The organism is Intrasporangium calvum DSM 43043, from assembly GCF_000184685.1.
GTDB classification, from domain to species: domain Bacteria; phylum Actinomycetota; class Actinomycetes; order Actinomycetales; family Dermatophilaceae; genus Intrasporangium; species Intrasporangium calvum.
In genome coordinates, this window is the sequence record NC_014830.1 from 2628953 (window position 1) to 2685823 (window position 56871).

Consider the following 56871-nt stretch of genomic DNA (forward strand, 5'->3'; position numbering starts at 1 on the left):
GCGCGATGATGACGAGGAACGCGACGAAGGTGCTGGTCGCGGTGACCTCGAGGCCGAAGGTCAGGTTGAGCAGAGCCATCCAGGTGATGGCCGCTCCGTAGTCGATCGCCGCGGTCACGGCGATCTCTCCGAGGAAGTTGAACCAGCCGACGTACCAGGCCCAGATGCGCTTGTTCCGGCGGGCGAGCCGCCCGGCCCAGTAGTAGAGACCACCGGCCGTCGGGTAGACCGAGCAGATCTCGGCCATCGCAAGGGCCACGCAGAGGACGAAGATGCCGACGACGGGCCAGCCGATCGAGATGGCGATCGGGCCACCAGCGTCCATGGCCAGGTAGTAGGTCGTGATGCACCCGGCAAGGATGGAGATGATCGAGAACGAGACGGCAAAGTTCGAGAAGCCGCTCATGCCCCGGTGCAGCTCCTGCTTGTAGCCGAGTTCCGCGAGCAGGGCTTCGTCGTCGTGGAGGTCAGCAGCCGCCCGGTTGGCCAGCTCCTGATCGGATGAAGGAGGAACGCTCATGCACTACCTCACAAACATCAGGCAGCGGACCTTCGCCCACCGCGTCGAATGATGTGACGCATCCAATACCTGCGGAAGTCCACCCGTCAATGGTTCCTGATCAAACCATTTGTTGAAGGAGTCGCTCGAGGGTCACCGCGACCCCGTCGTCGTCGTTCGACGGGCAGACCCGGTCGGCCACCGCTCGCACCTCGGCGTGGGCGTTGGCGACCGCCCAGCCGACTCCGGCCCAGCGGATCATCGGCACGTCGTTCGGCATGTCGCCGAAGGCCCACACGCGCTCTGCCCCGATCCCCAGCCGGGCCGACCACCGCTCGAGCGCGACTGCCTTGGTCACCCCAGCCGCGTTGATCTCGGCCAGGCCGCCGGCGCCGGAGAAGGCGACGTGCGCCCGGTCGCCGACCACCGCAGTCGCCCGCTCGAGGAACTCGTCGTCCCCGAGCGTCGCCGACTTGGCCAGCAGCTTGCCCACCGCCTCGTCGTCGAGATCATCGATCGCGGCCTCGACCGCGTCCCCGGGGACGACATGGGACGGATCGTGGGGGAACTCCGACTCGAACCACAGGCCGCTGCCCCGCTCCGCTGCGAAGGCGACGTCCGGCACCGCTCGGCGCAGGTCAGCGACGATGTCGCGGACGAGACCATGCTCGAAACCGGAGCTGGTCCGCACTCTCCTCGCCGCGACGTCGTAGACGAACGCTCCGTTGGCGCAGATGGCGGTGCCGTGCCCACCCACAGCAGACGCAAGCTCGTCGAGCCAGCGCGGCGGGCGGGCGGTGACGAAGACGACCTCGATGCCGGCCTCCTCGACCGCGCCGAGAACTGCCGCGGTCCGGTGGGAGAGCGTCCCGTCGGACCGGAGCAGCGTGCCGTCGAGGTCGGTCGCGATCAGACGAGGCGCGTCATCCACCCGTGGGAGTCCTCGGCCCGGCCGTACTGGATGTCGAGGAGCCTGCTGCGGATCGCGCTGGCCACCGTGTCCTCGTGGCCGTCGCGGCGGTGGTCGACCGAGCCGCCGTCCCACCGCAGCTCACCGACAGGCGTCACGACGGCGGCGGTGCCGCAGGCGAAGATCTCGACGATGTCTCCGGAGGCAGCGCCTTCCTTCCACTCGTCGATCCGGATCCGCCGCTCCTCGGGCTCGAGGTCGAGCTCCTTGGCGAGCTCGAGGATCGAGGCCCGCGTGACGCCCTCGAGGATCGTTCCGGTCAGCTCGGGTGTGACGATCTTGCGGTCCCTGGTGACGAAGAAGAGGTTCATCCCACCCAGCTCCTCGATGTAGGTGTGCGTCGACGAGTCGAGGAACACCGCCTGGTCACAGCCGTGCTCGGCGCCCTCGAGCTGCCCGGCGAGGGAGGATGCGTAGTTCCCGCCGCACTTGGCGGCGCCCGTGCCGCCGGCGCCGGCGCGCGCGTACGACGTGGAGATCCACAGGGTCACCGGCTTGAGGCCGCCGGTGAAGTACGCGCCCGCCGGTGAGGCGATGACCGAGTAGGTGACCCGCTGCGCCGGGCGGACCCCGAGGAAGGCCTCCGACGCGAACATGAACGGGCGCAGGTAGAGGCTCTTCTCTCCCTCGGCTGCAGGGACCCACTCCTGGTCGACCGCGACGAGCTGTCGCAGCGACTCGATGAAGTCGGCCTCGGGCAGCTCCGGCAGCGCCAGCCGCCGAGCCGAACGGGCGAACCGGGCGGCGTTGGCCTCCGGGCGGAACGTCCAGACGGAGCCGTCCGCGTGCCGATAGGCCTTCATGCCCTCGAAGATCTCCTGGGCATAGTGCAGCACCGCAGCGGCGGGGTCGAGCTGGAACGGGCCGTAGGGCTGGACCCGCGCGTCGGTCCACCCGTCGGCGGCGCTCCAGTCGATGACGACCATGTGGTCGGTGAAGGTCTTGCCGAACCCGGGATTCTCGTGCACCTGGGCGATCCGCTCGGACGAGGTGGCGTCCTCACGACGGGTGACCTCGAAGGACAACTGGGTCATGGCAAACCTCCGTAGCGGCACATCAGCAGTGATCCACTGCAGGCTATCGCCCACCGGATGGGACGGCGAAAAGGGCCCGATCGAGAGAGCAGTTCGGCCCGTGGCGCTCGGGTTCCCGGGGCACGACCTGTCGCGAAGGGCTCTTTCGATCGGCGCGGAGTGCTCTTGCGGTGATCAGAGGCGAGCGGCGATCGCGTCGCCGACCTGGGTGGTGGAGCGAACCGCGCTCCCCCGCTCCGCGAGGTCGGCTGCGACGGCGGCTTCGACCCGGGCCGCCTCGGCTGCGAGCCCCAGATGGGTGAGGAGCATCCCCACCGAGAGGACCGCGGCCGTGGGGTCGGCCTTGCCCTGGCCGGCGATGTCCGGGGCCGACCCGTGCACGGGCTCGAACATGCTCGGCGTCGTCCGCGCCGGGTTGATGTTGCCCGATGCGGCGAGGCCGATCCCGCCCGCGATGGCGGCGGCGATGTCGGTGATGATGTCGCCGAAGAGGTTGTCCGTGACGATGACGTCGAAGCGACCCGGGTCGGTCGCCATGAAGATCGTGGCCGCGTCGACGTGCTGGTAAGCCGTCTCGACGTCGGGGAAGTCCACGGCCACCTCGTCCACGGTCCGGCGCCACAGGTGACCCGCGTGCGTGAGGACGTTGTGCTTGTGCACGAGGGTGAGGTGGCGGCGGGGGCGGGCCTGCGCGCGGGCGAACGCGTCCCGAACGACCCGCTCGACCCCGAAGCGGGTGTTGACGCTGACCTCGGTGGCGATCTCGTGGGGCGTGCCGACGCGAAGGGACCCGCCGTTGCCGGTGTAGGGGCCCTCGGTGCCCTCGCGGACCACGACGAAGTCGATGCCGTCCGGTGCCACGCGGGCGACGTCCAGGGGGCTGGCCACACCGGGGAAGAGCCTCGCCGGGCGGAGGTTGACGTAGTGGTCGAGCGCGAAGCGGATGGGCAGGAGCACGCCCCGCTCGAGGACGCCGCTCGGGACCGAGGGGTCGCCGATCGCTCCGAGGAGGATCGCGTCGTGGCCGCGCAGCTCCTCGAGGACCGAGTCGGGCAGGGTCTCCCCGGTGGCGTGCCAGCGGCGAGCGCCGAGGTCATAGTCGGTGGTGGAGAACGTCGTGCTCCCGGCGGTGGCCGCCGCCAGGACCTTGAGCCCTTCGCCGACGACCTCGGGGCCGATCCCGTCGCCGCCGATCACGGCGATCGAGTAGTCCTTCTTGGCGCCCTCTGTGCGCTGCGCTGCTCCCATGGGATCAGACTAGAACCCGTCTTGTGATGTGGGACGCACGTCTCAGGAAATGACATGCCTGAGGCCCTCGCCCCACGAACGGGAGAGGGCCTCAGTGGCAGTCGAAACGGGCTCAGTCGTCAGTGTGGCCCTGGTCGCGCAGGTCCATGGACTCCTGCAGCGCCTGGCGGGCGGCCTGGGCGTCTTCGCTCATGGCAATCATTCCTTCTTCGCAAGTCGAACGTGGGTGAGTTTCAGGGCTCGAGCCCGGGTGGGCGAACCGTCAGCCGGAGGGAACGCGGGATCGCCGCGGCGAGGTAGCTGACTACTGGAACTCGCCGCGGCCGGCAATGAGTACGACCTGCCGCGTCATGTCAAATACGGTACGCGCGCCTACCCGGAGGTACAGGGGGTTTCCAGAAAATGAGACGCCGTGCCCGGGATGTGAGGAAAAGATCTTCACGATGTGACCGACCTCACCGAATCAGGTTCGTCCAGAAGGCCGTATGCCGCTGGGCTGGGACGGCGCCCAGCGCGCGGTCCCAGCCCAGCGGCATACGGAAAGTGGCAGTCAGTCCTGCAGGTTTACGACGGTGAACGTCTTCGCGTCGACCGCGGCAGCGATCTCCGCAGCCAGCTGCGATGACACCGCGCTGTCCACGTTGAGCACCCCGATGGCCTGGTCGGCCGCACGGGACACCTGCATGCCGCCGATGTTGACGCCGGAGTCGCCGAGGATCCGGCCGACGGCGCCGATGATGCCGGGGCGGTCGGAGTACTCGAAGATCAGCATGTGGTCCGAGAGGGGGACCTCGAGGTCGTAGCCGTTGATGCCGACGAGCTTCTCGACCATCTTCGGTCCAGTCAGCGTGCCGGAGACGCTGACGATCGAGCCGTCGCTCAACGTGCCACGCAGCGTCGTGACGTTGCGGAAGTCGCCCGCGGCCGCGTCGGTGACCAGTCGGACCTGGCAGTCCCGCTGCTCGGCCAGCACCGGGGCGTTGACGTAGGTCACCGGGTCCTCGACGACGTCGGTGAACAGGCCCTTGAGCGCGACCAGCTTCCAGACGCTGACGTCGTGCTCGGTGATCTCACCCCGGACCTCGACGTCGAGCTGTGCCGGAACCGCCCCCGCGACGGCAGTGAAGATCCGGCCGAGCTTCTCGACGAGCGGAATGCCCGGGCGGACCTCCTCGGCGATGTAGCCGCTCGACACGTTGACTGCGTCGGGAACGAGCTCGCCGGAAAGGGCCAGCCGGACCGACTTGGCCACCGAGATGCCGGCCTTCTCCTGCGCCTCCTCGGTGGACGCACCGAGGTGCGGGGTCACGACCACCGACTCGTGCTCGAAGAGGGGGGACTCGGTGGTGGGCTCGGTGGCGAACACGTCGATGCCGGCACCGGCCACTCGGCCCTCGGCCACCGCCCGGGCCAGGGCTGCCTCGTCGACGATGCCGCCGCGGGCCGCATTGATGACGCGCACCGACGGCTTCACCTTGGAGAGTGCGTCCTCGCCGATGAGCCCGATCGTCTCGGGGGTCTTCGGCAGGTGCACCGTGATGAAGTCGGACTGGGCGAGCAGCTCGTCGAGGCTGACGAGCTGCGCACCGACGAGACCGGCCTTGGCCGGGGACGCGTAGGGGTCGTAGGCGATGACCTTCATCCCGAACCCCTTGAGGCGCTCTGCGACGAGCGCGCCGATCCGACCGAGGCCCACCACACCGACCGTCTTGTCCAACAGCTCGACACCCGAGTACTTGCTCCGCTTCCAGGCGCCCCCCTTGAGCGCCTGGTTGGCCGGCGCGATGTTGCGCGCCGTGGCCAGCAGGAGAGCGATGGCGAGCTCCGCGGCGGAGGTGATGTTGGAGGTCGGTGCGTTGACGACCATGACGCCCGCCTGCGTCGCTGCCTGGACGTCGACGTTGTCGAGACCGACACCCGCGCGTGCGATGACCTTGAGGCGCCGGCCTGCCGCGATCGCCTCACCGTCCATCTTCGTGGCCGAGCGGATCAGGACCGCGTCGACGTCGGCGAGAGCAGGGAGGAGCTCGTCACGGTTGGCTCCGTCGCAGGTACGGACCTCGAAGTCGGGGCCGAGGGCCTCGATCGTTGCGGGTGACAGCTCTTCGGCGATGAGCACAACGGGCTTGGTCACAAGGGATCCTTTCGGGGCGGGTGCGCGGCCCGAGGACGTACGCGGGCCGGTCAGCGGCACCGCGATGTGCCGGGGGCAGTCTAGGCGCAGGCAACGCTCGAGGTCATCAGTTGTAACCAGCATGTGAACGCAATCGGCTCACGGGTGACCCGTATCACGTGCTGGACCACCCGTCCGGATGCCGGACGGATGAGGGTGCGAGGCGAACTGAGGCGCCCCGCGTTGGACGACGGACACCCCGGCTGCCCCTACGTCACTGACCCCCCTCGCGAGTCAGTGGGTACCACTGACCCCCCTCGCGAGTCAGTGGGTACCACTGACTCTCTGTGCGGGTCAGTGACGTAGGCGGTCAGGTAGGTCCTGCGGGCGCCGTGAGCGGACGCCGCCAGGCTGGATGCGCTGGGGACGCGGTTCTCCCGGGAACGCACGGAACTCGCGGAAGAGGGCACCACCGATCGGAACCGGGCCCGAGGGTTGGTGGCCCGGCCCCGGGGACAGGGTCAGTCGAGCAAGGCCGCGCCGAGGTCCTCGCCCGCCTGAGCGCCCGGCAGGACGGCGTAGACGCCGCTGCTCAGCGGTGTCGTCCAGATGTTCAACAGGTCGGCCTCGGCCAGTCGCTGCTGGATCGGGACGAACTGGCGCACGGGGTCGGCCTGGAACGAGACGAAGACCAGTCCGCAGTTGGAGCGCTGCCCCGGGGCCGGCGGATCGTCATAGGAGTAGGGGGCGCGCAGGATCCGCTCATGGGGCTCCGTCGCCATCGCCCGGCGCACGTGCGAGACCGGGTCGATGACCGGGAAGCCGAGATCGTCCGTCGCGGCGAGATCCGGTAGGTCCGCCTCGACCCGTCCGGTGAGGGGCGCCCCCGAGCCGAGTCGCCTGCCGACGGCGTGCTCGCGCCCGGCACGGTCGATCTGGTCCCAGGTGTCGAGGTTCATCGCGATGCGCCGGATGACGAGGGAGGTGCCGCCGGCCAGCCCCTTCGGGGCTGGGGTCCCCGCAGCCTCGGCACCGTCGCCCCCGGTCGCCGGATCGGCGCCGAGCCAGACCAGGCGGTCGTCGCTGCCGTCCGTCGCCGGCTGGACCGTTCCGTCGACCTGGCCGAAGAGGTTGCGAAACGGCATCCCCGGTCGCGCGTCCGTGAGTGGCTCACGGAAGCCCCGCTGGACCCACCGCTGGACGGCGAGCGGTTCGGCCCCCACGACGAGCCGGCGCGCGGCGTGGGCGACCGAGACCGGCGAGTCGGCGCGGATCTGCAGCAGCACGTCGGTCTGGGGCCAGTCCCGGTTGAGCCGGTCGACCGCAAAGGCGGGCAACGGCGCCAGCCAGGACGGGCGCACCGCGTCCAGCCCTGCCGCAGCGTAGAAGCCGGGCCCGACCGCGACCGTGACGCTGAGACGCGACGGCACCGCGGCGAGCTCCGGCTCGAGGTCCGTCAGCGGTCCCCGGGCCGCCATGAGCCGCTCGATGTCGTCGGTCCACACCCGCATGAGCCGGCGACACGTCAGCCTGGTCGCCCCCTCAGGAAGGTCGAGCCCGACGAAGGCCGCGAACGGCTGCGGCGCATCGACCACGCCGGACTGGCGGCTCCCGCGGAACGGCAGGACGGCAGGCCGTACCGCTGTGGGGGCCGCCGCCCGCGACCCCACGCCGGCCCGGTTCGCCTCCACCGCGAGATGGGTCGCGGCAACGGCTGCGGCACCGGCACCCCCGGCGAGCAGCCCGGTGCGCAGCACGGCCCGCCGGTCGAGGCCCTCCATCAGTCGCCCTCTGGGACGTACGTCTCCTCGGCGCCCGCGAACGTCCTGACCGGCACGGTCCACGCGAGCTCGTCACCACGGCTCGTGACCATGACCAGCACGACGTCGTCGCCGTTGACGAGGGGCCCGGTGAGCCCGAGGAGCATCAGGTGGTCACCCCCGGGCGCGAGGTCGACGGACTCGCCGGCCGGCACGCTCAGGCCGCCCTTCTTCTGCATCATCGTCATCGAGCCGTCGGCCTGTTTGGCCATGGTGTGCACCTGCACCTCGCCGGCCGAGGGACTGGTGCCCCCGGTGATGGTGAGGTCCTGGTCCGAGCGGTTCGTGACGGTCCCGAAGACCGCGGTCATCCCGGAGCCGGCCTTGGCCCAGCCGGACTCGAGCGTCACGGTCCCCGCCGGCGCGTCGTTCGACGGACGGGCCGACGGGACCGCGGCGGGGGTCGCGGCACCGGCCGTCGGATCCGAGGACGACGTGCCCGGGTCGGCGGCCGTGCCGCACGCCGCGAGGCTCAACATGGCGGCAAGCGTGAGTGCAGCTGCGAGACGGCGCGGTGCCGGGTGGGCGCACCGGGAGGTGGTGAGGGTGGAGCAGGGGGTCATGAGGGGTCCTTCGGAGTCGGCGGATCGGGCAGGCATGACCGCGACGCAGCGCCCCGGGCGCACACGTCGACCGTCCTTCGACGCGGATGCGTGAGGACTCAGGTCAGGCCGGCACCGGTGGCCCGCGGCCCGGGACGACCGCCACGTCGAGGTCGCGCAGCCAGCCCCGCAGCAGGAAGGTGACCGCGCCGGAACCCTCGACGGCAGGAGGAGCAAGCCTCGGCAGGACCGGCACCGCGAGGTCGACGACCCGCCACAGCGCGGTCTCGCCCCGAGCGAGCACGAAGGACAGGACGAGGGCTGCCCCGAGGTGCGCCACCGTCATCGTGGACAGGCTCACCTGGCCGCCCGTCGTCGCGACGGATCCACTGCAGTCGAGCAGCAGGTGACCGTGGTGCACCGAAGCCGTCGTGCAACCTGGCCCGCCGGAAGCGCCGGCGACGGCAGTCCCGACATAGGCGAGCACGGCGTGCCCGGCGAGCTGGCCCCCGGCGAGCGTCGGGAACAGGTGCCGCACACCGCGCTGCCGCCCCGACCCGAGCAGGGCGACCGGCCAGGTGAGCACGGCGAGCGCAGCCACGCCGAGCGGGTGGACCATGCCGCCACCCGCGACGTGCCCGGCCAGGGTGAGTGAGGTCGCGACGGCGAGGAAGACGAGCGCACGCAGCGCGCGCATCGCTCCCCGGCCGGGCTCCAGCATGCCCCCGATCCTACGAGGTGGGAGCGTGGACTCCCCCGTCCGCCCGGGAAGCCGGCCCCCCGGCCCAGCCACCCGGTCATCGGCGGGCAGAGCCAGCCCGGACGCGACGAAGGGCATGCCGCGGACCGAGCCCAGCGGCATACCCTCCATGTCGTGCCCGGCCGAAGCGGCCCTCAGCGGGCGGCGGAACCCTCCGTGTAGTCGGAGTCGGTCTGCTTGACCCACGCCATCAGCTTGCGCAGCTCGCGGCCGGTCGCCTCGATCGGGTGCTGGGCACCCTTCTCGCGGAGCGCCTTGAACTCGGGCGCGCCGGCGTCCTGGTCGTCGATGAACCGCTTGGCGAAGGCGCCGTTCTGGATGTCGCCGAGGACGGCCTTCATGTTCTCCTTGACGCTCGGGTCGATGACGCGCGGCCCGGAGACGTAGTCGCCGTACTCAGCGGTGTCGGAGACCGACCAGCGCTGCTTGGCGATCCCGCCCTCGATCATGAGGTCGACGATGAGCTTCAGCTCGTGGAGGCACTCGAAGTACGCGACCTCGGGCTGGTAGCCCGCCTCGACGAGGGTCTCGAAGCCGTACATGACGAGCTGGCTGGCGCCACCGCAGAGGACGGCCTGCTCGCCGAAGAGGTCGGTCTCGGTCTCCTCGGTGAAGGTCGTCCTGATGCCGCCGGCGCGCAGTCCACCGATCGCCTTGGCGTAGGACTTCGCGAGGTCCCACGCGGCGCCGGAGGCATCCTGCTCGACCGCGAGGAGCACGGGCACACCACGGCCGTCGGCGAACTCGCGCCGGACGATGTGGCCCGGGCCCTTGGGCGCGACCATAAGGACGTCGGCGTTCGCCTCGGGCTTGATGTAGCCGAAGCGGATGTTGAAGCCGTGCCCGAACAGCAGCGCGGCTCCGTCCTTGAGGTTGGGCTGGATGTCGTTCGCGTAGACCGAGCGCTGGACCTGGTCCGGCGTCAGGATGACGACGAGGTCGGCCTCCTTCACGGCGTCGCCGACGGTGCGGACCGTGAGGCCCTCGGCCTCCGCCTTGGCGATGCTCTTGCTGCCCTCGGCCAGACCGACGCGCACGTCGACGCCGGAGTCGCGCAGGTTGAGTGCGTGGGCGTGGCCCTGGCTGCCGTAGCCGATGACCGCGACCTTCCTGCCCTGGATGATGGACAGGTCGGCGTCGTCGTCGTAGAACATCTCGGCCATGGGGGCCTCTCCTTGGTTCGTTGTGTTGGGTGTGGTTCAGGGACAAGCATGGGGCCGTATGCCGCTGGGCTCGCTCGGCGTCCACGCCCGGCCGGCGCGGCCGCTGGGTGTCAGGCGCTCCGCAGTGAGCGGTCGGTGATCGACCGCCCGCCACGTCCGACCGCGACCATGCCGGACTGGACGAGCTCCTTGATGCCGAACGGCTCGAGGACCTCGAGCAGGGCCTTGAGCTTGTCGGTCGTGCCGGTGGCCTCGATGACGACCGCATCGGTGGTCACGTCGACGACCTTGGCCTTGAAGAGCTGGATCGTGTCGATGACCTGGCTGCGGGTCGCGGGGTCCGCCCGGACCTTGACGAGAAGGATCTCACGCTGCACCGACGAGGCCGGGTCGAGCTCGACGACCTTGAGGACCTCGATGAGCTTGTTGAGCTGCTTGGTCACCTGCTCGAGGACGCTGCCCTGGACCTCGACGACCACGGTCATCCGCGAGATCTCGGGGATCTCGGTGGGACCGACGGCGAGCGAGTCGATGTTGAAACCGCGACGGGAGAACAGGGCCGCGACGCGGGTCAGGACGCCGGGCTTGTTCTCGACGAGCACGGACAGGGTGTGCTTGCTCATTCCGCCACCTCCATTGCTCGGATCGCGCACCGCTCCGGGCCTCGCTCGTACCTCACTCGTTTCCTCACGGCACTCACTCCTCGCGCTCCCAGACTGGCGCCTCGTGGCGGGCGGCCATGATCTTGTCGTTGCTGACTCCGGCGGGGACCATCGGCCACACCATCGCGTCGCGGTGGACGACGAAGTCGATGACCACCGGTCGGTCGTTGGTCTCCAGCGCCTGCTTGATCACCGCGTCGACCTCCTCGGTCGTCTCCGCGCGCAGGCCGAGGCAGCCGTAGGCGTCGGCGAGCTTGACGAAGTCGGGCACCCGCTGCTGCATCGGCTGGAGGTCGGTGTTGGAGTAGCGCTCGTTGTAGAAGAGCGTCTGCCACTGCCGGACCATGCCGAGCGAGCTGTTGTTGATGATGGCGACCTTGATCGGGATGTTGTTGATGACGCAGGTGGCGAGCTCCTGGTTCGTCATCTGGAAGCACCCGTCGCCGTCGATCGCCCACACGGTGCGCTCAGGCTCGGCCACCTTGGCGCCCATGGCCGCCGGGACGGCGTAACCCATGGTCCCGAGGCCCCCGGAGTTGAGCCAGGCGTTCGGCCGCTCGTACTGGACGAACTGGGCCGCCCACATCTGGTGCTGCCCGACCCCGGCGACGTAGGTGCCCTCCGGGCCGGTCAGCTGCCCGATCCGCTGGATGACGTACTGCGGGGAGAGGGTGCCGTCCTCGGTGTCGGTCCACCCGAGCGGGTAGGTCTGCTTCCAGCCGGCGACCCGCTCGCGCCAGGCCGCATAGTCCCAGGCGTCGGACTGCTCGGGGCCGGCGCTGGCCTGGTCGGCGCGGATCTGCTCGATGAGGTCACCGATGACCTCGCCCACGTCACCGACGATCGGGACGTCGGCGATCCGGTTCTTGGAGATCTCCGCCGGGTCGATGTCGGCGTGGATGACCTTGGCCTCGGGGGCGAACGTCGACAGCTGGCCGGTGACGCGGTCGTCGAAGCGGGCGCCCAGGGCGATGATGAGGTCGGACTTCTGCAGGCTCGTGACGGCGGCGACCGTGCCGTGCATCCCCGGCATACCGAGGTTGAGCGGGTTGCTGTCGGGCACCGTCCCGCGGGCCATGAGCGTCGTCACGACCGGGATCTGGGTCAGCTCGACGAGCTCTCGGAGCCGGTCGCTCGCGTGGGCGCGGACGACACCGCCACCGACATAGAGCACCGGGCGCTTGGCCGCAGCGATGAACCGCGACGCCTCCCGGATCTGCTTGCTGTGCGGGCGGGTCACCGGTCGGTAGCCCGGCAGGTCGATCTGCGGCGGCCAGCTGAACGTCGTCATGGCCTGCAGGGCGTCCTTGCTGATGTCGACGAGGACGGGCCCGGGCCGGCCGGTGCTCGCGACGTGGAAGGCCTCGGCGACGGACTGCGCGATCTTGGCCGGGTCGGTGACGAGGTAGTTGTGCTTCGTGATCGGCATCGTGATGCCGCGGATGTCGGCCTCCTGGAAGGCGTCGCTGCCGATGCTGGCGCTGGAGACCTGGCCGGTGATCGCGACCATCGGCACCGAGTCCATGTGCGCGTCGGCGATGGCCGTGACGAGGTTCGTCGCACCCGGACCCGAGGTGGCCATGCAGACCCCGACCCTGCCGGTCGCGGCGGCGTAGCCCTCGGCCGCGTGGCCGGCCCCCTGCTCGTGGCGGACGAGGATGTGGCGGACCTTGCTCGAGTCGAGCATCGGGTCGTACGCGGGGAGGATCGCACCTCCGGGAATGCCGAAGACCGTGTCCGCACCGACCGCCTCGAGGGCGAGTACGAGAGCCTGCGCACCGGTGACCTCGATGGCCGGCACGACCGGAGCAACCGTGACGTCGGTGCTCGAGTGGTCGGCGGGGGGCTTCGGGCGGGCCCGTTGGGCCACGTCCGCGGGCGAAGGCGCCTGCTTCGTGGTTTCGCTCACGGTTCTCTCCGGTTCGATCGGCTCGGGTGCCTGGGGTTTCGGTTCCTGGGGGCGGACCCCCCGTGGGTGGCCACAAAAAAACCCTTCAGTCCTGTGGCGGACGGAAGGGGAAGCGCGCTGACCGGTGCTGGCTGGTCGGCGCGCTAGGGAAGTACGAGAATTCGGGCCACGCGTCCACCGTCCTACGCGCCCTCTGGGAAGTCAATCGGCCGTGCTCCATGTCTCACCATGTGGTGATGTGATCTCACCAACTGTCATGGCCCGGGGGTCCTGGGAAAGTCGGTTGAGCGGGCCCACGCCGGGCCGGACACTGGGGGCATGTTGAGCGACGACGAAGCGGGGAGCGAGGGCACGGGCCCCGGAGAGGACGCGGGGAGCACCCCGGCCGCCGGCCCCGACCCGACCGACCGCCTCGGTCTGACCGGCTGTGACGTGCGGCCGCTCACGTCCGAGGACGCCCGCGCGGTCTTCGAGCTGATGGCGGCCGGCGAGCTCGAGACGATCGGGGTGGTCGCCGTCGAGGAGGGCGACATCGTCAGCGACTGGCAGCGCCCGAGCTTCGACCTGGCGACCCAGAGCATCGGGGTCTTCGAGACCGGCCGCCTCGTCGGCTACGCGGAGGTGGCGATGGGCCGGTGGGCTGACGCGGCGGTCGCGGCCGACCATCGGGGCCGCGGGATCGGGACCGGGCTCGCGCTCTGGACCCAACGCGTGAGCCGACGGGACGGCACCGGACTGGTCGGCCAGCCGGTGCCCCACGGCTCCCCGGGAGAGCTGTTGCTGCGCTCGCTGGGTTACGAGGAGCTGTGGACCTCGTGGGTGCTGGAGATGCCGGAGGGCGCCACGATCGACTCGCAACCCGTTCCGGACGGCTACACGATCCGGCCCGCTGAGGACGAGGCCGACTTCCACGCAGCCCACGTCGTCGTCGAGGACGCCTTCCTCGAGTGGTCGGTGCGCGAGCGCGGGACGTATGCGGACTTCGCGGCGCAGGTCGTCCTTCGGCCCGGCTTCGAGCCGTGGCAGATCCGGCTGATGACCGAGCGGTCGGGCGAGGTCGTGGGCACGTCGATCCTCCAGCTGGGCGAGGACTGCGGTTATGTGAGCCGGCTGGCGGTCCGTCGAGACGAGCGGAACCGTGGTCTGGCCCGGGCCCTGCTCGTCGACTCGTTCGCCGTCGCCCGGGAGCGCGGCGCGACCCGGTCCGAGCTGTCCACCGACTCACGCACCGGTGCGCTCGGCCTCTACGAGAAGGTCGGCATGCAGGTCACCTCGACGTGGCACCACCTGGCCATCCAGACCTGACCCCGGGCGAAAGAGCCCCACCCAATCGAAAGAGCAGTTTGTCCGCCTGCTCGTGGCCCGCGGGCCGCGCACGAGCGCGGACAAACTGCTCTTTCGATGCGTCAGTCGCAGACGGCGCCGCGGCTCGCGCTGCCCACGAGCTTGCGGTACTTGGCGAGCACGCCGCGGGTGTACTTCGGCTCCGGGTGGGTGACCCCCGCCGCTCGGCGGCGCTCCAGCTCCGCCTCGTCGACAAGCAGGTCGAGCGTGCCGTTCGCCACGTCGAGACGGATTCGGTCGCCGTCTCGCACGAAGGCGATCGGACCGTTGTCCACGGCCTCGGGGGCGACGTGCCCGACGCAGAGCCCGGTCGTCCCCCCGGAGAAGCGCCCGTCGGTGAGCAACAGGACGTCCTTGCCCAGGCCCGCGCCCTTGATCGCCCCCGTGACCGCGAGCATCTCGCGCATCCCCGGACCGCCCTTGGGGCCCTCGTAGCGGATGACGACGACATCGCCCTTGCCGAGCGTGCCCTGCTCCACGGCGTCCATCGCCCCGCGCTCGCCGTCGAAGACCCGCGCGGTTCCCTCGAAGACGTCCTCGTCGAAGCCGGCCGACTTCACCACGGCGCCCTCGGGGGCGAGGGATCCCGTGAGGATCGTCAGGCCGCCCGTCTTGTGGATCGGCCGCGACATCTCTCGGATGACCCGGCCGTCGATGTGCGGCGGCTTGATCTCGTCGAGGTTCTCGGCGACGGTCTTGCCGGTCACGGTGAGGCAGTCGCCGTCGAGCAGGTCGGCCTCGAGGAGCGTCTTCATGACGACGGGGATACCGCCGATGTGGTCGATGTCCTTCATAACGAAGGCGCCGAAGGGTTTGACGTCCGCGAGGTGCGGGACCTTCCGGCCGATCCGCTGGAAGTCGCCCATCGTCAGGTCGACCTCGGCCTCGTGGGCCATGGCGAGGAGGTGGAGGACGGCGTTGGTCGAGCCACCGAAGGCCATCACGACGGCGATGGCGTTCTCGAAGGCCGGCTTCGTCATGATCTGGCGGGCGGTGATGCCACGGCGGAGCAGCCCGACGACCGCTTCGCCGGACTTGCGCGCGTAGGCGTCGCGGCGGCGGTCGGTCGCAGGGGGCGCGGCCGAACCGGGCATCGACATGCCGATCGACTCGGCCACGGCGGCCATCGTGTTGGCGGTGTAGAACCCGCCGCACGCGCCCTCACCGGGACAGATGGCGCGCTCGATCGCATCGACGTCCTCGCGCGACATCAGTCCCGCGTTGCAGGCGCCGACCGCCTCGAACGCGTCGATGATGGTGACCTCCTTCTCGGTGCCGTCCGAGAGCTTGGCGACACCGGGCAGGATCGTGCCGGCGTAGAGAAAGACGGAGGCCAGGTCGAGCCGCGCGGCGGCCATGAGCATCCCGGGCAGGGACTTGTCACACCCGGCGAGCAGCACTGAACCGTCGAGGCGCTCGGCGCTCATGACGGTCTCGACCGAGTCGGCGATGATCTCGCGGGAGACCAGTGAGAAGTGCATCCCCTCATGACCCATCGAGATGCCGTCGGACACCGAGATCGTCCCGAACTCGAGCGGGTAGCCACCCGCCGCGTGCACGCCGTCCTTGGCCGCCTTGGCGAGCCGGTCGAGCGACAGGTTGCACGGCGTGATCTCGTTCCACGAGCTGGCGATCCCGATCTGCGGTTTCGCGAAGTCGTCGTCCCCGAGGCCCACGGCCCTGAGCATTCCCCTTGCGGCGGCCTTCTCGAGTCCGTCCGTGACGTCGCGGCTACGGGGCTTCATGTCAGGGGTCTGGGTCATGCGCCACAGCATAGAACTGCGTCCGCTGAGTGGACCGGCCATCTCAGATGCCGTATGCCGCTGGGTTGGCTCCCCTCCCAACGCCCGCCTCAGCCGCGGCTGACGTGGAAGCGCTCCAGCTCGCAGGCGCCCCACTCGAGGTCGGCCCAGTCGCCCGCGTAGCGCAGCACCGCGACACCGCTCGTCGCGAACCCTCCGGCGAGGGCCTCGTGGGCGGCGCGCGAGCCGTCACCGTCGCTGAGCATGCTGGTCAGCTGGGCGACGGTCGGGTTGTGGCCGATGAGAAGGACGGACGCCGTCTCCCCCGAGTCCTCCCGGATCGTCTCGAGGGTCTCCTCGACTCCGCCGGTGTAGACGCTCCTGCGGTACTCGACGAACTCGGTGTGGGCGCCACCCTGGCGAGCGGCATCCCAGGTCTGACGGGTCCGGACCGCGGTCGAGCAGATGACGAGGTCGGGGACGAGGCCCTGTTCCTTGAGCCACGCCCCGGCAGCGGCGGCGTCACGCCGCCCGCGGGCGATGAGCTCGCGGTCGTGGTCGGGCTTGCCGGCACCGTCCTCGGCCTTCGCGTGACGCATGAGGACGAGGGTCTTCTCTCTCGCTGCGCTGCTCATGCTCCGAGCATGCCCCCCTCCCGGCTTCTTGTCAGCCCTGTGCCCGCGTCCGGTCGAGCGGTGTCCGACACACTGGGAGAGGCGGCTCGTCTCAGCCCCCGGAGACGGCGTTGATGATGTGCACTCGCGCACCGGGAGGCACGGTTGTGGCCAGCCCCTCAGCGCGCGAGACGTCCTCGCCGTTGACGAAGACCTTGACGTGCGGCCGCAGCAGGCCGCGTTCGTCGCGGACCTTGCCGTCGAGGATCCGGTGCTCCCGGAAGGCTGCGTCGAGCAGCTGGCCGACGGTCTGTCCACCGTGATCCGCGGGGACCTCCAGCTCGCCGATCCCACCGACGAGGTCGCGCAGCAGTCCCGGGAGAATGACTCGGGTCGTGGTGGTCATGAAACCCCTCTGTCTGTCGTGCCGGCGGGTCAGCCGACCTGGGCCGCGCGTACGGCCAGGACGTCGGGAAGCTGGGTCGCGATGCGGGTGAAGCTCTCGCCCTCGTCGGCGGAGGCGAAGACGTCCCCGTTGCGGGTGCCGACGTAGATCCCGACGGGGTCGCCGTCGTCGAGGGCCGCCGCATCCCGCAGGACGCAGGTGTAGCTGTGGTTGGGCAGCCCGTTAGCCTGCTGCCGCCACGTGCGGCCGGCGTCGTCGGTGCGCTGCAGCTGGAGCTGGGTGCCCGGCGGGATGCGCTCGCCGTCGTCCTGGACCGGCACGTTCCACACGACTCCCGGTGTGCGTGGGTGGGCGAGGATGGCGAAACCGAAGTCGGTCGGGAGCCCCTCGGCGATGGACTGCCACGACGCGCCGCCGTCCTCCGAGCGGTAGACCCCCTTGTGGTTCTGGGCGTAGAGCTCACCATCGACGCCGCGCGCGACCTTGTGGACGCACTGGCCGAACTCGGGGTACTCGTTGTCGGGCATGAAGTAGGCGCGGATCCCCGGGTTGCTCGGCTCCCACGTCTCCCCCGCGTCGGCGGATCGGTAGACGCCGCCCGCGCTCATCGCGACGAGCATCCGCTCGGGGACCCCGGGCTCGGGGACGATCGTGTGCACGGCACCACCGCCGAAGCCGGGCTCCCACCGCGGTCGGTGGGGGTGGTTCCACAGCCCCCGCACCAGCTCGAAGCTCTCGCCTCGGTCGGTGCTGCGGAACAGCGCGTGCGGCTCGACTCCCGCCCAGACCACGTCGTCGTCGTTGGGGTCGGGCGTCAGCTGCCACACCCGCTCCAGCGCGGTGTCGGTGTCGCTGGGGAAGGCGAGCGCCCGCTCCGCGCTCTCGCTCCAGGTCCGTCCGGCGTCCTCGCTCACCTGGACGGTCGGCCCCCAGTGCCAGGACTTGACGCCCGCGAGCACCGCCTGCCGGCCGGCCCGCGTGTCGAAGGCGACCGAGGCCACCTCGCTCATGAGGAAGTGGGGCCCTTCGAGCGACCACTCCTGCCGGTCGGAGCTGCGGGCGAGCCACAGGCCCTTGCGGGTGCCGATTGCCACGATCGTCTCAGCCATGTTCACAGTGTCCACTAGGCCACCGACAGCCACAAGGTTCCCGCTCGCTCCCGCTCGCTCCCACTAGAGAGGATCCCGGATGCCGCCGGGCTCGCTCCCGCTCGAGAGCGCAGTTCCCGCCACCGACGCTCACCCAAGCGGGCACGAAGTGCACACTCCATGGAGGGTTGGGCGGCACGAAGTGCACTCTCGATCGGGGGGTTGGGGGTACGAACTGCTCTTTCGATCGGGTCAGGGGCGGGGTGCTGCGTTGACGAGGTTGTCGAGCGGCCGGTCGTCGCGCAGCGCCTCGACCTGCCGGCGGAGCAGCGCCAGCGCCCTCGGTGCCATCGCCGCCGTGGCGCCACCGACGTGCGGGGTGATGAGCACCCCCGGAGTGCGCCACAAGGGGTGGTCCTGCGGCAGCGGCTCCGGGTCGGTCACGTCGAGCGCCGCCCGGAGACGGCCCGAGGCGCACTCCGCGACGAGCGCGTCCGTGTCCACCACCCCGCCGCGGGCCACGTTGACGACCAGGCCGCCGTCGGGGAGCCGGGCCAGCAGGTCCGCGCCCACCAGGCCTCTCGTCCCGTCGTTCAACGGGACGATGAGGATGAGGACGTCGGCGTGCGCGGCGAGGCGGGGCAGCTCGTCCATGCCGTGCACCGCGTCGACGAGGTCGTCGCCCGGGCGGGCCCGGGACGCCACCACCGTCACGTCGACCTCGAAGGGCAGCAGGCGCCGGACGATCGCCCGACCGATCTGCCCGTAGCCGACGACGAGAACGCGCCGGTCGGCCAGCGCCCCCCAGATCCGGGGCCCGGCCCACTCGCCCCGGTCCTGGGCACGGACGTGGTGCGGGAGGTCCCGACACGAGGCGAGGACCAGCGCGAGGGCCAGCTCGGCCGTGCTCGCATCGTGGATGCCGGCGCCGTTGCACAGGCTCACCCCCTCGGGGATGGCGCCGAGCACCGACTCGTAGCCGGCCGTCAGCAGCTGGACGACCTCGAGCCGAGGCAGCTCCTCGAGCCGCTCCCGCGCGGGGGGCGCGCCCATGTACGGCGGGACGACGAGCCGGATCTCGACCCCGCGTGGGTGGGGGCCGGAAAGGTCCCACAGGACCGGCTCGACGCCCTCGACGGAAGCGAGCCCAGCGGCATACGACTCCTCGGGAACGGACACCACGACGGGGCGAACGGCACTCATGGGGCTCAACCTACGTCCCGACGGCGACGTTAGGCTCCTCGGGTGAAGCCACCCCACGTCATGTCCGTCAACCTCGGCAAGGGGGTCCCCCGGCCGTATGCCAGCGGGCCGACCACGGCCATCGACAAGGGCCCGGTGCCCGAGGGGACGCTCGTGGAGATCCGCGACCCCGGCTCGAAACGGGGCGGTCTCGGCTCCGGCCTCGTCGGCGACGACATCGGCGACCGACGGCACCACGGCGGCGCGCAGCAGGCGGTCTACGCCTACGCGCGTGAGGACCAGCAGTGGTGGGAGGAGCAGCTGGGGCGCGCCCTGCCGCCCGGCTCCTTCGGCGAGAACCTCACCACGCTGGGGGTGGACACCACCCACGCCCTGATCGGCGAGGTGTGGCGGCTCGGCGAGGTCGTCCTCAGGGTGGAGGTCCCCCGCATCCCGTGCGCCACGTTCGCCGGGCACCTCGGTGTTCGCGGGTGGGTGAGACGGTTCGGCGACGCGGGGCGCACCGGCGCCTACCTCTCCGTCGTCACCCCGGGCGTGATCGAGCCCGGCGTGACGGTCGAGGTCGAGCGTCCGGACCACGACATCGATCTGCTGCTCAGCTTTCGCGCCGCCCTCGGCGACCTCGAGGCGGCCACGCGCGTCCTCGAGGCCCGCGTGCTGCACCCCGACGAGCAGGTCTGGCTGGCTGACAAGGTGGCCCGCCGCAGACGGTGACGGATCAGGTCGGTGGGACAGAATGAGGTATGCCGTCCCGCTCGCGCCTGACCACCCGTCGGCTCCTCGTCGGCCTGGCCGCGCCGCTCCTCGCCCTCGCCGCCTGCACGGGCGCGCCGGCGGAGGACGACGGAGCCGCCCCGACGTCGGCGCCGACCGCCGCCACGTCGACGACCACGAGCACCGCACCGGACGCGACGGCCCCGAGCGACACCAGCGCGAGCGGCACCTCCCCCGCTCGCGAGTCCGGGCCTGCCCGGACGCTCCTTCGAGGGCTCGAGATCGCGTGGTCGATCGCCCCGCTGCCGGACGGCTCCGCCCTCGTCAGCGAACGGGACACGGGCGACATCCACCACGTGCCGGCACCCGGGTCCGGGGCCAGCCCGACCGTGGTCGGCCGGCTCCCCATCGAGCGCACCAGCGGCGAGGGCGGCCTCCTCGGTCTGGCCGTCCCCGAGGACTTCGACGTCAACCCGGTCTTCTACGCGTACTACTCGACCGACAGCGACAACCGGATCGCCGCGGTGCCGTGGCACGGTGACCGCATCGGCGAGCCCAAGGTCATCTTCGACGGCATCCCCCGCGGTCACAACCACAACGGTGGACGCATCGCGTTCGGGCCGAACGGCTACCTCTACGTGGGGACCGGCGAGGCCGGCGACACCTCGCTCTCGCAGAACCGCGAGTCGCTCGGCGGCAAGATCCTGCGGATCACCCCGGAGGGCGAACCCGCGCCGGGCAACCCCTTCGGAGGGTCCCCGATCTGGAGCTATGGCCACCGCAACGTCCAGGGGCTCGCCTGGGACAGCGCGGGCCGGATGTGGGCGAGCGAGTTCGGCGCACAGACCTGGGATGAGCTCAACCTCATCAAGCCCGGTTCGAACTACGGCTGGCCCGAGGCGGAGGGCAGGGCAGGCAACCCCGACTTCGTCGATCCGGTCGTCCAGTGGGCCACCGCCGACCTGTCACCGAGCGGGATCGCCATCGGTCCCGACGGCGCCGTCTACCTGGCCGCGCTACGCGGGGAGTCCGTGTGGCGGGTGCCGATCCGGTCCGACGGGAGCGCGGGTGAGCCCGAGCGCCGGCTCCGCGGGACCTACGGGCGCATCAGGGACGTCCGTTTCGTCTCCGGCCGGCTGTGGCTGACGACGAGCAACGGGTCGGACGACCGCCTGATCTCCCTGCCGCTCGCAGACGTCGGCGTGGGTTGAGCGCCACCGCCACCACCGCATGACTAGGGTGCGGAGCAGTGCAACGCACCCGACGTTGCATCCCAAGGAGGTAGGCATGTCGCAGTACGACGAGATCCTCGACCAGGTCCCGGTCCAGCAGCTCGCCGGAGAGTTCGGCGTCGGCGAGGAGGACGTCCGCGCGGCCGTCGAGCAGGCCCTGCCCGCGCTGCTCGGCGGTCTGCAGGCCAACGCCGAGGACCCGGCCGGGGCCGCCTCCATCGCGCAGGCCCTGGGCGAGCACGACCGCGGCGCGCCGCGTGACCTCGCGGAGGTCGACGTCGCGGACGGCGAGAAGATCGTCGGCCACATCTTCGGAGGCAACACCGACCAGGTCGTGGACCGGCTGACCGGCGCGAGTGGCGTCAGCGGGGTCAGCGGGGTCAGCGGGGTCAGCGGGGTCAGCGGTGCGGGCGGGGTGAGCGGCGACCTGGTCAAGAAGCTGCTGCCGATCCTCGCGCCGATCGTCCTGTCGTGGCTCGCCGGCAAGCTCCGCGGCCAGGGCGGCCTCGGCGGGGTTCTCGGCGACCTCATCGGCGGAGGGTCGCCGAGCGCCCAGCCCCCGAGCGCCCAGCCCCCGGCCCCCGGCCCGGTGGACAACGGCCCGCTCTTCCCGGGCGGCCAGGGCGCGCAGAGCGGCCCGACGCAGGCACCGGGAAGCACGGGCGCCGGTCAGCCGCAGGAGTCCGGCTCGAACCCGATCACCGACATCCTCGGTGGCATCCTCGGCGGGTCCGGCCGGGGCGACGTCCTCGGTGGGATCCTCGGCGACCTCCTCGGCGGAGGCCGCCGGCGCTGACTCACAGCGAGGCCCGGCCGCTGGTCCGCGGGCCCGCTCTCCCCTCCTTCGCAACACACCCGCTCACCGCGTGCCCACCCCGGCCACAGCAGGGGGTCGCAGGCGGTAAGCGGGTGTGTTGCGGGTGGACTGAGGAGGGAGTGCGGGCGGTCAGGCGCGGGGGAAGGCCGGCGGGTGGACCTTGGCCATCGACTCGAGGACGCGCACGACCTGGCAGCTGTAGCCGAACTCGTTGTCGTACCAGACGTAGAGAACCACCCGGTCGTCGGCCGTGATGGTCGCGCGGCCGTCGACGATCCCGGCGTACTGCGATCCGACGAAGTCAGACGAGACGACCTCCGGGCTGTCGATGTAGTCGATCTGCTTGTGCAGCGCCGAGTGGAGCGCGGTGCGCCGCAGGTAGGTGTTGATCTCCTCGGGCGTCGTCCCCCGCTCGAGCGTCAGGTTGAGGATCGCCATCGACACGTCCGGCGTGGGCACCCGGATCGAGTTGCCGGTCAGCTTGCCAGCGAGCTCGGGCAGGGCCTTCGCGACCGCCTTCGCGGCGCCCGTCTCCGTCAGCACCATGTTGAGGGCAGCCGAGCGACCCCGACGCTCTCCCTTGTGGAAGTTGTCGATGAGGTTCTGGTCGTTCGTGAAGGAGTGGACCGTCTCGACGTGACCGCCGATGATGCCGAACTCGTCGTGGACCGCCTTGAGCACCGGCACGATGGCGTTCGTCGTGCACGACGCCGCAGAGAGGATCGGCTCGTCACCCGCTTCCGCGGAGGTGATCATCTCCTCGTTGATCCCCGCCACGATGTTCGGCAGGTCGCCCTTGCCCGGGGCGGTGAGCAGCACGCGGGCCACACCGGGGCAGGAGAGGTGCTGGGCGAGTCCCTCCCGGTCCCGCCAGCGGCCCGTGTTGTCGACGACGATCGCGTCCTCGATGCCGTAGGCGGTGTAGTCGACGCTCGCCGGGTCGTCCGAGTAGATGACCTGGATCAGGGTGCCGTTCGCGAGGATGGTGTTGGCGGTCTCGTCGACCGCGATGGTGCCCTGGAACGACCCGTGGACCGAGTCGCGGCGCAGCAGGCTCGCGCGCTTCACCAGGTCGTCGTCGCTGCCCTTGCGCACGACGATGGCGCGCAGGTTGAGGCCGTCTCCGTGGCCGGCGTGGTCGACGAGGATCCGGGCGAGCAGCCGACCGATCCGGCCGAAGCCGTAGAGCACGACGTCGGTGCCGCGCCGGCCCTCCCCGCCCTCACGTCCCGTTGACCCCTTGCGCCCGGCCACCTCGCCGAGCTCGCCCCGGACCCACTCGGTGAGGTCGGCGCCCTCGCCCTCCTGCTTGTACTTGCGGGTGAGCCGGCCGAGGTCGACCGAGGCCGCGCCGGGGTCCGCCGCGGCGAGCGCCTGGATCATCGGCAGGGTGTCCTGCAGGTCGAGCTCGACCTCGTCGACCCGGCGGGCGAAACGGTGCGCCTTGATCAGGTGGATCGCGTTCTCGTTGATGAGGCCGCGCCCGTAGATCGAGGTCACGACGCTGTTCTGCCGGTAGAGGCGGCCGATGATGGGGATCATGGCCTCGGCGAGGGCCTGGCGCTCGGACCAGTCCTCGTAGTGCTCGTCAGCGGTCGCAGCGCTGGTCGGCTGGGCCGGGTCGGTCGACTGGTCAGTCACAGGGTGCGTCATCGTCACGAGCCCCGAGACTAGGTGCCGCCCCAAGGAACAGCCGACAGGACTGTGCTCGGCCCGTGACCAATCTCACGGGCCGAACGGCCCCACGATCAGCCCAGACGGGCCAAGATGAGCGTCCGCGCCTTGCCGGCGTCGGCCTGCCCCTTCATCTCCTTCATCACCTGGCCGATGAGCGCGCCGGCCGCCTGCACCTTGCCCGACCGGACCTTCTCCGCGATGTCAGGGTTGGCCTCGATGACCCGGTCGACGGCCGCCTGGAGCGCGTCGTCGTCCTGCACCAGCTCGAGGCCCCGTGCGTCAGCGACCTGCGTCGGGGTCCCCTCACCCGCGAGAACACCATCGAGCACCTGGCGGGCCATCGAGTCGTTGAGGCGACCACTCGTCACGAGACGGTCGAGCTCGGCGACGTGCGCTGGGCTGAAACGGAGCCCAGCGGCATACGACACGAGGTCCTGGCCCTCGGCGTTCGCGCGCCGGGACGGCTCACCGAGCCACCACTTCTTCGCCGCGGCGGCACCCGCCCCCGCGGCCACCGTCTCCTCGATCAGCTCGACCGCGCGCGCGTTGACGACGTCGCGCATCTCGAGGTCGCTGAAGCCCCACTCGCCCTGGAGGCGCCTGCGGCGCAGCCCGGGCGGCTCCGGCAGGGTGGTCCGCAGCGCGTCGACCGTCTCCCGGGTCGGCGCCACCGGGACGAGGTCGGGCTCCGGGAAGTAGCGGTAGTCGTCCGCGTCGGACTTGACCCGGCCCGACGTCGTCATCCCGGTGTCCTCGTGCCAGTGCCGGGTCTCCTGGAGGACCGAGCCGCCCGCCTCGAGCGTCGCGGCCTGCCGCGACATCTCGTAGCGGACCGCGCGCTCGACCGAACGGAGCGAGTTGACGTTCTTGGTCTCGGTCCGGGTGCCGAGCGGGACCGCGAGCTGCGCCTCGCCCCGCGGGTCGTCGCCGACCCGCACCCGGAGCGACACGTTGGCGTCGCAGCGCACCGAGCCCTGCTCCATCTTGACGTCGGAGACGTCGAGGGCGCGCAGCAGGTCCCGCAGTGCCGACACGTAGGCCTTGGCCACCTCCGGGGCGCGCACCCCGGCCCCGACGATCGGCTTCGTGACGATCTCGATGAGCGGGATGCCCGCCCGGTTGTAGTCGACGAGGGAGTACTCCGCCCCGTGGATCCGACCCGTCGAGCCGCCGACGTGGAGCGACTTGCCGGTGTCCTCCTCCATGTGGGCCCGCTCGATCTCGACGCGGAACACCTCGGTGCCGCCCGCACCGTCGTCGACCTCGACGTCGAGGTAGCCGTTGAAGGCGATCGGCTCGTCGTACTGGGAGGTCTGGAAGTTCTTCGGCATGTCCGGGTAGAAGTAGTTCTTCCGGGCGAACCGGCACCACTCGGCGATCTCGCAGTTGAGCGCCAGACCGATCCGGATCGCGGACTCGACGGCCTTCTCGTTGACGACGGGCAGGGCACCCGGCAGGCCGAGACAGACCGGGCAGACCTGTGAGTTCGGCTCCGCGCCGAACTCGGTCGGGCAGCCGCAGAACATCTTGGTGAGGGTGTGCAGCTCGACATGGACCTCGAGGCCCATGACCGGGTCGAACCTTGCGACGACGTCGTCGTAGTCGAGGACGGGGTCCATCCCGACGGACGCGGCGGATGTCACAGCCATCTCAGGCTCCCTTCACGAGGCCGGCGGCGAGGTCCGGTGCCTTGGACAGGATCGGGGCGCCCCAGCGCTCGAGGAGGGCCTGCTCGAGGGCGGCGCCGACACTGTAGAGGCGCTCGTCCTTCATGGCGGGGGCCAGGATCTGGATGCCGGTGGGCAGGCCGTCCTCCTCGGCGAGACCGGACGGGATCGACATCCCCGGGACGCCGGCGAGGTTGGCGGGGATCGTCGCGATGTCGTTGAGGTACATGGCCATCGGGTCGTCGAGCTTGTCGCCGAGCTTGAAGGCCGTCGTCGGTGCCGTCGGGCTGAGGAGCACGTCGACCTTCTCGTAGGCGCGCTCGAAGTCCTGCGCGATGAGGCTGCGGACCTTCTGCGCCGACCCGTAGTAGGCGTCGTAGTAGCCCGAGCTGAGGGCGTAGGTGCCCAGGATGATCCGGCGCTTCACCTCGGGGCCGAAGCCGGCGTCGCGGGTCGCGGCCATGACCTGCTCGGCCGTCGGCGCGTCGACGCCCTCGGGGAGCACGCGCATGCCGTAGCGCATGGCGTCGAACTTCGCCAGGTTGCTCGAGGCCTCGCTCGGCAGGATGAGGTAGTACGCCGCGAGGGCGTAGTCGAAGCTCGGGCAGCTGACCTCCACCACCTCGGCCCCCTGCTCGACGAGCAGCGCGACGGACTCCTCGAACCTCTCACGGACGCCCGGCTGGTAGCCCTCGCCGCCGAGCTCCTTGACGACGCCGATCCGCAGGCCGGTGACGTCGGCCCGGCGCGCCGCGTCGACGACCGGGGGGACGGGCGCGTCGATCGACGTGGAGTCGAGCGGGTCGTGCCCGCCCATCACCTCGTGGAGCAGCGCCGTGTCGAGCACCGTCCGGGCGCAGGGCCCGGCCTGGTCGAGCGAGCTGGCGAGGGCGACGAGGCCGTAGCGGGAGACGCCGCCGTAGGTCGGCTTGGTGCCGACCGTGCCGGTCACCGCGGCCGGCTGGCGGATCGAGCCGCCGGTGTCGGTCCCGGTCGCTAGCGGCGCCTGGAACGACGCGACGGCGGCGCTCGAGCCCCCGCCCGAGCCGCCGGGGATGCGCTCGAGGTCCCACGGGTTGCGGGACGGGCCGTAGGCCGAGTGCTCGGTCGAGCTGCCCATCGCGAACTCGTCCATGTTCGTCTTGCCGAGGATCGGCATCCCCGCGTCCTTGAGGTGCCGCACCACGGTCGCGTCGTACGGCGGGACCCACCCCTCGAGCATCCGGCTGCCGCACGTGGTGGGCAGGCCCCGGGTGGTCATGACGTCCTTCACGGCGATCGGGACGCCGGCCAACGTGGCGAGCCGCTCCCCCGCGGCGCGCCGGGCGTCGACGGCGCGGGCCGTCGTGAGCGCACCCTCGGCGTCGACGTGCAGGTAGGCGTGCACCTGCCCGTCGACCGCGGCGATCCGGTCGAGGTAGGCCTGGGTCACCTCCACCGAGGAGATCGACTTGCTCGCCAAGCCCTCCGCGAGCTCCGCCGCTGAGGCGCGTGTCAGGTCAGTGTTCACATCAGTTGCCTTCGTCCGAAAGGAAGTTCACGAAACGGTGCCGTATGCCGCTGAGCTGGCTGAGCGGCATACGAGCTGGTGGTCGGTGGCTCGGTCCTTGCTCGCCCCGAGGACCGAGCCGAATCGGCCCTCCGGTCCTCCCTCGCTGGCGCTCGGTCGATCCTCACGCCTTGGCTCAGTCCTCATCGAGGATGCGGGGCACCGCGAACCGGCCCAGCTCCCGCTCGGGGGCGCCCGAGAGCGCCTCGTCCGGGGTGAGCCCGGGACGGACCACGTCGGGACGGGTCACGTTGGTCAGCGGCATGGGGTGCGACATCGGCGGCACGTCCGCGATGGGCGCCTGCTGGACCTTGGCCACCGACTCGAGGATCACGGACAGCTCGCCGACCATCCGGTCGAGCTCGGCGTCCGACAGGTCGATGCGCGCCAGCCCGGCGAGGTGGGCGACGTCTTCGCGGGACAGGGAGGACATGCGGGTCAGTCTATGGGGCGGGCCGACCGGGAGCGGACGGGTGACCAGCCGCAGCGGCGGCTGGTCACCCGAGTGTCTCGCGTGGTCAGCGGTGCGGTCGGTTGCGGCGCTCGATGACCTGTTCGCGGACGAGGTTGCGGGCCGTCCCCCAGATGCCGTGGCGGAAGAGCAGGACGATGAGGACGAAGATCGCGCCGGTGATCATCGCGATGCCGCTGATCCCGGCCGAGGCCAGGTAGTCCTCGAGGTAGACGACCACGCCGGCGCCGACGAGGCCACCCCAGAGGGTGCCTATGCCGCCGAGGACGGTGATGAGGACGACCTTCCCGGACGTGGTCCACCCGACTTCCTGGAGCGAGGCGAAGCTGTGGCTGATCGAGAAGACGCCACCGGCCAGCCCGGCGAGCCCGGCGGAGATGACGAACGCGACGATCTTGTACCTCTCGACGTCGTAGCCGAGGGCGCGGGCGCGGGCCGGGTTGTCGCGGATCGCCGTGAGCACCCGCCCGAACGGCGAGTTGACGACGCGCCAGGCGATGAGGATGCCGACGAGGATGACCCCGGCACCGGCGTAGTAGAAGTAGAACGAGTCCGTCTCGACCGCCTCGACACCGAAGAAGTTCTTCGGGATGTTCTGCAGGCCGTTCTCCCCGCCGGTCAGGCTCCGCCACTGGTTGACGATGAAGAAGAGCATCTGGGCGAACGCGAGGGTGACCATGGCGAAGTAGATCCCGGTGCGCCGCACCGAGAGGTAGCCGATGGGCACGGCGATCACCATGGCGAAGACGGCGCCGCCCAGGACGGCCAGCGGGAAGGGCACCCCCGTCTTGATGGCGATGACCCCGGTCGCGTAGGCGGACCCGCCCCAGAAGGCCGCGTGCCCGAAGCTGAGCAGCCCGGTGAACCCGAGGAGCAGGTCGATGCTGATCGCGAAGAGGCCCCAGCAGAGGATGTCCATCGCGACCGGCGGGTAGATCTGGTAGGGCAGCAGGACGAGGACCGCGAGCCCGGCGAGCAGCAGCACATAGCGCCAGGGACTGCGCCGGGAGAGGATCGAGGGCTGAGCGAGGTCGACGTCGGTCTTCGCGGTGAGCTGCTGGTCGGTCATGCGATCTCCTCCCGTCCGAAGAGCCCTGCGGGCCGGACGAGGATGACGAGGGCCATCATGATGAAGATGACGATCTGGGCGTAGGCGGGGGCGTAGGCGACCCCGTAGGCCTCGACGAGCCCGACGAGGAACCCGGCCACGACCGCCCCGAGGATCGACCCGAGGCCCCCGATGACGACGACGGCGAAGAGGATGATGACGAAGTTGCTGCCCATCTCCGCGGTGATGGCGCGGCTCGGGGCGGCGAGGACACCGGCGAGCCCGGCCAGGGCGATGCCGAACCCGAAGACCGGGGTGACCCAGCGGCCCACGTTGATGCCCAGGGCCCGGGTCCGCTCCGGCGCCTCGGTCGCGGCGCGGACGATCATCCCGATGCGGGTGCGGGTGAGGAGCAACCCGACGGCGATGCACACGACCACCGAGAAGAGACACGCGAAGATCGCGTAGGTGGGCAGGCCCACGCTGCCGACCGTCACCTGACCGCCCAGGCCAGGTGGGATCTGGTAGGGCAGCCCGGAGACGCCGTACCGCTGCTTGACCGCCTCGACCAGCACGAGGGTGAGCCCGAAGGTGAGCAGGAAGTTGTAGAGCGGGTCGAGCTGGAGCAGCCAACGGATCAGGGCGCGCTCCATGAGCACCCCGAAGCCGAACATGATGATGGGGACGATGACGAGGGCGAGCCAGAAGTTGACGTTGAGCTCGGCGAGGAGGACGGCCGCCAGGACCGCTCCCAGCATGTAGACGGCGCCGTGCGAGAAGTTCACGACGCCGAGGACTCCGAAGATCACGGCGAGGCCCAACGCGGACACGGCATAGAAGCCGCCGGCCGCGAGGCCCTGCAGGGTGTACTGGATGAAAGCGCTCATGGTGCCGACCTTGTCGTCATCGGTCCCGTCGCGGCGCGGGGTGCCGGCTGCCTCGCAGCAGCCGACACCTCCGCCGACCTCGTGGGATCAGGTCACATCTTGCAGGCGTCGGACACCGGGCCGAACGCCTCTGCAGCGGGGATCGTCGTGAGGATCTCCTGGTAGTCCCAGTCCTCCTTGACCTGGTCCTTCGTCTTGACCTTGGCGAGGTAGGAGTCGTGCAGGACCCGGTGGTCGGCGGCACGGATCTCACCGTTGCGGAGGAAGACGTCGTTGACCTTCTTGCCCTCGAGCTTGGCGACCACGGCATCCGCGGCGTCCGTGCCGGCCGCCTGGACCGCCTCGAGGTACTGGAGGGCCGCCGAGTAGTTGCCGGCGTGGGCGAACGACGGGCGGGTCTTCGTCTTCTCGGTGAACCGGTCGGCCCACTTGCGGTTCTCGTCGTCGAAGTTCCAGTACCACGCGTCGGTGAACTGGGTCCCTGAGAACTGCTCGACACCGAGCGAGTGGATGTCGGTGATGAACATCAGCCCGACCGCGAGCGTGGCCTTGTCCTGCATCCCCGCCTGGTTGTACTGCTTGACGAAGTTGATGAGGTCACCACCGGCGGCCATGATGCCGACGACGTCCGGGTTGTCCGCGGCTGCCTTGGTGATGAACGTCGAGAAGTTGTCGTTGGGGAACGGGGTCGGGATGGACTGGAGGATCTTGCCCCCGGCCCCCTCGACCGCCGTGGTGAACGACTTGTTCATGTCCTGCCCGAACGCGTAGTCCGGGTAGACGATCGACCACGTCTTGCCGCCGTTCTTCACGGTGGCTGCGCCGGTGCCGTGGGCGAGCATGTACGTGTCGTACGCCCAGTGGAAGGTGTACTTGTTGCAGGACGCCCCGGTCAGGGCCGTCGTTGCCGCGCCGATGTCGATGAAGAGCTTCTTCTTCGCCTTGGCCTGGGTCGCCACGGCCAGGGCGGCCGAGGAGGTCGGGACGTCGAGGATGATGTCGGCGTTCTGCCGGTCGTACATCTCCTGGGCCTTCGTGTTGGCGACGTCCGGCTTGTTCTGGTGGTCGGCCTGGACGATCTCGATCGTCTTGGCCACCGCGTCGTTGCCGTACTTCGCCTTGTAGTCGTCGATCGCCATCTGGATGGCGACCGCGGAGTTGGGCCCGGAGAGGTCCTTGTAGACCCCGGACTGGTCGTTGAGCAGCCCGATGATGACCTTGTCGTTGCTCAGCTTGGAGTCGCCTCCGGTCTGCGGGCCGCCGGTCCCGCCGCCGCAGGCCGCCAGTGCTAGCGAGGCCGAGGCCGCCATGGCCACGGCGCCCGTGACCTTCTTTCTGCCACTCATGTCCCCTCCTGGGATGTCGTGCTGGGGTGGTGCGTGATGTCGTGCTGGTTGGTCGTTCGGGTCCTGCGTCGGGGTCGGGATGGTGCTACATCCCGAGATAGGTGAGCAGCTCGCTCTCGCGGGTCTGGAACTCCTCGTTGTCGAGGTGCTCGACGACCCTTCCCTGGGCGAGGAGGTAGTGCCGGTCGGCGACCGTGGAGGCGAACTTGACGTTCTGCTCGACGAGCAGGACGGCCACCCCGTGCGCCTTGATCTCGCGGATGATCTCCCCGATGCTCTGGACGATGACCGGGGCGAGCCCCTCGCTGGGCTCGTCCAGCAGGAGCAGCCGCGCCCCCATCCGCAGGACCCGCGCCATGGCCAGCATCTGCTGCTCGCCGCCCGACAGCTTGGTGCCGGGAAAGTCCCTGCGCTCGTAGAGCGCGGGAAAGAACTCATAGATCCGGTCGAGCGCCCAGCCGTCGTCGTGGACGACCGGCGGCAGCGTGAGGTTCTCGGCGACGGAGAGGGTGGCGTAGATGCCCCGGTCATCCGGCACCCAGCCGATGCCCAACCGAGCCCGGCTGTCCGCGGACCGCTTCACGAGCTCGACCCCCTCGAAGGTGACGGAGCCCTGGACCTGCTTGTGCAGACCCATGATGGAGCGAAGGAGGGTCGTCTTGCCGGCACCGTTGCGGCCGACGAGCGTGACGACCTCGCCCTGCCCGATCTGGAGGCTCACGTCGGACAGGACGCGGGCCTCGCCGTACCACGCGGAGACCCCGGTCACCTCGAGCGTCGATCGCGGCCGCCGCTCAGTCATGGGTTGCTCCGAGGTAGGCGGTGATGACACGCTCGTCCGTCCGGACCTGCTCGTAGCTTCCCTCGGCGAGGACCTGGCCGGACTGGAGGACCGTCACCGTGTCGGCCAGCGAGCCGACGACGTGCATGTTGTGGTCGACGAACACGACGGTGCGCCCGGTCGAGATCTGCTTGACGAGCGCGATGGTCCGGTCGACGTCCTCGATGCCCATCCCGGCCGTCGGCTCGTCGAGGAGCAGCAGCTTGGGGTCGAGCGCCATGGCGATGGCCAGCTCGAGCGCCCGCTTCTGTCCGTAGGCCAGGGAGCCGGCCGGCGCCCCGGCCCGGTCCACCAGGCCGACCTGGTCCAGCAGCTCCATCGACCGGTCCTTGAAGACCGACATCCGCTTGACCGACCGCCAGAACTGCATCCCCATGCCGGTCGGGCTGGCCAGGGCCAGCTCGAGGTGCTCACGGAGGGTCATCTGGTCGAACAGGCTCGTGATCTGGAAGGAACGCGCGATGCCTTGGTGCGCGATCTGCTCCGGTGCCTGGCCGGTGATGTCCTGGCCGTCGTAGACGATGGTCCCCGAGGTCGGGGTCAAGAACCCGGTCAACAGGTTGAACAGGGTCGTCTTGCCGGCCCCGTTGGGACCCACGAGCGCGTGGATGGTGCCCTCGAGGACCGTGAGGCTGACGTCGGAGACGGCCTTGAACCCCCGGAACTCCTTGGTCAGGGAGCGGGTCTCGAGCAGTGGCGTGCCTGCGGACACCTGCACCTCCTCGTGCGACTCGTGGCCTGTCCGGTCTGGCCCGATCTGGTTTGATCCGGCGCGGTCGGGACGGGCGTCCTGACTCCGGCAACTCTAGGAGGCGGCGAGACGCAGGACACGGTTGTTCCCCACACACCTGCCGCAGCCCTATGGCCGGTGGACACATGGGCTCGTGCGGACCGGGGCAAGGTCAGTCCGGTGAACCCGTTTCGAGGAGGCGCACGAACTGGGCCTCGTCGAGGACCCGCAGCCCGAGCTCCTCCGCCTTGGCGGCCTTCGACCCGGCGTTCGCGCCGACGACGACCCAGTCCGTCTTGCGCGAGACGGAGCCCGCCGCCTTGCCGCCGCGGCTGAGGATCGCCTCCTTGGTCTCGTCACGCGAGAACCCCTCGAGCGACCCGGTGACGACCACGGTCCTGCCCTCGAGCGTCCGGGCGACGGACGCGTCCACCTCGTCCTCCATCCGCACCCGGGCCGCGGCCCACTTGCGGACGATCTCGGCGTGCCAGTCCACCGCGAACCACGCGGTCACGGACTCGGCGATGATCTGCCCGACCCCCTCGGCCTCGGCGAGCTCCTCGATCGACGCGCGCCGGATCGCGTCCATCGAGCCGAAGGTCGTCGCCAGTGCGCGGGCCGCGGTGGGCCCGACGTGCCGGATCGAGAGAGCGACGAGGACCCGCCACAACGGCTGGGTCTTGGCCTTCTCCAGCTCGGCCAGCAGCTTCTCCCCGTTCGCGGACAGGACCCGGCCATCGACGACGTGGGCGGGATCGTCGGTCCTCTTCGCCGCGCGCGTGTAGAGGCCCACCGCCGCGAGCCGCTCGCGCGTCACGCCGTAGGCGCCCGCCTCGGGGCTGTCCTCCGGCGGCGCGAAGAGGTCGCCCTCGTCGGTGAGGATCCCCGACTCGAGCAGGGCGATCGACCCCTCCCAGCCCAGCGCCTCGATGTCGAGCGCCGAACGCGAGGCCAGGGCGAAGACCCGCTCACGCAGCTGGCTGGGGCAGGAGCGGGAGTTGGGGCAGCGGATGTCCTTGTCCCCCTCCTTCTCCGGCGCGAGCTGCGTGCCGCAGGACGGGCACTGCGTCGGCATGACGAAGGGGCGTTCGCTGCCATCGCGGAGGTCGACGACCGGGCCGACGATCTCCGGGATGACGTCTCCCGCCTTGCGCAGCACGACGGTGTCCCCGATGAGCACGCCCTTGCGCTCCACCTCGTGCTGGTTGTGCAGCGTCGCCTGCTCGACGGTCGACCCGGCCACGACGACGGGCTGCATGACCCCGTAGGGCGTCACCCGCCCCGTGCGTCCGACGTTGACCCTGATGTCGAGGAGCCTGGTGTTGACCTCCTCCGGCGGGTACTTGAAGGCGATCGCCCACCGCGGCGCCCGGGACGTCGCGCCGAGCTGCCGCTGCAGGGTCACCTCGTCGACCTTGACGACGATGCCGTCGATCTCGTGGAGCCCGTCGTGCCGATGCTCGCCGTGGAAGGTGACGAACTCCTCCACGTCGGCGATGTCGTCGAGCACCTTCACCTGGTCGGACGTGGGCAGCCCCCAGGATCGGAGCGCCGCATAGCCCTCGCTCTGCCGGGCGATGTCGAAACCGCGGCGGGCGCCGATCCCATGGACGAGCAGCCGCAGCGGACGGCCCGCCGTGACCTTCGGGTCCTTCTGCCGGAGCGAGCCGGCGGCGGCGTTGCGGGGGTTGGCGAAGGGGGCCTTCCCGGCGGCGACGAGCGCCGCGTTGAGATCGGCGAACCCGGCGGTCGGGAAGAAGACCTCGCCGCGGATCTCGACGAGCTCCGGCACGTCGTCCCCCGACAGCCGCTCAGGCACGCCCTCGATGGTGCGAACGTTGTTGGTGACGTCCTCGCCGGTCCGGCCGTCTCCCCGCGTCAGCGCCCGGACGAGGCGGCCCTGCTCGTAGAGGAGGTTGACCGCGAGGCCGTCGATCTTGAGCTCCGTGAGGAAGTGCGCCCCGGCACCGACCTCGCGCTCGACGCGCTCGGCCCAGGCCCGCAGCTCCTCGAACGAGAACGCGTTGTCCAGGCTCAGCATCCGCTCGAGGTGGTCGACCGTCTCGAAGCCCGTGGCGAACGCCGACGCCCCGACCTTCTGGGTCGGGCTGTCCGGCGTGCGGAGCGAGGGCCACTGCGCCTCCAGCGCGTTGAGCCGCCGAATGAGCCCGTCGTACTCGGCGTCGCTGATCGTCGGCGCATCCTTGACGTGGTAGGCGAACTGGGCCGCGCTCGCCCGCTCCGCGAGGTCGGCCCACTCGTGGTGGACCTCGTCGGGGATGGCGTCCTCGATGGCCTGGCTCCCGGTGCTGTCGCTCACCCGCCCATCCTGCCAGCCACCGCCGACGGTCAGGTGGGAGCGAGAGCGAGCCCAGCGGCATACGGCTTGGTCGCGGACCGGCAACGACGCGGTCACGATCTGGACGACCACGCGCGGACGGGTTTGGGCCCCGAGGCCTCCATCAGCGACACTCTGGTGAGGGGTTCAGCTGTCCTGCCACCACGACGGGGGTCGAGGCACTGGCAGGTCCGAAGGGGATACATGCGCGTGAAGGTCACCATTCGCTCCGTTCGTCCGGCGTTGGTCGCCGTGCTGGCCGTCGTCGGCCTGACCACCGTGACGGCGTGCTCGCCCGACGTCCTCCCGACCGCGGACGGCGGCAGCGCCCGCACCAGCGCCAGCACCCCCAAGGCCACGCCGACCCCGACCCCGACGACTCCGCCGGTCACGTGGGTCACCACGCCGAGCCCCGGCGCCGAGGGCGTCGCCGTCGACACGACCGTCTCCGCCAAGACGAGGAACGGCACCCTGACGAAGGCCGCGCTCTCCTACGTGAGCAAGAAGGGCGTGGAGGTCCCCGTCGACGGGTGGCTCGAGTCCGGCACCTGGACGGCGAGCGACCTGCTCGAGCCGGGGGTGCAGTACACCTTCGAGCTGACCGCGAAGAACGACGACGGCGAGACCGAGCGCGCCAAGCGGTCCTTCACGACCGCCGACCTCACCCTCGACGACCAGGTCTGGACCAAGGTCTACCCGAGCGGCGGCACCGTCGGGATCGGGATGCCGGTCATCGCCACGTTCGACCTGCCGGTCGTCGACAAGGCGACCTTCGAGAAGCACATGGTGGTCACGTCGACACCGAAGCAGACCGGTTCGTGGTACTGGCTCTCCGACCGCGAGGCCCACTGGCGACCGAAGGCGTACTGGCGGCCGGGCACCCAGGTGCACGTCGAGGCCAACCTCAACGGGGTGCCGGCAGGCGGTGGCCGATGGGGTGAGCAGTCCGTCGTCAGCGACTTCACGATCGGCCGGTCCGTCGTGGCCAAGGTCAACCTCGACACCCACCTGATGGACGTCTACATCTCGGGTCAGAAGGCCCGGACCGTCCCCATCTCCGGCGGGCGACCCGGCTGGGAGACCCGGTCCGGCATCAAGGTCATCATGGAGAAGTTCACGAACTTCACGATGAAGGCCGAGTCGATCGGCCTCAAGGAGGGCGACAAGGACTACTACGAGGACGTCAAGGTCAAGCGCGCCCTCCGCATCACCCACTCCGGCGAGTTCCTCCACTCGGCCCCCTGGTCGGTCAGCCAGCAGGGCAAGGACAACGTCAGCCACGGCTGCACCGGCATGAGCGACGCCGACTCCATCTGGGTCTACGACCAGATGCGGATCGGGGACGTCGTCGAGACGGTGGGCTCCGAGAAGCCGATGACGATGGGCAACGGGTACGCCGACTGGAACCTCAGCTGGACCACGTGGAAGCAGGGCTCCGCCCTCTGACCCATCCGGTGGTGGGCTGGGAGGCGACGAGGGCCCGCGTGGCGTGAGGCCGCAGCGCGCGACGGTCAGGCCGGATGCCGCTGGGCTCGCTCGCGTCGGGCGGCCCGGGTCGGGCGCGTGGGACGGGTCACGACGACGGCCGCGCCGAGGACGAGCGCGGCCCCGGCGAGTTGCCAGGCCCCGAGCCGCTCGCCGAGGAAGAGGTAGCCGAGCCCGACGGAGACGACCGGGATCAGGTAGGTGACGAGGGAGCCGACCTGCTGGCCGACCGCCCGGAAGACGTCGAACTGGAAGAGGTAGGCCACGCCGGTCCCGAGGATGCCGAGCGCCAGGATCGAGAGCACGGGCCCCGTGCCCGGCCCCACCGCGTCGACCGCGGGCGACCACGGAGCGGGGAACCGGTCGCGGTGGAACGCCCACCAGACCCCGAGGACGACGACCATCTGACCGGCCGCGACGGTGAGCAGCGCGGACGGCAGCTGCAGGCCGCCGAGGTCGGTGTGGGCGAGGTACTTGCGGACCCACGTCCACCCGACGCCGTAGGAGGCGCCGGCCACGAGGGTCAGCCCGAAGCCGACGAGGTCAGGTTGGCCCACGGAGTCCCATGGCTGGGCGATGAGCGCGACGCCGAGGAAGCCGACGACGATCGCGGCGACCCGTCGCGCGGGCAGCCGCTCCGACGGGACCATCGCCATGGTGGCGATGACGGTAGCGATCGGGGTGATCGCGTTGCCGATGCCCGCGAGGGCGGAGCTGACCCGCTCCTCACCGAGCGGGAAGAGGACGAAGGGCACCGACGCGAGGAAGACCGCGACGACGAGGAGGTGACGCCAGACGGCCCAGGACCGTGGCAGGCGTCCCCCGGTGAGGTGGAGCAGCAGCACGACCGTGACGGCGCCGAGCAGGACCCGACCGGTGGCGATCTGCACGGGCGAGAACCATCGCAGCCCGATCTTCATGAACAGGAAGCTCGCGCCCCAGATGATCGCGAGCGACCCGAACTTCACCTGCCAGGGCACGCGCTGGGCTCGTCGCACGATGGGTGTGTCCGGGCCGGCGCCACTGTCCACCGTCGTCGTCTCTCGCGTCACTCGCACACGATAGCGACGACCGCCGACAGGCTCCCGTGAGATCTACTTCAGCTCGGCGGAGGTGAGGCCGAGCAGGCGCCTCGCCACGACGAGCAGCTGGATCTGCTGGGTGCCCTCGAAGATGTCGAGGATCTTCGCGTCCCTGGCCCACTTCTCGAGCAGCTCGGTCTCGGCGTAGCCGGTCGGCCCACCGAGCTCGACGCAGGCGAGTGCCACGTCGACACACGTCCGCCCGGCCTTGGCCTTGGCCATGGAGGCCTCCATGGAGTTCGGGCGGCCGTTGTCGGCCATCCAGGCGGCTCGCATCATGAGCAGGTAGGCGGCCTGGTACTCCGCCTCGAGCTCGGCGAGCCGCGCGGCGGCGGCGCTCTGGCTCAGCGGCGGGCGGTCCCAGTCGACGGTGACGCCGGCTCGGGCGAGGAGCTCGGTCGTCGTGTCGAGACAGGCCCGGGTCAGCCCGACCGCCATCGCGGCCACGAGGGGCCGCGTGTTGTCGAAGGTCGCCATGGCGCCGCCGAACCCGGTTTCCGTGGAGATCTCCGGGTCGCCGAGGAGGTCCCGGGCCGGGACCCGGCAGTTGTCGAGGTGGAAGCTGGCCGTGTCGGAGGCACGGATGCCGAGCTTGTGCTCGAGGCGGACGAGGGTGAAGCCGGGGTTGGAGCGCTCGACGACGAAGGACTTGATGGCCTTCTTGCCGAGGCTGCGGTCGAGGGTGGCCCACACGACGACGAGCTCGGCCCGCTCCCCCGCGGTGACGAAGATCTTCTCGCCGTTGAGGACGTAGTCGTCGCCGTCCTTGACGGCGGTCGTGCGGATCGCGCCGGAGTCGGAGCCGGCGTCGGGCTCGGTGATCGCCATGGCCGCCCAGCGCCTGCCGTAGCGGGCCTTCTGCTCGGCATTGGCGACGGCTGCGATGGCCGCGTTGCCGAGGCCCTGCCGGGGGATGGACAGGGCGAGGCCGACGTCGCCGCGGCAGGTCTCCATGACGGACAGGACGGAGGAGAGGTTGGTGCCGTTGCGGTTGCCGTTGGCCCGCGGCTCCCTGCGGCCCGCGCCGACCCCGGCGACCCCGGCGATCTCGGCGATCTCGACGGGGACGTCCTGGCTGCGGGTGGCCCCGGCGGCGCCGGCTCCCTGGCCGGTGCCGGAGTCGGTGAGCCCGTCGATGACGGCGGAGACGAGGTCGAGCTCGATGGGGTAGCTGTGCTCGGCCCGGTCGTACTTGCGGGAGATGGGTCGCATCACCTCCTCCGCGAAGCCGCGGGTCTGGTGGAGCAGGGGGATGAGCTTGCGGGGGACCTCGAGGTTGATCATGGGCTGGGACTCCTTGTCGTATGCCGCTGGGCTGGGTTCGTCTGCTGGGTTCGTCTGCTGGGTGCGCCGGCCGGGTGGGCCGGGTGGGCCGGGTCAGACGAGCAGCACTCCCTCGAGGAGGCCCGCGCCGCGGAGGTCGCGGTACCAGCGCTCGTTGTCGAACTCCTTGACGAAGCCGTGGCCGCCGAGCAGCTGGACGGCCTGGGAGCCGATCTGGGCGCCGTGGCGCGCGGTCAGCTGTCGGGCGTTGGCGATGAGGAGCGCGGCGTCCTTGCCCTCGTCGAGCCGGGCTGCGGCACGCCAGACGACGAGACGCAGGCCGGCGAGCTCGATGGCGACGTCGGCGACGCTGAAGGCGACCGCCTGACGCCGCGCGATCGGCTCGCCGAAGGCATGGCGGGTGGTCACGTAGGGGACGAGCTGGTCGAGGGCGGCCTGGGCGGTGCCGCAGGCGGCGGCGGCCCAGGCGAGCCGGGCCCGCCGGACGGCGTCGAGGTGGTCCTCGGTCGTGCCGAGCACGTTGGCGGCGGGGACGACGACGTCCTCGAGCACGAGACGCCCGGTCCGCGCGGCCCGGATCCCCATCGCGGGGTCGTCGGTCACGCTCACGCCGCGGGTGCCGGCCTCGACGATGACCAGGCGCGGGGCGCCGTCGACGAGGGCCGAGACGACGAGGAGGTCGGCCTTCTCGGCGCCGACGACGAGCGTCTTCTGCCCGCTGAGGACGAGGTCGCCGCCCCTGGTCGTCGCCGTCGTGCTCGGCGAGAGGGGGTCGAAGAGCGGTCCGTCCTCCATCAGGGCCAGCGTCGCCACCGCCGGGAGACCGTCCCCGGTGAAGTCCGGGAGGTAGGTGGCCTGCTGGGCACTGGAGCCGTAGTTGGCCAGGGCAGTCGCGACGGCGGCAGGGGCCATCAGTGCCGCCGCGATCCCGAGATCGCCCCGTGCAAGCTCCTCGAGGACGAGGGAGCTGGTGACGGCCGAACGCTCCTCGGCGATGCCGCCGAGCTCGGTCGGCACACCGATGAGGGGCAGCCCGAGATCGGCGGCGGCCCGTCGCACGGACTCGGGGACGGCCCGGTCCGTGTCGGCCTGCGCGGCGGCCGGTCGGATCACGTCGGTGGCCAGCTCGGCCGCGGCCGAGCGGATCATCTCCTGGTCCTCGGTGGGGGTCAGGTCGAACTCACGCCGAGGTGTCGCGGCCGTGGGGCGGGTCGGCGCGCCGCGCCCCGGCCGCGCCGGGAAGGACCGCTTGGCGGCCGCGTCGAGGGCGACGAAGGCGCTCCGGCTGCCCCGATAGAGGAGGTGCTCGACGGTCCTGCGGATGTCGGGGTTGTGGAGCATCGGCAGCGAGCCGGCTCGGGTGATCAGGCGCAGCCCGATCCGCTGTCCGCGCTCGGCGAGGGTCAGGGTGTTGAGGGCCATGGCGGCGGGATCCTTCGGTGGACGGTCCAGGGTGGCAGTACCACGTCAACGATCTTACGCGCAGTAGGTTACGGTTGCGTCACCGGGCGGAGCGGTTCGCGGGGCTCAGGTGGCGGCCCGTTCAGCCAGCTCGGCGGCGGCATCGACGGCAGCGCGCTGAAGGTCCCGCGCCGTCTGCGGGGGTGCTCCCGCCACGCCACACGCGGGGGTCACGACGACGTCCGAGAGCGAGCCCAGCGGCATACCGACCCGGGTCCAGGCATCGACGAAGCGGTCGGCCACGTCGACCGCCCGGGTGACCGAGCCGTCGGTCGGGACGATGCCGGCGAAGAGGCGGAGGCCGTCCTCGAGCGCGACGGCGACGCCCTCCCAGCCGCGGGGGGTGAGCTGGGCGATGTCGAGCGACAGGGCGCTCGGGCGGGCCGCCCGGAGCAGCGGCACGGGGGCGTTGGGGCTGCAGGTGTGGATGACGGTGTCGCCGTCGTGGGCGGCGAGCACCGACGCGAGCCCGGCGGCCGCCACCTGCGGGTCGATCGCGGGCAGCCGACCGAACCCGGAGACGGTGGGCAGGCGCCCCGCGAGCACCGTGGTCAGCGACGGCTCGTCCACCTGGAGCACGACCTGCGCCCCGGGGACGAGACCGCGGACCGCCGCGACGTGCAACCGCACTCCCTCGGTCAGGGAGTCGATGAGCTCACGACACGCCCCTGCGTCGACGAGGGCCCGCTCCCCGCGGGGGAGCCAGAGTGATGCGGCGAGGGTCCACGGCCCGGCGACCTGGACCTTGAGCGGCCCGGTGTACCCGTCGAACGCCTCGGCGAGCTCGTCGAGGTCCTCGCGCATCAGGGCCGCGGTCCGGGCGGCGTCCAGCCCCGGCCGGTCGACGAGCCGCCATCCGTTGGGCTGCAGGTCGACGGGGAGCTCGACGAGCAGCCCGGCCGTCCGGCCGACCATGTCCGCTCCCGGCCCGCGTTGCGGCAGCTCCGGCAGGTAGGGCAGCTGTCCGTCGAGGACCTCGCGCACCTGGGCCAGGGCGTCGCGCACCGACGTTCCCGGCCACGAGCCGATCCCGCTTGCCTGAGTCACAGGGCCCACCCTAGGGGCCGCTGCCCCGCAACACACCCGCCGGTCCCGCGGTGGTGCCTGCTGCACCAGGGGTGTGCACGCGGCAAGCGGGTGTGTTGCCTCGGCAGGGGTTGCACCGGCAGGGGGCCTAGGGTGGCCGCGTGCCGACGCGCCGCGACTTCTCCGGACCCGGAGACCTGCGCGCCATGCAGGCGATGTGCTCCCGGGTCTGGTCCCCGAGCGCCCGCTTCCATCCCGGCCAGCTCGCCTGGAACCGCTACTGCGAGCCGGTGGACCCGACTCGCCCAGGACCCGACGAGGCGATCGCGCTGTGGTGGGCCGACGGCGAGGTCGTCGGCTTCGGCTGGGCGGAGTCGCCGGACTGGCTCGAGCTCCAGCTCGACCCGACCCGGCCGGAGCCGGCCGGAGCGGTCGCCGCGGAGGTGGTCGCGTGGTTCGAGGACTGGAGCGACGCACCCCGGCAGTCGGTGCACGTCATGGCCGGCGACCAGAGCGAGCCGGCCCTCGCCGAGGCCGGCTTCCGTGCCGACCCCACGTCGTGGCACTTCACCCACCACCTGCTCGACCTGCGCGAGCTCCCGCCGCTGCGACACGTCCCCGGCTACGGCTTCCGCCCGGTCGAGAAGGCGGACGCAACCGCCCGGGCTGCGGTCCACCGGGCCGCCTGGGCCGACGTGGGCCACTCCCGGTTCACCGCCGAGGCCTACGTGCAGCTCCGGCAGGCGTGGCCCTACCGGCCCGACCTGGACTGGGTGGCCTTCGACCCGACCGGCGCCCTCGTCGCGTCGGCACTCGTCTGGCTGGACGACCGGACCCACGTCGCGCTGGTCGAGCCGGTCGGGTGCCTCCCGCAGCACCGGGGACGGGGGCTCGCCGGGGCGGTCACCGTGGCCGCTCTCCACCGGGCCCGCGATCTCGGGGCGCGGACCGGGCTGGTCAGTCCCCGTGGCGACGACGACCATGCCGGGCCCCGCCACCTCTACCAGTCGCTGGGCTTCCACCCGGTCGCGCGCACCGTCACGTGGACGCGGTCGCTCGACTGAAGCCCGGCCGGATGCCGCTGGGCCGGCGGTGCGCGCGCCCGCGCGGTCCTGGCGTGGCGGAGTGGCGGACGCTCGGCACACGGCGTGCGCGCCCGTGTTCGAACCCGCTGACTCAGGTCTGACCGAGCTCAGTCACGGTCCAGCCGTGCGGAGGCGATCGTGGCCGAGCCGACCACCCGAGTGCCCTCGTAGAGGACGACCGACTGGCCCGGGGCCACCCCGCGGATCCGCTCGTCGAGGCGGACCTCGACCCGGTCGCCGTCAGCCCAGGCGGTGGCCGGAACCTCGGCGCCGTGGGCCCGGACCTGCGCCCCGACCCGGACGACGCCCGCAGGCGCCGGGCCGCACCAGCGCGCGTGGTCGCCGGTGATCGCATCGACACCGAGCAGGTCGGCCGTCCCGACGACGACCTGGTTGGTGTCGGTCCGCACCTCGACGACGTAGCGCGGCTGGCCGTCGGGCGCCGGGCGCGAGAGGCCCAGCCCCTTGCGCTGCCCGACGGTGTAGCCGAACGCCCCGGCATGCCGGCCGAGCACGGCGCCGTCGGTGTCGACGATGTCACCCGGCGCCTCTCCGAGGGCCCGCCCGAGCCACGCGCGGGTGTCGCCGTCAGGGATGAAGCAGATGTCGTGGCTGTCCGGCTTCCGCGCCACGAAGAACCCGCGCTCCGCGGCCTCCTCGCGGATCTGCGGCTTCGTCGTGTCGCCGAGCGGGAAGAACGCCCGCGCGAGCTGCTCCGCGTCGAGGACCCCGAGGACGTAGCTCTGGTCCTTCGCGGAGTCCACGGCCCGGTGCAGCTCGCGCCGCACTCCCCCGCCGACCCCCGGGACCTCGACGACCTGGGCGTAGTGGCCGGTCGCCACCGCGTCGAAACCGAGCGCGATCGCCTTGTCGAGGAGTGCGGCGAACTTGATCTTCTCGTTGCACCGCAGACACGGGTTGGGCGTGCGCCCGCGGGCGTACTCGGCCGTGAAGTCCTCGACGACATCGCGCCGGAACCGCTCGGCCATGTCCCAGACGTAGAACGGGATGCCGAGGACGTCCGCGACCCGTCGCGCGTCACCGGCGTCCTCGATCGTGCAGCACCCCCGCGCCGACTCGCGGAGCGTCGCGGCGCTCTGCGACAGGGCCAGGTGCACGCCGACGACATCGTGTCCGGCGTCGAGCATCCGGGCCGCGGCGACGGCCGAGTCGACCCCTCCGCTCATCGCGGCGACGACCCTCACGACGTCGCCCTCCGCGCGCGCCGCGCCCGCTCGACCGCTCCGGGCAGGGCGTCGATGACGGCGTCGACGTCCGACGGCGCGGACGGGTGGCCCAGGGTCAGTCGCAGGGCGCCCCGGGCGTCGCTCTCGGTGAGGCCCATGGCGAGCAGCACGTGGCTGGGCTGTGGGACGCCGGCCTGGCAGGCCGACCCGGTCGAGCAGGACACGCCGGCAGCGTCGAGCAGGTAGAGCAGCGAGTCGCCGTCGCAGCCCTCGATGAGCAGGTGGGCGTTGCCCGGGAGGCGCCGGGAGGCGTCGCCGGGGGCCCAGAAGCCACCGGGGCGGATGCCGAGGCCCAGCCCGATGGCCCGCTCGAGGAGGTCGTCGCGCAGCGCGGTGAGGCGCCGGGCCTCGGGCTCGAGGGTCTCGGTCGCCTGGACGAGAGCCTCCGCGAAGCCCCGGATCGCCGGGGTGTCCAGCGTGCCCGAGCGCAGCTGCCGCTCCTGGCCGCCGCCGTGCGACAAGGGGACGAGCCGGACGTCGCGGCGGGCGACGAGCGCCCCCACGCCGATGGGGCCGCCGAGCTTGTGCGCCGTGACCGACAACAGGTCGGCGCCGCTCGCGGCGAAGTCCACAGGGATGTGGCCGACGGCCTGGACGGCGTCGGTGTGGAAGGGGATCCCGTGCTCGTGGGCCACCTCGGCGAGCGAGCGGATGTCCTGGACGGTGCCCACCTCGTTGTTGGCCCACATGACCGAGGCGAGGGCGACGGACCCGGGATCCTCCTCGATCGCCCGTCGCAGCGCCCCCGGCTCGACGAACCCCTCGCTCGTTGGCTCGACCCAGGTGACCTTGGCGCCGTCGTGCCGCACGAGAAACTCGACGCAGTCGAGGACCGCATGGTGCTCGACCGCGCTGACGACGAGCCGGGTCCGCGCCGGATCCGCGTCGCGGCGGGCCCAGTAGGTGCCCTTGACCGCCAGGTTGTCCGACTCGGTCCCCCCTGAGGTGAAGAGGATCTCGGACGGACGGGCCCCGATCGCCGTGGCGATCCTCTCGCGGGACTCCTCGACCACCCGGCGCGAGGCGCGGCCGGTGCGGTGGAGCGACGACGCGTTGCCGACCTGCGCCAGCTGCTCGGTCATCGCCGCGACGGCGACGGGGAGCATCGGCGTCGTCGCCGCGTGGTCGAGGTAGGCAGTCACCCACCGATTCTAGGTGCGCTCCGCGCCCGCCCCGAATCCGGACCGGATGCCGCTGAGCTCGCTCCCGCGCACCCCCACGTGCCGCTCCTCCCGGCCTCTCACCGGGATGCATCTGCCTATGATCGGCCCCATGAGGCAGCCCAACCGCACCCTCAGAGCGCCGTCCCCGCACCGCGCGGTCGCTGCCCTGGCGAGCCCGGTCATCGGCTACTTCGTCGCCCGGCTCCTGCTCGAGCTCTTCGTGCTGCCCGAGCTGCCCGTCTATGTCGCCTGCCTCGCCGTCGCGGTCGTCCTCGGATACCGCGCCTGGACCGCCCGCATCGACCTGCGCGACGACTCCCTGCGGGTGCACAACACGCTCGTGTCGACGACGGTCGCCCGGGAGCACGTGCGCCGGGTCGCCGAAAACGGGCGGATCGAGTGGCAGGCCGGGCGCAGCCGGGCGACCCGCTCCCCCGCCGAGACCCTCCGGGCGCCGTGGTGGACGGTCCGGACGGGGGCGAGCACCTACGCCCGCAACCGCGAGGAGCTGCGCAGCTGGGTCCGGACCGCCTCCCGACGCCACCCCGACGACGAGGCCGCGGCCTGAGCGAGAGCGAGCCCAGCGGCATACGCCTCGGGTGGCGCACCGACCCGCTGACTGACCCGACGCGGACCGACCCGACGCGAAGGGGCCCCCACCGCGCACGGTGGGGGCCCCTTCGACCGGACGAGCTCTCAGCCCTTGGCGGCCTTGATCGCCTCGGTGGCCTGCGGGAGGACCTTGAAGAGGTCACCGACGACACCGAAGTCCACGAGCTCGAAGATCGGGGCCTCGTTGTCCTTGTTGACGGCGACGATCGTCTTGGACGTCTGCATTCCGGCCCGGTGCTGGATCGCACCGGAGATGCCGCACGCCACGTAGAGCTGCGGGCTGACCTGCTTGCCGGTCTGACCGACCTGCGAGGTGTGCGGGTACCAACCGGCGTCGACGGCCGCGCGCGAGGCGCCGACCGCGGCGCCGAGCGAGTCGGCGAGCGCCTCGACCGGGGCGAAGTCGCCGCTGGTGCCCCGACCGCCGGAGACGACGATGGCTGCCTCGGTCAGCTCGGGGCGTCCCGTGGCCTGCTTCTCCTTGGACTCGGTGATCCGGGCGCTCTTGGCCGCCTCGGACGGCGCGAAGTCGACGACCTCGTCGGCTGCCGCGGCCGGAGCCTCCTCGGGCGCAGCCGAGTTGGGCTTGACCGTGACGATCGGCGTGCCCTTGGTGATCGTCGCCTCGACCGTGTAGGAGCCGGCGAACACCGACTGGGTCGTCGCGACGCCGCCGCCCTCACGGGGCTTGACGTCGACGGCGTCGGTGATCAGGCCGGACTCGGTCTTGATCGCGAGCCGGGCCGCGATCTCCTTGCCCTCGGCGTTGGAGGGGATGAGCACGGCGGCGGGCGAGGCCGACCCCACGAGCTGCGCCAGGAGCTCGGCCTGCGGCGCGATGAGGTGGCCCAGCACGTCCGGTGACTCGACGCGGTAGACCTTGGCGGCCCCGAACTTCGCGAGCGTCTCCTTCGCGGCGTCGAAGCCGGAGCCGATGAAGACCGCCGACGGCTCGCCGAGGCGGCGCGCGATCGTCAGCAGCTCGGACGTGGTCTTGCGGACCTTGCCGTCGACGTGGTCGACGAGCACGAGAACTTCAGCCATGGCGATGTCTCTCCTTCTAACGGCTGCTGAGATCAGATGAACTTGCGCTCGGCCAGGAAGGCGGCGAGCTTCTCGCCGCCGTCACCCTCGTCGGTGACGATGGTCCCCTGGGCGCGAGGCGGGCGGGCTGCGAAGGAATCGACCTTCGTCCACGAGGCGTCGAGGCCGACCTGGGCGGCGTCGAGGCCGAGGTCGGCGAGGCTCCACTGCTCGACCGGCTTCTTCTTCGCCGCCATGATCCCCTTGAAGGACGGGTAGCGCGGCTCGTTGATCTGGTCCGTGACCGACACGAGGGCCGGCAGCGTCGCCTCGATCGTCTGGGTCGAGACGTCGCCGTCGCGGCGGATCGTCGCGGTGCCACCGTCGACGGTGAGCTCCGCGGCATAGGTCACGGCCGGCAGGCCGAGGCGCTCGGCGAGCATCGCCGGGACGACGCCCATCGTGCCGTCGGTCGAGGCCATGCCGGTGATGACGAGGTCAGCGGGGCTGTCCGCGGTGAGCTTCTTGATGGCCTCGGCAAGGACGAGGGAGGTGGCCGGGGCGTCCGATCCGTGGATCGCGTCGTCCTTGACGTGCACTCCCTTGTGGGCGCCCATCTGCAGGGCCTTCTTGATGGCATCGGCTGCCTGGTCCGGACCGACGGTGAGCACGGTCACCTCGCCCTCGCCGGCCTCGACGATCTTCAGGGCGGCCTCGACGGCGTACTCGTCGAGCTCGGACAGCAGGCCGTCGACGTTCTCGCGGTCAGTCGTGTTGTCAGATGCGTTGAACGTGCGGTCGGCCTGGGCGTCGGGCACGTACTTGACACAGACGACGATGTTCATGGGTGAACGTCCTCTTCCGTAGCTGGTGGGTGAGCGGGGTTGCTCGGATCATCCGGAGGCCCGCCCCGGCATTGCCGTCCATCTTGTCACTGAGCGCTCGCATACCTCGCACCGCCTGGGCGTGACACTCACCACCCGTGGGCTGGCTCACGTGCAAAGTGAGGCCGTATGCCGCTGGGCTGGTTCGCGCTCGGCCGTGCACTCCCAGCGCTCCCGGGCTTTCACGCCGACAACTTCGCCGGGGCGAAGTTGTAGCGGCCAGATCTGCGGCCGGGCCGACGAAGGATCGCCCCGGCGAAGTTGTAGCGGCCAGATCTGCGGCCGGGCCGACGAAGGATCGCCCCGGCGAAGTTGTGGGGCAGGTAGTCAGTCGGGGTCGGGCGCGGCGGTCTCGATGACGTGGAAGGCCGGTTCCTCGTAGGGGTGTGCCGACAGAAGTGCCGCCAGGACCGCACGCCGCGACGACCGGGGGATGGTCACCTCGACTCGGTGCTCGGGCAGTCGCTCGCGCTCACCGACCGTACCGATCGCGGGGTTGGCGCCCAAGCCAGGACGGAACTGGCCAGTCCCCTCGACGAACCAGGCGCACTCGGTGTAGCTGCCGATCGCCCCGGCACCGGCTGCGAACACGGCGGCAAGGACGTCCTCGGTCGACTCGACGGGCGAGTAGAAGACGAGGACGTCCAGCCGCTCGGTCACTTGCCCTCGAACTTCGCCTTGCCCGGGCCCTGCTCGACGAAGGAGGCCATCCCGGTCTCGCGGTCACGGGTCGCGAAGAGCCCGGCGAAGAGCATCCGCTCGATCTCGAGCCCGGTCTCGAGGTCGACCTCGAGACCCCGGTCCACGGCCTCCTTCGCGGCACGGATCGCGTAGCTCGCGGCCCCGACGTACTGGGCAGCCCACTCCCGCGCCGCCGAGTAGACCTCGGCCGCGGGAACGACCTTGTCGGCGAGGCCGATGGCCAGCGACTCCTGGGCGTCGACGAACCGGCCGCCGAAGATGATCTCCTTCGCCTTGGCCGATCCGACGAGGCGCGCCAGCCGCTGTGTGCCACCCGCACCGGGGATGATGCCGAGCAGGATCTCGGGCTGGCCGAGCTTCGCGTCGTCGGCGACGACCCGGAAGTCGCACGCCAGGGCCAGCTCACAGCCACCGCCCAGGGCGTAGCCGGTGATCGCGGCGATGACGGGCTTGGGGATGCGGGCGACGGCGGTGATCGACGACTGGAGCGGTCCGGAGCGGTCGACCATGTCCGTGTAGGACATCGTCTGCATCTCCTTGATGTCCGCGCCGGCGGCGAAGACCTTCTCGCCGCCATAGACGATGACGGCCTTGACGTCGTCTCGCACGGTGGCCTCGGCCGCCGCAGCCCGGATCTCCTCCTGGACCTGGACGTTGAGGGCGTTCATCTTGGGCCGGTCGAGCCGGATCGTGCCGATGCCGTCCTCGACCTCGAGCCGCACGAACTCACCCATCACACGCCCCCCTGCTGAGAGCCGTCGACGCCGGGCTGCGGCTGGTCGTCGGCCGGCAGCCAGGACTGGAAGAAGAACTGGACCGCCTGGAGGATGTGGTTGATCGACAGCGGCGTGAGGAGCTTGAGGTCGGCCCACGCGGGGACGACGTGCTCGGCGGAGACGACGAGGCTCTCCTGGACGAGGCACATCTTGACGACGTTGAGCTGGAGCGTCATGTCGTTGCACCGGGCGAGCCGCTCGTTGCGGTCGGCGGGGACCGGCTCCTGCAGCTGCCACTGACCGAAGAAGCGGACGAGCGGGATCTCGCCCTCCGCGGCGCGTGCGAAGAGCGTCTGGTCGTTGACCGAGAACTCGAGATCCCCGTCCTTGTCCACCTTGGCCTCGACCCCGAGGTCTGCTAGGGCGGCGAGGATGCGGTCACGCACGGGGGTCTCGCTGGCGGCGCCGTTCGGCGGTCCGGCGGGGACGTGCGGCTGGAAGTTGGGCAGGGAAGTCGGATCCGTCATGCGCCCACCGTAACGAGGGCGACCGGCTGAGTCACACGGAGGCGGGTCACAAACGATGCGGTATGCCGCTGGGCTCGCTTCCCCACCAGCGCACCGCGGGTGCCCTCCCGCCCTCGAGGGGTGGCGGGCCAAGGCACCGGGGCGCTCTAGGCTGTGCCCCGTGCCGCCGCCTCCACCCGGAATGCCCGACGTCCCGCCCCTGCCGGGTGCGCGCCCGACCGCCGGCGGGGTCGAGTTCTGCGTCTATGCAGGGCACGCGACCGGCGTCGAGGTGTGCCTCTTCGACCGCGACGCCGCTGGGCAGGAGACCGAGCGGCGGATCCCGCTGCGGCACCGGGCCCACGGGACGTGGTTCGACACGGTTCCCGGCGTCCGGGCCGGCCAGCGCTACGCCTTCCGCGCCGACGGCCCGTGGGAGCCGGCTCGCGCCCAGCGGTACAACCCGGCCAAGCTCCTGCTCGACCCGTACGCGCGCGCCCTGGACGGCGACGTCACCCTGGACCCGGCCGTCTTCGCCCATCAGGTGGGACCCGACCTGACGGGTGACCTGACCGTCCCAGACGGACGGAACTCAGCGGCATACGTGCCGAGGTGTGTCGTCGTCGACGACACGTTCGACTGGGGCAGCGACCACCCACCCCGGAGGTCGCTGACCGAGTCGGTCATCTACGAGGTCCACGTGAAGAACGCCACCGCGCTCCACCCGGGTGTCCCGGCGACGCTGCGGGGCACCTATGCCGGGCTCGCCCACCCCGCGTTCATCGCCCACCTCACGAGCCTCGGCGTCACCGCCGTCGAGCTGCTGCCGGTCCACGCCTTCACGCACGAGCCCGAGCTGGTGGCCCGGGGCCTGACCAACCACTGGGGCTACAACACCCTGGGCTTCTTCGCCCCGCACGCGGGCTACGCCGCCGCCGACGACCCACAGGGGGTGCTCGACGAGTTCAAGGGCATGGTCAAGCTGCTCCATGCGGCCGGGATCGAGGTGATCCTCGACGTGGTCTACAACCACACGGCGGAGCAGGCCCAGGACCGGATGTCGCTCTCCTGGCGCGGGCTCGACCCCCGGGCGTACTACCGGCTCGACGCGCGCGGGCAGGACATCGACGTCACCGGCTGCGGCAACACCGTCGACCTGACCCACCCCGTGGTCGTCGCCATGGTGCTCGACTCGCTGCGCTACTGGGTCGAGGAGTGCCACGTCGACGGGTTCCGCTTCGACCTGGCCGTGGCGCTCGCGCGGGGTCGGGACGATGCCTACGACCCCACGCACCCCTTCCTCGTCGCGCTCCGCGCCGATCCCGTCCTCTCCCGCGTCAAGCTCATCGCGGAGCCCTGGGACGTCGGCCTGCACGGGTGGCGGACCGGCCAGTTCCCGCCGCCGTTCTCCGAGTGGAACGACCGGTTCCGCGACAGTCTGCGGACGTTCTGGCTCCGCGACCTGGCTGCCTCCACCGTCGGCGAGACCGGCCACGGCGTCCGCGACGTCGCCACCCGTCTCGCCGGTTCGCAGGACCTCTTCGGGGCCCGCGACCGCGGCACCATCGCGTCGGTCAACTTCGTCACCGCCCACGACGGCTTCACGCTCGCCGACCTGACCGCCTACGACGTCAAGCACAACGACGCCAACGGCCAGGGCGGGAGGGACGGCTCCGACGACAACCGGTCCTGGAACCACGGTGTCGAGGGCCCCACCGACGACGAGACCGTGAACGCGAGGCGGCGCCGCTCGATGCGCAACCTCATGGGCACCCTCCTGCTCTCGAGCGGCGTGCCCATGATCAACGCCGGTGACGAGTTCGGCCGGACCCAGCGCGGCAACAACAACCCCTACTGCCAGGACAACGAGATCTCCTGGTACTCCTGGGATCTCGAGCCGTGGCAGGAAGACCTGCTGGCCACCGTGCGGCACCTCGTGGCGCTGCGGCGAGAGCACCCGGTGCTGCGGCAGCGTCAGTTCTTCTCCGGACGGCAGGTGCATCCGGACGGGTCGACGGACCTGGCCTGGTACGGCGGGGACGGCCACGAGATGGGCCGGCGCTGGGACGGACCCGCCGTCGACGCCCTCCAGGTGCTCTTCAACGGGGCCGTCGTCGGGCATCGGTCCGTTCTGCTGTCCCTCAACGGAAGTGCCTGGGCAGCCGAGCTCACGCTTCCGGCGGCACCGGGCTCAGCGGCATACGAGCTGCTGTGGGACAGTGCCGACGAGCGCCCCGGCACCCGCGGGCCACGAGTCGCAGCGGGCTCCGAGTTCACGATGAGCGCGTCGTCCCTCCGGGTGTGGACCGCCTTCGACCCCACCTGACAACGCAACACACCCGCCTACCGCCTGATGCCCCCAACTGCAGCAGTGGGGACTTGGCGATGAACGGGTGTGTTGCGGAGTGCGTGCGGGTCAGGCGGTGCGGGCCAGCCCGAGCTCTGCGGCCGAGGCCAGCGCCGAATGCCTCGGGACGACCCGGATGCTGTAGCCGAAGGAGCCGGTCCGGGTCAGCGTCTGCGACCCGGCGAACTGGTGGATCCCGCTCTCGTAGCCCTCGACGAACTCCAAGGGCGCGGCGGCGGTCTCGCGCAGCTGGTCGTTGTCGGAGACCCGGCCGTGGACGAGCTGCACCTCGACGTCCTCGGGCGTCAGGCCCGCCAGGTCGACGTAGGCCCGCACGTGGAGCGTGTCGCCGATCTGCGGGCTGTCGGAGACGCCCGACGGCTCGACGTGGTCGACGCGCACCTTGGGCCAGGCCTGGCGGACCCGGGCCTTGTAGGCGGCCAGCTCGCGGGCGCCCTTGAACTCGGGCCCGTTGAGGGCGCGTCCAGCGGCGGCGGCGGGGCTGTAGAGCCGCTCCGTGTAGTCCTGGACCATCCGGCTCGCGAGGACCTTCGGACCGAGGGTCTTGAGGGTGTGGGTCATCATCGAGATCCAGCCGTGCGGCAGGCCGGCCTCGTCGCGCTCGTAGAACGACGCGGCGACGTTGTTCTCGATGAGGTCGTAGAGCGCGGCCGCCTCGATGTCGTCGCGGCGGTCCGGGTCGTCGACGCCGTCAGCGGTCGGGATCGCCCAGCCGTTGTGGCCGTCGAACCACTCGTCCCACCAGCCATCGAGGATCGAGAGGTTGAGCCCGCCGTTGAGGGCGGCCTTCATCCCCGACGTGCCACAGGCCTCGAACGGCCGGAGCGGGTTGTTGAGCCACACGTCGCACCCCGGGTAGAGGTGCTGCGCCATGGCGATGTCGTAGTTCGGCAGGAAGACGATGCGGTGCCGGATCTCCGGGTCGTCCGCGAACCGCACCATCTCCTGGATGAGCCGCTTGCCGGTCTCGTCGGCGGGGTGCGACTTGCCCGCGATGACCAGCTGGACGGGCCGGGACGGGTGGAGCAGGAGGCGCTTGAGCCGGGCCCGGTCGCTCAGCATGAGAGTGAGTCGCTTGTACGTCGGCACGCGACGTGCGAAGCCGATGGTGAGCACGTCGGGGTCGAGCACGTCGTCCACCCAGCCGAGCTCGGCCTCGGTCGCACCACGTTTGAGCCACGAGGACCGGACGCGACGGCGCACTTCCGCGACGAGGTTGGCGCGCATGGCGCGTTTCGTCTCCCAGATCGCCTGCTCGGGAACCTCGTCGATGCGCTCCCACGCGTTGGCGCCGGCGATGTCGGCCGTGCCGAGGTGCGTGCGGGCCACGTCGTAGACGGCCCGGTCGACCCACGTGGGGGCGTGGACACCGTTGGTGATGCTCGAGATCGGGACCTCGTCCTCGTCGAAGCCCGGCCAGAGGCCGTCGAACATCTCCCGGCTCACGTGGCCGTGCAGCTGCGAGACGCCATTGGCGCGCTGGGCGAACCGCAGCCCCATGACGGCCATGTTGAAGATGCCGGGCTGGCCGCCCTCGTAGTCCTCGGCGCCGAGCGCGAGGAGCCGCTCCAGGGGCACGCCCGGGACGGCGTTGGCGCCGCCGAAGAAGAGCTCGATCTTGTGCGCGTCGAAGCGGTCGATCCCGGCCGGGACCGGCGTGTGCGTCGTGAAGACCGTCGCCGACCGCACCGCCTCGAGCGCCTCGTCGAACGTGAGGCCGTGGTCCCGGACGAGCTCGGTGATCCGCTCGACGCCGAGGAAGCCGGCATGCCCCTCGTTGGTGTGGTAGACCTCAGGCGTCGGTGCGCCGCTGAGCCGGGACCAGATGCGCAGCGCCCGGACGCCGCCGACGCCGAGGAGCAGCTCCTGCTCGAGGCGGGTGTCGCCGCCGCCGCCGTAGAGCGACTCGGTGACCTTGCGGGTCTGCTCGTCGTTGCCCGGGACGTCGGAGTCGAGCAGCAGCAGGGGGACGCGGCCGACCTGGGCGCGCCAGATGTGCGCGTGGAGGGCCCGCCCTCCCGGGAGTCCGATGGAGACGACGGCGGGCGTGCCGTCCTCCTCCCGGACGAGGGACAGCGGGAGCCCGTCGGGGTCGAGCACGGGGTAGGACTCGAGCTGCCAGCCGTCCCGCGACAGGGACTGCTTGAAGTAGCCGGTCTTGTAGAACAGGCCGACGCCGACGATGGGCACGCCGAGGTCGGAGGCGGACTTGAGGTGATCGCCGGCGAGGATGCCGAGGCCACCGGAGTACTGCGGCAGGACGGCGGTGATGCCGAACTCCGGGCTGAAGTAGGCGATCGCGGACGGCGCGGCGTTCCCGGCGGCCTCCTGCTCACGGCTCCACGTCTGGTACCACCGCTCGTTGGTGAGGTACGCGTGGAGGTCGGCGTTGGCGGCGACGACGCGCGAGACGAACTCGTCGTCCGCGGCCAGGGCGTCGAGCTCGGCGGCCGAGAGCCGCGACAGGAGCCGGACCGGGTCCTCCTTCGTCGCGGCCCACTTCTCCGGGTGGACACTGGCGAAGAGGTCCCGGGTCGGTGGGTGCCACGACCAACGGAGGTTGCTCGCCAGGACGCCGAGGCCCTCGATGCGGGGCGGCAGGACGGTGCGGACGCTGAAGCGACGGATAGCCTTCACGAGGGGACAGCATACGGGGACCCGCCGAAAATTCTTGCAGCGCTTGCAGCGCCTTTTCAGAACGGTGATGCCGGATGCCGCTGGGCTCGCTCCCAGCCCCCGTGCCCACCCCCTCGAGTGTGCCATTCGTGCCACCTGACGCCTCGGCAGGAACTGCACACTCGACGAGGGACTCGGCCGGGCTGGGAGGGTCCGGAGAGGGGGACCGAGCCCAGCGGCATACGCCCTGGGTCTGGAGCTCCCGGCGAAGTCCACCTGGCGCGGGGTGGCTGCGAATCGACGCACATTCGATACGGTCGATCACGTGACTGGCTCTTCCCCGACATCCCGTCCGAACCAGCCCCTCGAGCCGCCTGCCAAGGCAACCCCCGGCCGCGTCCCAGACCCGACCGCGACCCCGGTAGCGGAGGTCGGCGTCACCGACGACAACGAGTCGGGAGCCGTCCACCTGGCGCCCGACCACGTGGTCAGCGTGCCGCCCACCGTCGCAGGGATGCCGGGCGGCGCGGTTCCGTTCGGGCGCATCCCCGTGATGGACGTGCGGCCACTCGTCGACTGCGGGCAGCGCCCCACCAAGTGCGTCGTCGGCGAGGACTTCGTCGTGCGCGCGCAGGTGTTCCGGGAGGGCCACGACGCGGTCAACGCCACCGTCGTGCTCACCGACCCCGACGGCGGCGACCACTACTTCGCGATGCACTGCGACAACGTCGGCCTCTCCGAGTGGAGCGCGACGGTCCACGCCGACCGCACCGGCTGGTGGACCTACCGCGTCGAGGGCTGGTCCGACCCGTACGCCACCTGGGTCCACGATGCCGAGATCAAGATCGCCGCCGGCGTCGACGAGGAGCTGATGTGCGCGGAGGGGGCCCGCGTGCTCGAGCGCTTCGCCGCCTCGGTCAGCGGCCTCGGTGTCGACGCCAGCGAGATCGAGAAGGGCCTCGCCGCCCTGCGTGACGACACCCGCCCGGCCGCGCACCGCCTCGGCGCCGCCACCTCCCCCGAGATCAAGGGGCTCGCGACGTTGATGCCGCTGCGCGAGTTCCTCTCGCCCACCGAGCGGCACCCGCTCCTCGTCGAGCGCGAGCGCGCGCTCTACGGCGCCTGGTACGAGATCTTCCCCCGCTCGGAGGGAGCGCGACGCGACCCCGAGACGGGCGAATGGACCTCCGGCACCTTCCGCACCGCCGCCGAGCGGCTCCCGGCGATCGCCGACCTGGGCTTCGACGTCGTCTACCTCACCCCCATCCACCCGATCGGCACGACCGCCCGCAAGGGACGCAACAACTCCCTCGCCACCGAGCCGGGCGATCCCGGGTCGCCCTACGCCATCGGCTCCCCCGACGGCGGACACGACGCGATCCACCCCGACCTCGGCACCTTCGAGGACTTCGACTTCTTCGTCGCCGAGGCCGGGCGTCACGGGCTCGAGGTCGCCCTCGACATCGCGCTCCAGGCCTCCCCCGACCACCCGTGGGTCCAGACGCACCCCGAGCTGTTCACCACCCGCGCGGACGGCACCATCGCCTATGCCGAGAACCCGCCCAAGAAGTACCAGGACATCTACCCGCTGAACTTCGACAACGACCCCGCCGGGGCCTACGCCGAGGTCCGCCGCGTCATCCAGGTGTGGCTCGACCACGGGGTCCGGATCTTCCGCGTCGACAACCCGCACACCAAGCCGGTCGCGTTCTGGCAGTGGTTGATCGCCGATGTGGCGCGAGACCACCCCGAGACGATCTGGCTCTCCGAGGCCTTCACCAAACCGGCCATGATGCACGCCCTCGCCAAGGCCGGCTTCCAGCAGAGCTACACCTACTACGCGTGGCGCAACGAGGCGTGGGAGCTCGAGGAGTACGGCCGGGAGATCTCGGGCGACGCCGCCGCCTACATGCGGCCGTCGTTCTGGCCCACGACGCACGACATCCTGACCCCCTACATGCAGTACGGCGGCCCGACTGCCTGGAAGCTGCGGGCCGCCCTCGCCGCGACGATGGTTCCCACCTACGGGATCTACGCAGGCTACGAGCTGATGGAGCACGTGGCCCGGCCGGGAGCCGAGGAACAGATCGACAACGAGAAGTACGAGTACAAGGACCGCCAGTGGCACCTGTACGAGCCCGGCGGCCCGCTCGAGGGGCACTCCCTCGCGTGGTACCTCAAGCGGCTCAACGAGATCCGCGGCTGGCACCCCGCCCTCCGGTGGCTGCGCAACCTCCACTTCCACCGGGCCGACGACGACAGCTTCCTCGTCTACTCCAAGTCCCGTCTCGTGGACGGCGAGCGGGACACGGTTCTCGTCGTCGCCAACCTCGACCCCCACGCGACCCGGGAGACGTGGGTACGCCTCGACATGGAGGCCCTGGGGCTCGCGACGTGGTCGACGTTCGACGCACACGACCACGTCCTCAACCAGACCTTCGTGTGGCGCCAGGACAACTTCGTCCGCCTCGGCCCCGACTCCGAGCCCGTCCACATCTTCAGCGTGAGGAGCCACTGACCCCCATGCAGGGACTCAACCTGGCCCAGCCCGGCCTCAAGTACGACCCCCAGTGGTTCCGCAAGGCGGTTTTCTACGAGGTCCTGGTTCGCGCCTTCGGCGACTCGAAGGGGTCCGGTGCCGGCGACTTCACCGGCCTCATCGGCCGGCTCGACTACCTGCAGTGGCTCGGCGTCGACTGCCTGTGGCTCCCCCCGTTCTACGCCTCGCCGCTGCGGGACGGCGGCTACGACATCGCCGACTACAAGGCGGTCCTCCCGGAGTTCGGCACGCTGCCGGAGTTCACCGAGCTCGTCTCACAGGCGCACGCCCGCGGGATCCGGATCATCACCGACTTCGTGATGAACCACACCAGCGACCAGCACCCGTGGTTCCAGGCGAGCCGCGCCGAGCCCGACGGCCCCTACGGCGACTTCTACGTCTGGTCGGACACCGACGACGGCTACCCCGACGCCCGGATCATCTTCGTCGACACCGAGGTCTCCAACTGGACCTTCGACCCCGTGCGGCGGCAGTTCTTCTGGCACCGGTTCTTCTCGCACCAGCCGGACCTCAACTTCGAGAACCCTGCCGTGCAGGAGGCGATGTTCGACATCGTCCGGTTCTGGATGGACCTGGGGATCGACGGCTTCCGCCTCGACGCGGTTCCCTACCTCTT

At 71.0% G+C, this 56871-nt stretch carries 49 protein-coding genes (2 of these 49 only partly in view); 10 read left to right on the forward strand and 39 right to left on the reverse strand.

The features are described 5' to 3' along the window. The 12 genes from INTCA_RS11940 to INTCA_RS11995 all read right to left on the reverse strand — a co-directional run. Positions 1–520 carry the start of an amino acid permease gene (locus tag INTCA_RS11940; RefSeq protein WP_013493174.1) on the reverse strand. The gene continues 1043 nt to the left of window position 1, outside the view, so 520 of the gene's 1563 nt are visible here — the first part of the coding sequence; its start codon is at positions 518–520; its stop codon lies beyond the left edge, outside the window. 100 nt (positions 521–620) lie between these two features. Further along, positions 621–1430: a Cof-type HAD-IIB family hydrolase gene (locus INTCA_RS11945; protein WP_013493175.1), complete on the reverse strand. Its 810-nt coding sequence runs from the start codon at positions 1428–1430 to the stop codon at positions 621–623. Then, positions 1409–2503, reverse strand: a complete 1095-nt coding sequence (locus INTCA_RS11950) for a branched-chain amino acid aminotransferase (RefSeq protein ID WP_013493176.1) — start codon at positions 2501–2503, stop codon at positions 1409–1411. Before INTCA_RS11950 ends, INTCA_RS11945 begins: the two co-directional genes overlap by 22 nt. A gap of 174 nt (positions 2504–2677) precedes the next feature. Then, positions 2678–3751 carry a 3-isopropylmalate dehydrogenase gene (locus tag INTCA_RS11955; protein ID WP_013493177.1) on the reverse strand — a complete coding sequence of 358 codons (1074 nt, stop codon included), beginning with the start codon at positions 3749–3751 and terminating at the stop codon, positions 2678–2680. A gap of 112 nt (positions 3752–3863) precedes the next feature. Continuing rightward, positions 3864–3953 (reverse strand): hypothetical protein, encoded by a 90-nt coding sequence (locus INTCA_RS11960; RefSeq protein WP_041307652.1) that lies wholly within the window; start codon positions 3951–3953, stop codon positions 3864–3866. Positions 3954–4301: 348 nt separating this feature from the next. Continuing rightward, the gene (gene serA, locus INTCA_RS11965) at positions 4302–5885 is read right to left on the reverse strand and encodes a phosphoglycerate dehydrogenase (protein ID WP_013493178.1); all 1584 of its coding nucleotides are present in this window, start codon (positions 5883–5885) and stop codon (positions 4302–4304) included. 500 nt (positions 5886–6385) lie between these two features. Then, entirely contained in the window at positions 6386–7645 is a 1260-nt protein-coding gene (locus tag INTCA_RS11970) for a Dyp-type peroxidase (protein ID WP_013493179.1), read from the reverse strand. Next, positions 7645–8163 (reverse strand): copper chaperone PCu(A)C, encoded by a 519-nt coding sequence (locus tag INTCA_RS11975; protein WP_041308685.1) that lies wholly within the window; start codon positions 8161–8163, stop codon positions 7645–7647. Before INTCA_RS11975 ends, INTCA_RS11970 begins: the two co-directional genes overlap by 1 nt. 187 nt (positions 8164–8350) lie before the next feature. Then, positions 8351–8947 carry a hypothetical protein gene (locus INTCA_RS11980; RefSeq protein WP_013493181.1) on the reverse strand — a complete coding sequence of 199 codons (597 nt, stop codon included), beginning with the start codon at positions 8945–8947 and terminating at the stop codon, positions 8351–8353. A 173-nt stretch (positions 8948–9120) separates the two neighbouring features. After that, complete coding sequence (ilvC, locus tag INTCA_RS11985) at positions 9121–10149, reverse strand: ketol-acid reductoisomerase (protein WP_013493182.1); 1029 nt, start codon at positions 10147–10149, stop codon at positions 9121–9123. 110 nt (positions 10150–10259) lie between these two features. After that, on the reverse strand, positions 10260–10772 hold the full coding sequence (ilvN, locus tag INTCA_RS11990; RefSeq protein WP_013493183.1) for an acetolactate synthase small subunit: 513 nt from the start codon (positions 10770–10772) through the stop codon (positions 10260–10262). Positions 10773–10845: 73 nt separating this feature from the next. Next, entirely contained in the window at positions 10846–12720 is a 1875-nt protein-coding gene (locus tag INTCA_RS11995) for an acetolactate synthase large subunit (RefSeq protein ID WP_013493184.1), read from the reverse strand. Between the two features lie 318 nt (positions 12721–13038). Here INTCA_RS11995 and INTCA_RS12000 point away from each other — a divergent pair, with 318 nt between their 5' ends. Next, positions 13039–14025: a GNAT family N-acetyltransferase gene (locus tag INTCA_RS12000; protein ID WP_013493185.1), complete on the forward strand. Its 987-nt coding sequence runs from the start codon at positions 13039–13041 to the stop codon at positions 14023–14025. Between the two features lie 101 nt (positions 14026–14126). Here INTCA_RS12000 and ilvD read toward each other — a convergent pair whose 3' ends face one another. From ilvD to INTCA_RS12025, 5 genes are all read right to left on the reverse strand, one after another. Next, positions 14127–15827, reverse strand: a complete 1701-nt coding sequence (ilvD, locus tag INTCA_RS12005; protein ID WP_041308687.1) for a dihydroxy-acid dehydratase — start codon at positions 15825–15827, stop codon at positions 14127–14129. An 89-nt stretch (positions 15828–15916) separates the two neighbouring features. Next, complete coding sequence (locus tag INTCA_RS12010) at positions 15917–16441, reverse strand: SixA phosphatase family protein (RefSeq protein ID WP_013493187.1); 525 nt, start codon at positions 16439–16441, stop codon at positions 15917–15919. Positions 16442–16532: 91 nt separating this feature from the next. After that, complete coding sequence (locus tag INTCA_RS12015; RefSeq protein WP_013493188.1) at positions 16533–16826, reverse strand: MoaD/ThiS family protein; 294 nt, start codon at positions 16824–16826, stop codon at positions 16533–16535. A gap of 29 nt (positions 16827–16855) precedes the next feature. Then, entirely contained in the window at positions 16856–17935 is a 1080-nt protein-coding gene (locus INTCA_RS12020; RefSeq protein WP_013493189.1) for a WD40/YVTN/BNR-like repeat-containing protein, read from the reverse strand. Between the two features lie 231 nt (positions 17936–18166). Then, the gene (locus INTCA_RS12025) at positions 18167–19117 is read right to left on the reverse strand and encodes a 2-hydroxyacid dehydrogenase (RefSeq protein WP_013493190.1); all 951 of its coding nucleotides are present in this window, start codon (positions 19115–19117) and stop codon (positions 18167–18169) included. 42 nt (positions 19118–19159) lie between these two features. Here INTCA_RS12025 and INTCA_RS12030 point away from each other — a divergent pair, with 42 nt between their 5' ends. The 3 genes from INTCA_RS12030 (at position 19160) to INTCA_RS12040 (ending at position 21859) form a co-directional block, all read left to right on the forward strand. After that, entirely contained in the window at positions 19160–19831 is a 672-nt protein-coding gene (locus INTCA_RS12030) for an MOSC domain-containing protein (RefSeq protein ID WP_013493191.1), read from the forward strand. A 29-nt stretch (positions 19832–19860) separates the two neighbouring features. After that, positions 19861–21042, forward strand: a complete 1182-nt coding sequence (locus INTCA_RS12035; protein WP_013493192.1) for a PQQ-dependent sugar dehydrogenase — start codon at positions 19861–19863, stop codon at positions 21040–21042. Between the two features lie 76 nt (positions 21043–21118). Continuing rightward, positions 21119–21859: a DUF937 domain-containing protein gene (locus tag INTCA_RS12040; protein ID WP_013493193.1), complete on the forward strand. Its 741-nt coding sequence runs from the start codon at positions 21119–21121 to the stop codon at positions 21857–21859. Positions 21860–22009: 150 nt separating this feature from the next. Here INTCA_RS12040 and INTCA_RS12045 read toward each other — a convergent pair whose 3' ends face one another. The 10 genes from INTCA_RS12045 to ligA form a co-directional block, all read right to left on the reverse strand. Beyond that, positions 22010–23422 carry a glyceraldehyde-3-phosphate dehydrogenase gene (locus INTCA_RS12045; RefSeq protein WP_244859906.1) on the reverse strand — a complete coding sequence of 471 codons (1413 nt, stop codon included), beginning with the start codon at positions 23420–23422 and terminating at the stop codon, positions 22010–22012. A gap of 206 nt (positions 23423–23628) precedes the next feature. Then, on the reverse strand, positions 23629–25206 hold the full coding sequence (gatB, locus tag INTCA_RS12050) for an Asp-tRNA(Asn)/Glu-tRNA(Gln) amidotransferase subunit GatB (RefSeq protein ID WP_013493195.1): 1578 nt from the start codon (positions 25204–25206) through the stop codon (positions 23629–23631). A gap of 1 nt (position 25207) precedes the next feature. Next, positions 25208–26734 carry an Asp-tRNA(Asn)/Glu-tRNA(Gln) amidotransferase subunit GatA gene (gatA, locus tag INTCA_RS12055; RefSeq protein WP_013493196.1) on the reverse strand — a complete coding sequence of 509 codons (1527 nt, stop codon included), beginning with the start codon at positions 26732–26734 and terminating at the stop codon, positions 25208–25210. A 175-nt stretch (positions 26735–26909) separates the two neighbouring features. Beyond that, positions 26910–27206: an Asp-tRNA(Asn)/Glu-tRNA(Gln) amidotransferase subunit GatC gene (gatC, locus tag INTCA_RS12060; protein WP_013493197.1), complete on the reverse strand. Its 297-nt coding sequence runs from the start codon at positions 27204–27206 to the stop codon at positions 26910–26912. A gap of 85 nt (positions 27207–27291) precedes the next feature. Then, complete coding sequence (locus tag INTCA_RS12065) at positions 27292–28314, reverse strand: branched-chain amino acid ABC transporter permease (RefSeq protein ID WP_013493198.1); 1023 nt, start codon at positions 28312–28314, stop codon at positions 27292–27294. Then, positions 28311–29180, reverse strand: a complete 870-nt coding sequence (locus tag INTCA_RS12070) for a branched-chain amino acid ABC transporter permease (RefSeq protein ID WP_013493199.1) — start codon at positions 29178–29180, stop codon at positions 28311–28313. The genes INTCA_RS12065 and INTCA_RS12070 overlap by 4 nt, the downstream gene beginning before the upstream one ends. Before the next feature lie 92 nt (positions 29181–29272). Beyond that, on the reverse strand, positions 29273–30526 hold the full coding sequence (locus INTCA_RS12075) for an ABC transporter substrate-binding protein (RefSeq protein ID WP_013493200.1): 1254 nt from the start codon (positions 30524–30526) through the stop codon (positions 29273–29275). 85 nt (positions 30527–30611) lie between these two features. Next, the gene (locus INTCA_RS12080; RefSeq protein ID WP_013493201.1) at positions 30612–31328 is read right to left on the reverse strand and encodes an ABC transporter ATP-binding protein; all 717 of its coding nucleotides are present in this window, start codon (positions 31326–31328) and stop codon (positions 30612–30614) included. Then, complete coding sequence (locus INTCA_RS12085) at positions 31321–32079, reverse strand: ABC transporter ATP-binding protein (RefSeq protein WP_013493202.1); 759 nt, start codon at positions 32077–32079, stop codon at positions 31321–31323. The genes INTCA_RS12080 and INTCA_RS12085 overlap by 8 nt, the downstream gene beginning before the upstream one ends. Before the next feature lie 190 nt (positions 32080–32269). Beyond that, positions 32270–34417: an NAD-dependent DNA ligase LigA gene (ligA, locus tag INTCA_RS12090; protein WP_013493203.1), complete on the reverse strand. Its 2148-nt coding sequence runs from the start codon at positions 34415–34417 to the stop codon at positions 32270–32272. Between the two features lie 222 nt (positions 34418–34639). Here ligA and INTCA_RS12095 point away from each other — a divergent pair, with 222 nt between their 5' ends. Continuing rightward, a complete protein-coding gene (locus INTCA_RS12095; protein WP_013493204.1) occupies positions 34640–35881 on the forward strand; it encodes a L,D-transpeptidase in 1242 nt (413 codons plus the stop codon). Between the two features lie 65 nt (positions 35882–35946). Here the strand turns inward: INTCA_RS12095 and INTCA_RS12100 are convergent, their stop codons facing one another. From INTCA_RS12100 to INTCA_RS12115, 4 genes are all read right to left on the reverse strand, one after another. Further along, on the reverse strand, positions 35947–36972 hold the full coding sequence (locus INTCA_RS12100) for a DMT family transporter (protein ID WP_244859825.1): 1026 nt from the start codon (positions 36970–36972) through the stop codon (positions 35947–35949). 42 nt (positions 36973–37014) lie between these two features. Then, the gene (locus INTCA_RS12105) at positions 37015–38286 is read right to left on the reverse strand and encodes an acyl-CoA dehydrogenase family protein (RefSeq protein ID WP_013493206.1); all 1272 of its coding nucleotides are present in this window, start codon (positions 38284–38286) and stop codon (positions 37015–37017) included. 93 nt (positions 38287–38379) lie between these two features. Next, positions 38380–39708 carry an acyl-CoA dehydrogenase family protein gene (locus INTCA_RS12110; RefSeq protein WP_013493207.1) on the reverse strand — a complete coding sequence of 443 codons (1329 nt, stop codon included), beginning with the start codon at positions 39706–39708 and terminating at the stop codon, positions 38380–38382. Between the two features lie 105 nt (positions 39709–39813). Next, positions 39814–40794 (reverse strand): uroporphyrinogen decarboxylase/cobalamine-independent methonine synthase family protein, encoded by a 981-nt coding sequence (locus INTCA_RS12115; protein WP_041307659.1) that lies wholly within the window; start codon positions 40792–40794, stop codon positions 39814–39816. 140 nt (positions 40795–40934) lie between these two features. Between INTCA_RS12115 and INTCA_RS12120 the strand changes: the two genes are divergently transcribed. Further along, entirely contained in the window at positions 40935–41837 is a 903-nt protein-coding gene (locus INTCA_RS12120; RefSeq protein ID WP_013493209.1) for a GNAT family N-acetyltransferase, read from the forward strand. Positions 41838–41965: 128 nt separating this feature from the next. Here INTCA_RS12120 and mnmA read toward each other — a convergent pair whose 3' ends face one another. Further along, positions 41966–43063: a tRNA 2-thiouridine(34) synthase MnmA gene (gene mnmA / locus INTCA_RS12125; protein WP_013493210.1), complete on the reverse strand. Its 1098-nt coding sequence runs from the start codon at positions 43061–43063 to the stop codon at positions 41966–41968. After that, the gene (locus INTCA_RS12130; RefSeq protein WP_013493211.1) at positions 43060–44247 is read right to left on the reverse strand and encodes a cysteine desulfurase family protein; all 1188 of its coding nucleotides are present in this window, start codon (positions 44245–44247) and stop codon (positions 43060–43062) included. The genes mnmA and INTCA_RS12130 overlap by 4 nt, the downstream gene beginning before the upstream one ends. A 130-nt stretch (positions 44248–44377) precedes the next feature. On the opposite strand from INTCA_RS12130, the gene INTCA_RS12135 reads away from it, so the two are divergent. Then, positions 44378–44836: a hypothetical protein gene (locus tag INTCA_RS12135; RefSeq protein ID WP_234423766.1), complete on the forward strand. Its 459-nt coding sequence runs from the start codon at positions 44378–44380 to the stop codon at positions 44834–44836. A 128-nt stretch (positions 44837–44964) separates the two neighbouring features. Here INTCA_RS12135 and INTCA_RS12140 read toward each other — a convergent pair whose 3' ends face one another. From INTCA_RS12140 to INTCA_RS12160, 5 genes are all read right to left on the reverse strand, one after another. Then, positions 44965–45924 carry an electron transfer flavoprotein subunit alpha/FixB family protein gene (locus INTCA_RS12140; protein ID WP_013493213.1) on the reverse strand — a complete coding sequence of 320 codons (960 nt, stop codon included), beginning with the start codon at positions 45922–45924 and terminating at the stop codon, positions 44965–44967. A gap of 32 nt (positions 45925–45956) precedes the next feature. Then, the gene (locus INTCA_RS12145; RefSeq protein WP_013493214.1) at positions 45957–46748 is read right to left on the reverse strand and encodes an electron transfer flavoprotein subunit beta/FixA family protein; all 792 of its coding nucleotides are present in this window, start codon (positions 46746–46748) and stop codon (positions 45957–45959) included. Positions 46749–47114: 366 nt separating this feature from the next. Continuing rightward, entirely contained in the window at positions 47115–47447 is a 333-nt protein-coding gene (locus INTCA_RS12150; protein WP_013493215.1) for a YqfO family protein, read from the reverse strand. Next, entirely contained in the window at positions 47444–48223 is a 780-nt protein-coding gene (locus tag INTCA_RS12155) for an enoyl-CoA hydratase/isomerase family protein (RefSeq protein ID WP_013493216.1), read from the reverse strand. The genes INTCA_RS12150 and INTCA_RS12155 overlap by 4 nt, the downstream gene beginning before the upstream one ends. Next, positions 48223–48732 carry a T3SS (YopN, CesT) and YbjN peptide-binding chaperone 1 gene (locus INTCA_RS12160; protein WP_013493217.1) on the reverse strand — a complete coding sequence of 170 codons (510 nt, stop codon included), beginning with the start codon at positions 48730–48732 and terminating at the stop codon, positions 48223–48225. The genes INTCA_RS12155 and INTCA_RS12160 overlap by 1 nt, the downstream gene beginning before the upstream one ends. A 181-nt stretch (positions 48733–48913) precedes the next feature. Here INTCA_RS12160 and glgX point away from each other — a divergent pair, with 181 nt between their 5' ends. Continuing rightward, entirely contained in the window at positions 48914–51037 is a 2124-nt protein-coding gene (glgX, locus tag INTCA_RS12165; protein ID WP_041307661.1) for a glycogen debranching protein GlgX, read from the forward strand. A gap of 90 nt (positions 51038–51127) precedes the next feature. On the opposite strand, the gene glgP is transcribed toward glgX, so the two are convergent. After that, complete coding sequence (glgP, locus tag INTCA_RS12170; protein ID WP_013493219.1) at positions 51128–53716, reverse strand: alpha-glucan family phosphorylase; 2589 nt, start codon at positions 53714–53716, stop codon at positions 51128–51130. A 493-nt stretch (positions 53717–54209) separates the two neighbouring features. On the opposite strand from glgP, the gene INTCA_RS12175 reads away from it, so the two are divergent. Both INTCA_RS12175 and treS read left to right on the forward strand, forming a co-directional pair. Then, positions 54210–56213 carry an alpha-1,4-glucan--maltose-1-phosphate maltosyltransferase gene (locus tag INTCA_RS12175; RefSeq protein WP_114611070.1) on the forward strand — a complete coding sequence of 668 codons (2004 nt, stop codon included), beginning with the start codon at positions 54210–54212 and terminating at the stop codon, positions 56211–56213. Between the two features lie 5 nt (positions 56214–56218). After that, positions 56219–56871: the 5' end (the start) of a maltose alpha-D-glucosyltransferase gene (treS, locus tag INTCA_RS12180; protein ID WP_013493221.1), read on the forward strand. It continues 1054 nt past the right edge of the window; only the first 653 of its 1707 coding nucleotides appear in the window; it begins with the start codon at positions 56219–56221; its stop codon lies off the right edge, out of view.

What these genes read in the sequence shown, in the direction of transcription:
- INTCA_RS12105 (WP_013493206.1), bottom strand. Translation starts at nt 38,286, where the DNA reads ATGATCAACCTCGAGGTCCCCCGCAAGCTCATCCCCCTGCTCCACCAG.
- INTCA_RS12160 (WP_013493217.1), bottom strand. Translation starts at nt 48,732, where the DNA reads ATGACGGATCCGACTTCCCTGCCCAACTTCCAGCCGCACGTCCCCGCC.
- INTCA_RS12140 (WP_013493213.1), bottom strand. Translation starts at nt 45,924, where the DNA reads ATGGCTGAAGTTCTCGTGCTCGTCGACCACGTCGACGGCAAGGTCCGC.
- ilvN (WP_013493183.1), bottom strand. Translation starts at nt 10,772, where the DNA reads ATGAGCAAGCACACCCTGTCCGTGCTCGTCGAGAACAAGCCCGGCGTC.
- INTCA_RS11960 (WP_041307652.1), bottom strand. Translation starts at nt 3,953, where the DNA reads ATGATTGCCATGAGCGAAGACGCCCAGGCCGCCCGCCAGGCGCTGCAG.
- gatB (WP_013493195.1), bottom strand. Translation starts at nt 25,206, where the DNA reads ATGGCTGTGACATCCGCCGCGTCCGTCGGGATGGACCCCGTCCTCGAC.
- INTCA_RS12095 (WP_013493204.1), top strand. Translation starts at nt 34,640, where the DNA reads ATGCGCGTGAAGGTCACCATTCGCTCCGTTCGTCCGGCGTTGGTCGCC.
- gatC (WP_013493197.1), bottom strand. Translation starts at nt 27,206, where the DNA reads ATGTCCTCCCTGTCCCGCGAAGACGTCGCCCACCTCGCCGGGCTGGCG.
- INTCA_RS11950 (WP_013493176.1), bottom strand. Translation starts at nt 2,503, where the DNA reads ATGACCCAGTTGTCCTTCGAGGTCACCCGTCGTGAGGACGCCACCTCG.
- INTCA_RS11970 (WP_013493179.1), bottom strand. Translation starts at nt 7,645, where the DNA reads ATGGAGGGCCTCGACCGGCGGGCCGTGCTGCGCACCGGGCTGCTCGCC.
- INTCA_RS12065 (WP_013493198.1), bottom strand. Translation starts at nt 28,314, where the DNA reads ATGACCGACCAGCAGCTCACCGCGAAGACCGACGTCGACCTCGCTCAG.
- INTCA_RS12110 (WP_013493207.1), bottom strand. Translation starts at nt 39,708, where the DNA reads ATGGCCCTCAACACCCTGACCCTCGCCGAGCGCGGACAGCGGATCGGG.
- INTCA_RS12025 (WP_013493190.1), bottom strand. Translation starts at nt 19,117, where the DNA reads ATGAGTGCCGTTCGCCCCGTCGTGGTGTCCGTTCCCGAGGAGTCGTAT.
- INTCA_RS12075 (WP_013493200.1), bottom strand. Translation starts at nt 30,526, where the DNA reads ATGAGTGGCAGAAAGAAGGTCACGGGCGCCGTGGCCATGGCGGCCTCG.
- INTCA_RS12080 (WP_013493201.1), bottom strand. Translation starts at nt 31,328, where the DNA reads ATGACTGAGCGGCGGCCGCGATCGACGCTCGAGGTGACCGGGGTCTCC.
- ilvC (WP_013493182.1), bottom strand. Translation starts at nt 10,149, where the DNA reads ATGGCCGAGATGTTCTACGACGACGACGCCGACCTGTCCATCATCCAG.
- INTCA_RS12045 (WP_244859906.1), bottom strand. Translation starts at nt 23,422, where the DNA reads ATGATCCCCATCATCGGCCGCCTCTACCGGCAGAACAGCGTCGTGACC.
- INTCA_RS12175 (WP_114611070.1), top strand. Translation starts at nt 54,210, where the DNA reads ATGCCGGGCGGCGCGGTTCCGTTCGGGCGCATCCCCGTGATGGACGTG.
- INTCA_RS12000 (WP_013493185.1), top strand. Translation starts at nt 13,039, where the DNA reads ATGTTGAGCGACGACGAAGCGGGGAGCGAGGGCACGGGCCCCGGAGAG.
- INTCA_RS12010 (WP_013493187.1), bottom strand. Translation starts at nt 16,441, where the DNA reads ATGAGCAGCGCAGCGAGAGAGAAGACCCTCGTCCTCATGCGTCACGCG.
- INTCA_RS12155 (WP_013493216.1), bottom strand. Translation starts at nt 48,223, where the DNA reads ATGGGTGAGTTCGTGCGGCTCGAGGTCGAGGACGGCATCGGCACGATC.
- INTCA_RS12015 (WP_013493188.1), bottom strand. Translation starts at nt 16,826, where the DNA reads ATGACCACCACGACCCGAGTCATTCTCCCGGGACTGCTGCGCGACCTC.
- INTCA_RS12035 (WP_013493192.1), top strand. Translation starts at nt 19,861, where the DNA reads ATGCCGTCCCGCTCGCGCCTGACCACCCGTCGGCTCCTCGTCGGCCTG.
- INTCA_RS12040 (WP_013493193.1), top strand. Translation starts at nt 21,119, where the DNA reads ATGTCGCAGTACGACGAGATCCTCGACCAGGTCCCGGTCCAGCAGCTC.
- INTCA_RS11955 (WP_013493177.1), bottom strand. Translation starts at nt 3,751, where the DNA reads ATGGGAGCAGCGCAGCGCACAGAGGGCGCCAAGAAGGACTACTCGATC.
- INTCA_RS11975 (WP_041308685.1), bottom strand. Translation starts at nt 8,163, where the DNA reads ATGTTGAGCCTCGCGGCGTGCGGCACGGCCGCCGACCCGGGCACGTCG.
- INTCA_RS12070 (WP_013493199.1), bottom strand. Translation starts at nt 29,180, where the DNA reads ATGAGCGCTTTCATCCAGTACACCCTGCAGGGCCTCGCGGCCGGCGGC.
- INTCA_RS12145 (WP_013493214.1), bottom strand. Translation starts at nt 46,748, where the DNA reads ATGAACATCGTCGTCTGTGTCAAGTACGTGCCCGACGCCCAGGCCGAC.
- glgX (WP_041307661.1), top strand. Translation starts at nt 48,914, where the DNA reads ATGCCCGACGTCCCGCCCCTGCCGGGTGCGCGCCCGACCGCCGGCGGG.
- INTCA_RS11980 (WP_013493181.1), bottom strand. Translation starts at nt 8,947, where the DNA reads ATGCTGGAGCCCGGCCGGGGAGCGATGCGCGCGCTGCGTGCGCTCGTC.
- INTCA_RS12020 (WP_013493189.1), bottom strand. Translation starts at nt 17,935, where the DNA reads ATGGCTGAGACGATCGTGGCAATCGGCACCCGCAAGGGCCTGTGGCTC.
- ilvD (WP_041308687.1), bottom strand. Translation starts at nt 15,827, where the DNA reads ATGACCCAGACCCCTGACATGAAGCCCCGTAGCCGCGACGTCACGGAC.
- INTCA_RS12135 (WP_234423766.1), top strand. Translation starts at nt 44,378, where the DNA reads ATGAGGCAGCCCAACCGCACCCTCAGAGCGCCGTCCCCGCACCGCGCG.